General features: G+C 39.5%; 63 protein-coding genes and 1 other RNA gene (1 of these 64 cut by a window edge). 48 read left to right on the forward strand and 16 right to left on the reverse strand.

All coding sequences use genetic code 11. The annotated features are described in order from the left end of the window. The 5 genes in view from PQ456_RS07685 to PQ456_RS07705 are tightly spaced (at most 46 nt apart) and all read left to right on the forward strand, a layout consistent with a single transcriptional unit that may run on beyond the window. Positions 1-210 carry the 3' end of a CapA family protein gene (locus PQ456_RS07685; protein WP_273615591.1) on the forward strand. It extends 1,299 nt beyond the left edge of the window, so the window shows 210 of its 1,509 coding nt (coding positions 1,300-1,509); its start codon lies off the left edge, out of view; its stop codon occupies positions 208-210. A gap of 46 nt (positions 211-256) precedes the next feature. Then, positions 257-880 (forward strand): fumarylacetoacetate hydrolase family protein, encoded by a 624-nt coding sequence (locus PQ456_RS07690; protein ID WP_273615592.1) that lies wholly within the window; start codon positions 257-259, stop codon positions 878-880. Continuing rightward, a complete protein-coding gene (locus PQ456_RS07695; protein WP_273615593.1) occupies positions 880-1,716 on the forward strand; it encodes a DUF92 domain-containing protein in 837 nt (278 codons plus the stop codon). Before PQ456_RS07690 ends, PQ456_RS07695 begins: the two co-directional genes overlap by 1 nt. A 12-nt stretch (positions 1,717-1,728) precedes the next feature. Next, positions 1,729-2,352, forward strand: a complete 624-nt coding sequence (locus PQ456_RS07700) for a TetR/AcrR family transcriptional regulator (protein ID WP_273615594.1) — start codon at positions 1,729-1,731, stop codon at positions 2,350-2,352. Further along, entirely contained in the window at positions 2,349-4,289 is a 1,941-nt protein-coding gene (locus PQ456_RS07705) for an ABC-F family ATP-binding cassette domain-containing protein (protein ID WP_273615595.1), read from the forward strand. Before PQ456_RS07700 ends, PQ456_RS07705 begins: the two co-directional genes overlap by 4 nt. Before the next feature lie 140 nt (positions 4,290-4,429). Here the strand turns inward: PQ456_RS07705 and PQ456_RS07710 are convergent, their stop codons facing one another. From PQ456_RS07710 to PQ456_RS07730, 5 genes are all read right to left on the reverse strand, one after another. Next, complete coding sequence (locus PQ456_RS07710; RefSeq protein WP_273615596.1) at positions 4,430-5,470, reverse strand: M42 family metallopeptidase; 1,041 nt, start codon at positions 5,468-5,470, stop codon at positions 4,430-4,432. 237 nt (positions 5,471-5,707) lie between these two features. Further along, the gene (locus PQ456_RS07715; protein ID WP_273615597.1) at positions 5,708-6,058 is read right to left on the reverse strand and encodes a LapA family protein; all 351 of its coding nucleotides are present in this window, start codon (positions 6,056-6,058) and stop codon (positions 5,708-5,710) included. Between the two features lie 153 nt (positions 6,059-6,211). Then, entirely contained in the window at positions 6,212-8,002 is a 1,791-nt protein-coding gene (gene pepF / locus PQ456_RS07720) for an oligoendopeptidase F (protein WP_273615598.1), read from the reverse strand. A 111-nt stretch (positions 8,003-8,113) separates the two neighbouring features. Beyond that, positions 8,114-8,302, reverse strand: a complete 189-nt coding sequence (locus PQ456_RS07725; RefSeq protein WP_273615599.1) for a hypothetical protein — start codon at positions 8,300-8,302, stop codon at positions 8,114-8,116. Positions 8,303-8,311: 9 nt separating this feature from the next. Next, a complete protein-coding gene (locus tag PQ456_RS07730) occupies positions 8,312-8,542 on the reverse strand; it encodes a hypothetical protein (protein WP_204824752.1) in 231 nt (76 codons plus the stop codon). A 153-nt stretch (positions 8,543-8,695) separates the two neighbouring features. On the opposite strand from PQ456_RS07730, the gene PQ456_RS07735 reads away from it, so the two are divergent. Then, positions 8,696-8,893 (forward strand): cold shock domain-containing protein, encoded by a 198-nt coding sequence (locus PQ456_RS07735; RefSeq protein ID WP_069327064.1) that lies wholly within the window; start codon positions 8,696-8,698, stop codon positions 8,891-8,893. A gap of 311 nt (positions 8,894-9,204) precedes the next feature. Here PQ456_RS07735 and PQ456_RS07740 read toward each other — a convergent pair whose 3' ends face one another. Beyond that, on the reverse strand, positions 9,205-10,518 hold the full coding sequence (locus PQ456_RS07740) for a multi antimicrobial extrusion protein MatE (RefSeq protein WP_273615600.1): 1,314 nt from the start codon (positions 10,516-10,518) through the stop codon (positions 9,205-9,207). A gap of 396 nt (positions 10,519-10,914) precedes the next feature. Between PQ456_RS07740 and PQ456_RS07745 the strand changes: the two genes are divergently transcribed. The 4 genes from PQ456_RS07745 (at position 10,915) to PQ456_RS07760 (ending at position 14,779) form a co-directional block, all read left to right on the forward strand. Further along, a complete protein-coding gene (locus PQ456_RS07745; RefSeq protein ID WP_273615601.1) occupies positions 10,915-11,994 on the forward strand; it encodes a tetraprenyl-beta-curcumene synthase family protein in 1,080 nt (359 codons plus the stop codon). A 26-nt stretch (positions 11,995-12,020) separates the two neighbouring features. After that, positions 12,021-12,992, forward strand: coding sequence for a 6-phosphofructokinase (gene pfkA, locus PQ456_RS07750; protein WP_069327067.1), 972 nt, complete (start codon positions 12,021-12,023; stop codon positions 12,990-12,992). Positions 12,993-13,272: 280 nt separating this feature from the next. Then, the gene (locus PQ456_RS07755) at positions 13,273-13,869 is read left to right on the forward strand and encodes a TetR/AcrR family transcriptional regulator (protein WP_273615602.1); all 597 of its coding nucleotides are present in this window, start codon (positions 13,273-13,275) and stop codon (positions 13,867-13,869) included. Positions 13,870-13,897: 28 nt separating this feature from the next. After that, on the forward strand, positions 13,898-14,779 hold the full coding sequence (locus PQ456_RS07760) for a DUF72 domain-containing protein (protein ID WP_273615603.1): 882 nt from the start codon (positions 13,898-13,900) through the stop codon (positions 14,777-14,779). A 90-nt stretch (positions 14,780-14,869) separates the two neighbouring features. Here the strand turns inward: PQ456_RS07760 and PQ456_RS07765 are convergent, their stop codons facing one another. The 4 genes from PQ456_RS07765 to PQ456_RS07780 form a co-directional block, all read right to left on the reverse strand. Then, the gene (locus PQ456_RS07765; RefSeq protein ID WP_273615604.1) at positions 14,870-16,237 is read right to left on the reverse strand and encodes an MATE family efflux transporter; all 1,368 of its coding nucleotides are present in this window, start codon (positions 16,235-16,237) and stop codon (positions 14,870-14,872) included. Between the two features lie 182 nt (positions 16,238-16,419). Continuing rightward, on the reverse strand, positions 16,420-17,592 hold the full coding sequence (locus tag PQ456_RS07770) for a putative glycoside hydrolase (protein WP_273615605.1): 1,173 nt from the start codon (positions 17,590-17,592) through the stop codon (positions 16,420-16,422). Positions 17,593-17,848: 256 nt separating this feature from the next. Continuing rightward, positions 17,849-18,043 carry a hypothetical protein gene (locus PQ456_RS07775; RefSeq protein WP_204824744.1) on the reverse strand — a complete coding sequence of 65 codons (195 nt, stop codon included), beginning with the start codon at positions 18,041-18,043 and terminating at the stop codon, positions 17,849-17,851. A gap of 251 nt (positions 18,044-18,294) precedes the next feature. Beyond that, positions 18,295-19,116 (reverse strand): YitT family protein, encoded by an 822-nt coding sequence (locus tag PQ456_RS07780; protein WP_373461949.1) that lies wholly within the window; start codon positions 19,114-19,116, stop codon positions 18,295-18,297. A gap of 393 nt (positions 19,117-19,509) precedes the next feature. Here PQ456_RS07780 and cshA point away from each other — a divergent pair, with 393 nt between their 5' ends. From cshA to PQ456_RS07800, 4 genes are all read left to right on the forward strand, one after another. Continuing rightward, entirely contained in the window at positions 19,510-21,093 is a 1,584-nt protein-coding gene (gene cshA / locus PQ456_RS07785) for a degradosome RNA helicase CshA (protein ID WP_273615606.1), read from the forward strand. A gap of 208 nt (positions 21,094-21,301) precedes the next feature. Continuing rightward, positions 21,302-22,168, forward strand: a complete 867-nt coding sequence (locus tag PQ456_RS07790) for a YesL family protein (RefSeq protein WP_273615607.1) — start codon at positions 21,302-21,304, stop codon at positions 22,166-22,168. A 122-nt stretch (positions 22,169-22,290) separates the two neighbouring features. Beyond that, positions 22,291-22,480: non-coding RNA, 6S RNA (gene ssrS, locus PQ456_RS07795), on the forward strand. Between the two features lie 204 nt (positions 22,481-22,684). Next, complete coding sequence (locus PQ456_RS07800) at positions 22,685-23,080, forward strand: DUF1499 domain-containing protein (RefSeq protein WP_069327075.1); 396 nt, start codon at positions 22,685-22,687, stop codon at positions 23,078-23,080. A gap of 163 nt (positions 23,081-23,243) precedes the next feature. On the opposite strand, the gene tpx is transcribed toward PQ456_RS07800, so the two are convergent. Continuing rightward, positions 23,244-23,762, reverse strand: a complete 519-nt coding sequence (tpx, locus tag PQ456_RS07805) for a thiol peroxidase (protein ID WP_273615608.1) — start codon at positions 23,760-23,762, stop codon at positions 23,244-23,246. A gap of 121 nt (positions 23,763-23,883) precedes the next feature. On the opposite strand from tpx, the gene PQ456_RS07810 reads away from it, so the two are divergent. Next, on the forward strand, positions 23,884-24,567 hold the full coding sequence (locus PQ456_RS07810) for a rhomboid family intramembrane serine protease (protein WP_273615609.1): 684 nt from the start codon (positions 23,884-23,886) through the stop codon (positions 24,565-24,567). A 254-nt stretch (positions 24,568-24,821) separates the two neighbouring features. On the opposite strand, the gene PQ456_RS07815 is transcribed toward PQ456_RS07810, so the two are convergent. After that, entirely contained in the window at positions 24,822-25,505 is a 684-nt protein-coding gene (locus PQ456_RS07815) for a zinc metallopeptidase (RefSeq protein WP_273615610.1), read from the reverse strand. A 27-nt stretch (positions 25,506-25,532) separates the two neighbouring features. After that, a complete protein-coding gene (locus PQ456_RS07820; RefSeq protein WP_204825033.1) occupies positions 25,533-25,967 on the reverse strand; it encodes a MerR family transcriptional regulator in 435 nt (144 codons plus the stop codon). A 478-nt stretch (positions 25,968-26,445) separates the two neighbouring features. Between PQ456_RS07820 and PQ456_RS07825 the strand changes: the two genes are divergently transcribed. Genes PQ456_RS07825 through PQ456_RS07835 form a run of 3 tightly spaced genes read left to right on the forward strand, consistent with a single transcriptional unit; the run spans position 26,446 to position 29,685 of the window. Further along, positions 26,446-27,828: an ammonium transporter gene (locus PQ456_RS07825; protein ID WP_273615611.1), complete on the forward strand. Its 1,383-nt coding sequence runs from the start codon at positions 26,446-26,448 to the stop codon at positions 27,826-27,828. 40 nt (positions 27,829-27,868) lie between these two features. Further along, complete coding sequence (locus tag PQ456_RS07830; RefSeq protein WP_420540647.1) at positions 27,869-28,951, forward strand: DUF294 nucleotidyltransferase-like domain-containing protein; 1,083 nt, start codon at positions 27,869-27,871, stop codon at positions 28,949-28,951. Then, entirely contained in the window at positions 28,948-29,685 is a 738-nt protein-coding gene (locus PQ456_RS07835) for an exonuclease domain-containing protein (RefSeq protein ID WP_273615613.1), read from the forward strand. The genes PQ456_RS07830 and PQ456_RS07835 overlap by 4 nt, the downstream gene beginning before the upstream one ends. Positions 29,686-29,712: 27 nt before the next feature. Here PQ456_RS07835 and PQ456_RS07840 read toward each other — a convergent pair whose 3' ends face one another. Both PQ456_RS07840 and cimA read right to left on the reverse strand, forming a co-directional pair. Next, entirely contained in the window at positions 29,713-30,285 is a 573-nt protein-coding gene (locus PQ456_RS07840) for a M67 family metallopeptidase (RefSeq protein WP_273615614.1), read from the reverse strand. A 239-nt stretch (positions 30,286-30,524) separates the two neighbouring features. Then, on the reverse strand, positions 30,525-32,144 hold the full coding sequence (cimA, locus tag PQ456_RS07845; RefSeq protein ID WP_273615615.1) for a citramalate synthase: 1,620 nt from the start codon (positions 32,142-32,144) through the stop codon (positions 30,525-30,527). Between the two features lie 186 nt (positions 32,145-32,330). Between cimA and PQ456_RS07850 the strand changes: the two genes are divergently transcribed. The 25 genes from PQ456_RS07850 (at position 32,331) to PQ456_RS07970 (ending at position 52,223) form a co-directional block, all read left to right on the forward strand. Then, positions 32,331-32,891: an Imm50 family immunity protein gene (locus tag PQ456_RS07850; RefSeq protein WP_273615616.1), complete on the forward strand. Its 561-nt coding sequence runs from the start codon at positions 32,331-32,333 to the stop codon at positions 32,889-32,891. Between the two features lie 81 nt (positions 32,892-32,972). Then, positions 32,973-33,428, forward strand: a complete 456-nt coding sequence (locus PQ456_RS07855) for a hypothetical protein (protein WP_273615617.1) — start codon at positions 32,973-32,975, stop codon at positions 33,426-33,428. After that, positions 33,425-33,967, forward strand: a complete 543-nt coding sequence (locus PQ456_RS07860; RefSeq protein ID WP_273615618.1) for a hypothetical protein — start codon at positions 33,425-33,427, stop codon at positions 33,965-33,967. Before PQ456_RS07855 ends, PQ456_RS07860 begins: the two co-directional genes overlap by 4 nt. Before the next feature lie 13 nt (positions 33,968-33,980). Further along, positions 33,981-34,457, forward strand: a complete 477-nt coding sequence (locus tag PQ456_RS07865) for a hypothetical protein (RefSeq protein WP_273615619.1) — start codon at positions 33,981-33,983, stop codon at positions 34,455-34,457. Positions 34,458-34,491: 34 nt separating this feature from the next. Then, positions 34,492-35,205, forward strand: coding sequence for a metallophosphoesterase family protein (locus tag PQ456_RS07870; RefSeq protein ID WP_273615620.1), 714 nt, complete (start codon positions 34,492-34,494; stop codon positions 35,203-35,205). Between the two features lie 27 nt (positions 35,206-35,232). Further along, a complete protein-coding gene (locus PQ456_RS07875; protein ID WP_273615621.1) occupies positions 35,233-36,879 on the forward strand; it encodes a HEAT repeat domain-containing protein in 1,647 nt (548 codons plus the stop codon). Between the two features lie 37 nt (positions 36,880-36,916). Further along, positions 36,917-37,294 (forward strand): hypothetical protein, encoded by a 378-nt coding sequence (locus PQ456_RS07880; RefSeq protein ID WP_273615622.1) that lies wholly within the window; start codon positions 36,917-36,919, stop codon positions 37,292-37,294. 42 nt (positions 37,295-37,336) lie between these two features. Further along, a complete protein-coding gene (locus PQ456_RS07885; protein ID WP_273615623.1) occupies positions 37,337-37,714 on the forward strand; it encodes a hypothetical protein in 378 nt (125 codons plus the stop codon). A gap of 11 nt (positions 37,715-37,725) precedes the next feature. Then, on the forward strand, positions 37,726-38,073 hold the full coding sequence (locus tag PQ456_RS07890; protein WP_273615624.1) for a hypothetical protein: 348 nt from the start codon (positions 37,726-37,728) through the stop codon (positions 38,071-38,073). A 90-nt stretch (positions 38,074-38,163) separates the two neighbouring features. Beyond that, the gene (locus PQ456_RS07895; RefSeq protein WP_273615625.1) at positions 38,164-38,610 is read left to right on the forward strand and encodes a DUF6386 family protein; all 447 of its coding nucleotides are present in this window, start codon (positions 38,164-38,166) and stop codon (positions 38,608-38,610) included. Positions 38,611-38,624: 14 nt separating this feature from the next. Further along, positions 38,625-39,131, forward strand: a complete 507-nt coding sequence (locus tag PQ456_RS07900; protein WP_273615626.1) for a DUF6756 family protein — start codon at positions 38,625-38,627, stop codon at positions 39,129-39,131. Then, positions 39,124-39,333: an Imm26 family immunity protein gene (locus PQ456_RS07905; protein WP_273615627.1), complete on the forward strand. Its 210-nt coding sequence runs from the start codon at positions 39,124-39,126 to the stop codon at positions 39,331-39,333. The genes PQ456_RS07900 and PQ456_RS07905 overlap by 8 nt, the downstream gene beginning before the upstream one ends. 438 nt (positions 39,334-39,771) lie before the next feature. Continuing rightward, positions 39,772-41,061, forward strand: a complete 1,290-nt coding sequence (locus PQ456_RS07910; RefSeq protein ID WP_273615628.1) for a DNA polymerase IV — start codon at positions 39,772-39,774, stop codon at positions 41,059-41,061. Between the two features lie 214 nt (positions 41,062-41,275). After that, the gene (locus PQ456_RS07915) at positions 41,276-41,518 is read left to right on the forward strand and encodes a ferredoxin (RefSeq protein ID WP_273615629.1); all 243 of its coding nucleotides are present in this window, start codon (positions 41,276-41,278) and stop codon (positions 41,516-41,518) included. A 237-nt stretch (positions 41,519-41,755) separates the two neighbouring features. Beyond that, positions 41,756-43,177, forward strand: a complete 1,422-nt coding sequence (locus tag PQ456_RS07920; RefSeq protein WP_273615630.1) for a L,D-transpeptidase — start codon at positions 41,756-41,758, stop codon at positions 43,175-43,177. A 214-nt stretch (positions 43,178-43,391) separates the two neighbouring features. Continuing rightward, on the forward strand, positions 43,392-44,486 hold the full coding sequence (locus PQ456_RS07925) for a quinone-dependent dihydroorotate dehydrogenase (protein ID WP_273615631.1): 1,095 nt from the start codon (positions 43,392-43,394) through the stop codon (positions 44,484-44,486). Between the two features lie 52 nt (positions 44,487-44,538). After that, positions 44,539-45,363 carry a GTP diphosphokinase gene (gene yjbM / locus PQ456_RS07930; protein ID WP_273615632.1) on the forward strand — a complete coding sequence of 275 codons (825 nt, stop codon included), beginning with the start codon at positions 44,539-44,541 and terminating at the stop codon, positions 45,361-45,363. Beyond that, positions 45,347-45,826: a DUF309 domain-containing protein gene (locus PQ456_RS07935; protein ID WP_273615633.1), complete on the forward strand. Its 480-nt coding sequence runs from the start codon at positions 45,347-45,349 to the stop codon at positions 45,824-45,826. The genes yjbM and PQ456_RS07935 overlap by 17 nt, the downstream gene beginning before the upstream one ends. A 179-nt stretch (positions 45,827-46,005) precedes the next feature. Continuing rightward, entirely contained in the window at positions 46,006-47,661 is a 1,656-nt protein-coding gene (locus tag PQ456_RS07940; protein WP_273615634.1) for an RsmF rRNA methyltransferase first C-terminal domain-containing protein, read from the forward strand. After that, entirely contained in the window at positions 47,652-48,419 is a 768-nt protein-coding gene (locus PQ456_RS07945; RefSeq protein WP_420540648.1) for a pseudouridine synthase, read from the forward strand. Before PQ456_RS07940 ends, PQ456_RS07945 begins: the two co-directional genes overlap by 10 nt. 22 nt (positions 48,420-48,441) lie before the next feature. Continuing rightward, a complete protein-coding gene (locus tag PQ456_RS07950; protein ID WP_273615635.1) occupies positions 48,442-49,254 on the forward strand; it encodes a Cof-type HAD-IIB family hydrolase in 813 nt (270 codons plus the stop codon). A gap of 102 nt (positions 49,255-49,356) precedes the next feature. Next, complete coding sequence (locus PQ456_RS07955) at positions 49,357-50,535, forward strand: glycosyltransferase family 4 protein (protein ID WP_273615636.1); 1,179 nt, start codon at positions 49,357-49,359, stop codon at positions 50,533-50,535. Positions 50,536-50,615: 80 nt separating this feature from the next. After that, on the forward strand, positions 50,616-51,185 hold the full coding sequence (locus PQ456_RS07960; RefSeq protein ID WP_273615637.1) for a xanthine phosphoribosyltransferase: 570 nt from the start codon (positions 50,616-50,618) through the stop codon (positions 51,183-51,185). Positions 51,186-51,506: 321 nt separating this feature from the next. Beyond that, positions 51,507-51,836, forward strand: a complete 330-nt coding sequence (locus tag PQ456_RS07965) for a hypothetical protein (protein ID WP_069327821.1) — start codon at positions 51,507-51,509, stop codon at positions 51,834-51,836. A 135-nt stretch (positions 51,837-51,971) separates the two neighbouring features. Further along, the gene (locus PQ456_RS07970) at positions 51,972-52,223 is read left to right on the forward strand and encodes a hypothetical protein (protein WP_273615638.1); all 252 of its coding nucleotides are present in this window, start codon (positions 51,972-51,974) and stop codon (positions 52,221-52,223) included. Between the two features lie 359 nt (positions 52,224-52,582). On the opposite strand, the gene PQ456_RS07975 is transcribed toward PQ456_RS07970, so the two are convergent. After that, on the reverse strand, positions 52,583-53,080 hold the full coding sequence (locus tag PQ456_RS07975) for a YhjD family protein (protein ID WP_273615639.1): 498 nt from the start codon (positions 53,078-53,080) through the stop codon (positions 52,583-52,585). Between the two features lie 390 nt (positions 53,081-53,470). Here PQ456_RS07975 and PQ456_RS07980 point away from each other — a divergent pair, with 390 nt between their 5' ends. From PQ456_RS07980 to PQ456_RS08000, 5 genes are all read left to right on the forward strand, one after another. Beyond that, complete coding sequence (locus PQ456_RS07980; RefSeq protein WP_273615640.1) at positions 53,471-54,589, forward strand: glycerol dehydrogenase; 1,119 nt, start codon at positions 53,471-53,473, stop codon at positions 54,587-54,589. A gap of 291 nt (positions 54,590-54,880) precedes the next feature. Then, positions 54,881-56,083 carry an MFS transporter gene (locus tag PQ456_RS07985; protein ID WP_273615641.1) on the forward strand — a complete coding sequence of 401 codons (1,203 nt, stop codon included), beginning with the start codon at positions 54,881-54,883 and terminating at the stop codon, positions 56,081-56,083. 49 nt (positions 56,084-56,132) lie between these two features. Next, positions 56,133-56,453, forward strand: coding sequence for a cupin domain-containing protein (locus PQ456_RS07990; RefSeq protein ID WP_273615642.1), 321 nt, complete (start codon positions 56,133-56,135; stop codon positions 56,451-56,453). A 371-nt stretch (positions 56,454-56,824) separates the two neighbouring features. Continuing rightward, complete coding sequence (locus PQ456_RS07995) at positions 56,825-57,265, forward strand: ribonuclease (RefSeq protein ID WP_204824707.1); 441 nt, start codon at positions 56,825-56,827, stop codon at positions 57,263-57,265. Positions 57,266-57,361: 96 nt separating this feature from the next. After that, positions 57,362-57,649, forward strand: a complete 288-nt coding sequence (locus PQ456_RS08000; protein ID WP_273615643.1) for a barstar family protein — start codon at positions 57,362-57,364, stop codon at positions 57,647-57,649. Positions 57,650-57,671: the final 22 nt, after the last annotated feature.

Below are 57,671 nucleotides of genomic sequence, written 5' to 3' on the forward strand. Positions count from 1 at the left end.
TCATTGGTGGAGAAGACATGGGATACCGGTGTATTTCAAGCCAAATGTACAGTAAACGGTGATTGCAGTATGCAGGTGATTCCATATACCGCAGAGTTAGGTCAACCTGTACCTATGACATCAGACAAAGCACAAGCATTACTCAAACGATTACAAACACTATCCAGTAGTATTGCATTTGATACCAAAGGAAATGCTATCGCTAGTTAATCTCATGTATTCATCATATATTATTGATCACAGAGGAGAATGTACAATGACTGCTATTCAAAACGTATATTGTGTAGGTCGTAATTATCGTCTTCATGCTGAAGAATTAGGGAATGAAGTACCGACTGAACCGATGATTTTTATGAAACCTTCTCATGCAGCTGTACCTCTAGAACAGGCTGAATTGGTATTACCCAAAGACAAAGGTGAAATTCATTATGAAGCCGAGTTAGTAATTCGAATTGGATGCAATTATGAACCTGGTCTTTCAGTAGAACAAATGGTAGATGGATTAGCACTTGGAATCGATTTTACATTGCGTGATGTACAAAGTGTACTCAAGAAAAAAGGACATCCATGGACAGCAGCGAAAGGATTCAAAAACTCTGCACCATTGACTGCTTTTGTTCCTTTCCCGGATGCCGCTACATGGGCTGAACAACCTTTTGCTTTGCTCAAAAACGATCAACAAGTTCAGCTAGGATACACACGCAATATGATCTTTTCCCTTGAAACGATTATTGCTCATATCGGAGACAATTATGGACTTGCAGCCGGCGATATTATTTTTACAGGTACGCCTGAAGGTGTAGGCCCTGTAGCAACTGGCGATACATTTGAATTAATCTATGCAGGCGCTTCTGTAGGTAAGTGCCGGATCGCTGAATAATGTTAGATTGGTTGATTGGTGCAGTATGCGCCGGATTAATCGCTGCACTTGCGTATAAAAAGCAGTGGTTATCCGGTTCGGGTGCCTATGCGGCAGCTATTATGGGTACCATTTATTATGGAGCAGGGAATCTATTATGGTTTGGCTTGCTTATTTTATTTTTTATCAGTGGTAGTCTGCTGTCCAAAATGAAAGGCGAACGCAAACGTAAATTAGAACAAGATTATGCCAAAACGTCACGTCGTGATGCAGGGCAAGTATTTGCTAACGGTGGATTGGGTATGATTCTGTGCCTGGGTCATGCTGTGATACCTCATCCAGCATGGATATATGCTTTTGTAGGCGTGATGGCGACTGTTACAGCAGATACATGGGCGACTGAATGGGGAAGCCTTAGTCGCAAGCCTCCGCGCTCTGTATTGAATGGTCGTGTATTAGAACCAGGAGCTTCAGGCGGGGTATCGGTTCGTGGTACAGTCGCAGCCGCAATAGGGGCATTGATGATCGGTCTAGCGGCATGGGCATTTTCGTTATGGTCAGGTGCATCTATAGAATCAAGCAGTGTTGGAGCTAAAGATGGTATACTTACTATTGGTCTATTGCCACTTGTTGGATTGATTGGCGGATTAGCTGGTTGTTTTGCCGATTCATTTTTAGGAGCAACCGTACAAGTCATGTATCAATGCGAGGTCTGCGGCAAAGTCGTAGAAACCAAAGTACACTGTAATCGTCCAACATCCTACTTACGTGGCTGGTCATGGATGACTAATGATATTGTGAATGGGCTTAGCTCTATTATCGGTGGAGTGGTAGCATTGATATTTTTATGGGTATAGGAGAGTGGGCTAATGAGCAGCACCACAGGTGAAAAGTTAGAATTGATTTTGGATGCTGCTTACGATCTTTTTGGTTCCAATGGATTTTATGAGACCAAAATTTCAGATATCGCACACCAGGCGGGAATAGCGAAAGGCACTGTATATTTATATTTTAAAAGCAAAGAAGAACTATTTATGGCAGTTACTCGTCGAGATTGCGAACATTTTCTCGGCGGTTTAGATACTAATTTGCAAAATTGTAGTACGATGGCAGAACGCTTACTGGTCATTGCTAAGCATCATTCGATGTATTATTTTGAACGCAAACATCGTACCAAGTTATTTTTCCGTACGCCCAACAATGATCCTGAACTTATGGATTATATGAAGCAGTTTATGTTGCGTTATATGCAAGCTGTAGAGAAAGTACTCACAGAAGGTGGCGTATCTCAGCCTGTATGGTGTGCAGAATCCTATATTGGAATGCTGGATCGCATACGTATGGATATTTTATTCAACCCTGAATTTCCGATAGAACAACTTCATGAACGGACAGATTTTGTAGCACGTTTGTTTTTAGAAGGATGTAATCATTCGGGAGATCATCAGGATCAAATAGACCGGGACAATTCCCAAGAAGGTGAGTCACAATGAATATTATGACAGTGGAGTCAATCTCCAAAAGTTACGGCGAAAAAGTATTGTTTGAAAATGCTTCATTTGGGATGGAAGATCAAGATAAAATCGGAATCGTCGGAGTCAATGGAACAGGGAAATCGACTTTTCTTAAAGTGATTGCAGGCATGGAAAGTACAGAAAGTGGACGTGTGACATTAAATAATGGATTGCGTATTCGTTATCTAGCACAGAATCCACCTTATGATCCAGAAGCAACCGTGTTACGTCAGGTATTTGATGGTGGCGGAGAAGAACTTCAAATTGTCGGTGCATACATGAATGTACTGGAACAATTAGAGACTCATCCCGAAGACGAAGCTGTATTAGAGCAATTGATTCATTTGAATCAAGAATTGGAACGTCTGGATGCATGGTCACTTGAAAGTGAAGCCAAAAATATTTTGTCCAAATTAGGCATTCATCATTATGATGCTCTAATGGGTACACTATCCGGTGGTCAACGTAAACGGGTAGCGCTAGCGTCTGCACTTATTCAACCCTCTGATCTATTAATTTTAGATGAGCCTACCAACCATATTGATCATGATTCGATTACATGGTTAGAACAATTTTTGCAAAAGCGTCGTGGCGCTTTACTAATGATCACCCATGATCGCTACTTCCTAGATCGTGTTGCAAATGTCATGATCGAACTGGATCATGGTAGTCTGTATCGTTATGAAGCCAACTATTCACGTTTTCTTGAACTCAAAGCAGAGCGTGAAGAACGAGAAGCAGCATCAGAAGACAAACGTCAAAATCTATTACGTCGTGAATTAGCATGGATCAGACGTGGAGCCAAAGCACGTACAACCAAACAACAAGCACGTATTAACCGTTTTGAACAATTGAAAAATGATGGACCTGGTCGTCGTGATGAAGCGATGGATATGTCAGCCATTTCATCTCGTCTTGGTAAGCAAATTGTAGAGTTGGATCATGTTTCTTTAACACTTGGTGGCAAAGAACTCATTCACGATCTGACGTATCATGCAGTTCCAGGAGATCGTATCGGAATTGTAGGACCTAATGGACGTGGTAAATCGACATTACTCAATCTGGTATCCGGTCGTCTGGTTGCTAGTGAAGGTAATGTGGTTACAGGTCAGACTGTTAAATTTGGCTATTTCACGCAGGAACATCAAGAAATGGATGAATCGATGCGTGTGATCGAATATATCAAAGATGTAGCAGAAGTAGTCGAAACCGCAGATGGTAGCAAAATTTCTGCTTCACAAATGCTAGAGCGCTTTTTATTTACACCAGCAGCACAATGGACACCGATCTCCAAATTATCGGGTGGCGAAAAGCGTAGACTGTATTTGCTACGTGTATTGATGGGTGCACCTAACGTATTGTTACTGGATGAGCCTACCAATGATCTGGATATCACTACATTAACCGTTCTGGAACAGTATCTTGATGAGTTCCCTGGCGTTGTGTTCTCGGTCTCACATGATCGCTACTTCCTAGATCGTACGTGTGATCGCATCTTTGCTTTTGAAGGTGAAGGTCAAGTTAGTATTCATGCAGGGAATTACAGTGATTATGAAGAGCGAATCGCTGATCTTGCCAAAAGTGCTAAAGCAGCTAGTACACCAGTCGTAGCACCCAAAGCAGTAGAACCTGTAAAAGAAAAAGCACCTGCGCCAGACAAAAACGCTTGGCGGAATAAATTAAAATTCTCATACAAAGAGCAATTAGAATATGAAAAAATTGATGATGATATTGCAGCAACAGAGCAGAAGCTAGTCGATCTTACAAATGATATGGAGAAAGCGTTCAGTGACTCTGTAAGACTGCAAGAGCTGATGGCTGAGCAGACAGCAACTGAGAAGCATCTAGAGCATCTTATGGAACGCTGGACGTATCTAACCGAACTGGCTGAAAAGATAGCACAAAGTCAGAACTAAATTAGATTCGATTTGCAACGACTGTTATTGTACAAGCATCTTAGTAGGATATCAGCAGTATATATCAAAAAACCTTCTTTCTCGTCAGAAATGATAAGAAAGAAGGTTTTTTGTTAATTCACAAGGGATGCACCCTATGTTTATTTAGCAGTAATATAAGCACCTAGCAACTTGGCTGTATTGATAACAGCATCGGTATGAGTACGTTCCATAGAGTGGGAAGCATGTACACCAGGCCCGATTAAGGCTGCACGAATATTATTACCAGCACGTAGAGCAGCAGAAGCATCTGAACCATAGTGAGGATATACATCGATCGCATAAGCAATATTTCCTGCTTGAGCCAATTCAATTAATTTGCCTGTCATTTCATAATCATAAGGACCGGAAGAATCTTTTGCACAGATAGATACATCTGTTTCTTTACAACTGAGATCATCACCAATACAACCCATATCTACAGCGATCATTTCATGAATTCCTTCAGGAATATAAGCTGTACCATGTCCTACTTCTTCATAATTGGAAATAAGAAATTGAGTGCGATACTGTGGTTTCCATTTCTGGGTGTATTGTGATTCTAAAAGTGCAAACAATGCAGCAACACTTGCTTTATCATCCAAATGACGGGACTTGATATAACCGCTTGATGTGACGACAGGACGTGCATCAAATGAAATATAATCTCCAACTTCTATACCAAGCTGTTGGACATCTTCTTTGGAATCTACCAATTCATCAATTCGAACTTCCATATTTTCTTCTTCACGTTTGAGTCCGCGAGCTTCATCATATACGTGAACAGAAGGTTGAATAGACAAAATAGTCCCTGTATACGTTTTGCCACTACGTGTATGAATCGTGCAGTATTCATTTTCAATACTGTTCATACTGAATCCACCTAGAATTGTAAATCGGATCGTTCCTTGTGGCTTAATGGCACGTACCATCGCACCTAGTGTATCAACATGTGCGCTTAAAGCAATCGTTTTGGAATCATCCTGACCGTCTAATGTCAAAATCAGACCGCCTTTTTGATTGTATTCTGTAGTTACACCAAATTTGCCTGCTTCTTCTGCAATCCGCTTGATAATATCGTGAGTGAATCCTGTAGGACTAGCAGTAGATAATAATTCTGTAAGCAAAGAGATCGTATAATCTTGATTGATCGTTATCGTCATAATAAAAGGTCTCCTTTATAATAAATCCAATTTTAACAATATCCAGTGACTACAATAACATGCTACTGATGAACGGAGATAGATTCATATTCTGTTTTGACAAATAGGATATCCATCATGGATTCAAAAAATAACCAACAAAAAAACCACTTATCTGTTGACTGAAATCAGACAACAAAAGATAAGTGGTTTTTCATCTTGATCAGCAAGTAATTACATGTAGCTTTTCAGCATGAATTACTTACGGTTAGAAAAAGAAGTTGCAGTCGTATCATTATCAGTATACATCGGTTTAAGCGGATCATTGTCTACAGATGATGTAGTCAAAGGAGTCGTAGCAGCTGGAACCTGAGCTAACTCTGCTTTCAGTTGTTTGATCTCACGCTGTAAACGGTACTGACGATAGATACCATAAAATCCTACAATTAGACCACCTAACAAAGCGCATCCAATAATCAAAAGAATTAAAGGTACTTGTACTACATTGAAATAAAGATTGACCTGTACTGGATTCACGTTAATTACGGCAAACACCGCGGTAATCAGTGCAAATATCAAACCTAAAATAAGCATCCATTGCATTTTCAAAATAAATAACCCCCTCAAATTAGCATAAGGTCAAATCTTTCCTTATCTAATCTATAAAACGCAAACAGTCCTATTGTAAACATGTCTTTACAAGTATTGGGCGAATATTGGAGGAAATGCAAGGTCTGGGTGTGATTCACCGATGTTCAATACTTACTTTGCTAACTGTTCCATTTCAGTAATTAGAGCTTCGAATACACTCATAGCTTCACGAATAGGAGCTGGAGTAGACATATCAACACCTGCTTTGGCAAGAATATTGATAGAATAATCGCTACCGCCGCTTTTCAGGAAACCAGTATAACGATCTACCGCAGATTGTCCTTCTTCCAAAATTTGTTTGGAGAAGCTAGTTGCAGCAGAGAAGCCTGTCGCATATTTATATACATAGAAGCTATTATAGAAATGCGGAATACGTGCCCATTCCATTTCGATATCTTGATCTACATGCATACCTTCACCATGATATTTCACATTCAGGTCATAGTAGATTTTGGATAGTTCTTGTGGAGTTAGGGACTCGCCAGCTTCTGCACGAGCATGTGTAATCATTTCAAATTCTGCAAACATCGTCTGACGGAAAACTGTCGTACGGAATTGATCTGCATAATAAGTTAACAAGTACATTTTTTCTTTTGGATCAGTCGATTTTTTCAAAAGATAATCCATTAATAATGCTTCATTCGTGGTCGAAGCCACTTCTGCAAGGAAAATAGTGTATTGTGCATCACGATAAGGAAGAGCATTGTCTGAATAATAACTATGCAGTGCATGACCCATTTCGTGAGCAAGTGTAAACATACTATTTAGATTGTCTTTGTGATTCAGTAGAACGTAAGGATGGACACCATAAGCACCCCAGCTATAAGCACCTGTACGTTTTCCTTCATTTTCATACACATCGATCCAGCCTTCGTTGTAACCGGCTTGAAGCGCTTGTTGATAATCTTCACCGAGTGGTTTGAGGCCTTCTGCTACTGTTGCTTTTGCTTCTTCATAAGTGATATCCATTTTGAATTCATCTACAAGTGGAGCAAATAGATCATACATATGCAGTTCATCTACACCAAGTAATTTTTTGCGTAACGCAATATAGCGATGCAGTAGAGGAAGACCTTCATGAATCGTCTCAATCAGATTCGTATACACTTCTTTAGGAATATTATCTCCATAAAGTGCTTTTTCCAAAACAGATGGATATTTACGTACATTTGCATAGAACATATTTTTGTTGATATTGGCAGTTAATGTAGCACCAATCGTATTTTTTTGACGAGCATATGCACTGTAAATCGCTTTGAATGCACGTTCACGTAATTCACGATTCGGATTTTCCAAAAATTGAATATAACGACCATGAGTAAGTTCTACTTCATTACCATTTTCATCAATAATGTTAGGGAATTTCATATCTGCATTATTCAACATCCCAAAAATCGTCTGTGGTGCTTGAGACAGGTTACCTACTTGTGCTAACAAAGCTTCTTCCGCTTGTGATAACACATGTGCTTTTTCCCGTTTCATTTCTTGTAGCGTAAAGCGGTAAGGAGCGAGAAGAGAAGACTCTAGCAATTCATCTAACTTCTCATCAGACAGACCTAGAATTTCAGGTGTGATAAAAGAAAGAGCTTGTCCCAATTCTACGCCTAATTTTTTAACTTTTTGCGATAATGCCTGATATGTAGGATTCGTTGTATCTTCATCCTGATGCATATGAGCATACGCATATAATTGTTCTACCTGTAGACCGATACGATCTTCTAGCTCAAATGCCGACTTAACTGCTTCAGCAGTATGAAGTTTACCTTGTAATTGAGCCGCTTCAGGCAATTCTTGTTTTACTTTGTCATACGCTTGATCCCAAGCTTGTTGATCTGCGAACAGATCGGATAAATTCCAGCAATTTTCCTGTGACACTTCAGACCGTTTAAGTATTTGCTGCATAAATAAATCCTCCTCTTGAGCAATAATTATGAATAGATATTTGAAATGAATAGCACTGATTTGGGTATAATCCATTCAGCGTCAGAGTACATTGATCTACATCAAGCTATATTATGTGTTAGGGTTAACGGCAACCAAAAATCCGTAGATCATTAAGAAGAACGCAATCAATAACATGACAATAGCAAAAATAGCAAGCCAGCGCTTTAAAGGCGCTGGAATGGTTTCCTTATAAGCAATCAGTACAAACCCTTGCAAAAAAGCAAGAATAATAAATATGACAATCGCTGTATAATTCATTGGAAAAGGTTATACCTCCCGGAAAGCATTCATAATTTCTTCCCATTCGGCTTCTGTCTCAAAGCGTTCTTTAGGAAAACGATCACTTGCCCATTGCATCAAAGCTGGACGACTCAAGAAATCATGTGTTTCTTCGCCCCATTCGTCAGAGATTTCTCTCAGTACGATTTTGCGTCCTTGAACTTCAACAGTCATCATATTCCAATTGTCTTTTTTATAAATCTGGTGTTTTTTTATCATTATAGTATTCTACTCCCTGTTCGTTTGCTAAAATCATACCCTTTGCCTTCATTAATTGCAAATCATAACAGCTGTTTTATTTGCTATTTCAGAACATGTACGTTATACTAGGTTCATGCGTCATATATGGCGATATTCTAGGAGGTTTTTTGAATGAAAGGTACAGTTAAATGGTTTAATGCAGAAAAAGGTTTCGGATTTATTGAAGTTGAAGGTGGAGAAGACGTATTCGTACATTTCTCAGCTATTCAAAGCGATGGTTTTAAATCGTTAGATGAAGGTCAAGCGGTAGAATTCGACATCACTGAAGGTAACCGTGGTCCTCAAGCAGCTAACGTAATTAAATTATAAGACCGATATCCGGTAACGGATCACTTATATATTGAGCATTCATTGAATGTTCATCCATATGTTAGTAAAAGCGCAAGTTTCCTTGATTCATTTCAAGGGACTTGCGCTTTTTCATGTTTATAAACAAATCCTCGATACAAACAAATAGGTCTTTTTTAAAGTAGATCAAGTTCTCTTCTAAAACAGATCATTTCAAATGATGTATCAAAACGGACAAAAAATACCCTTTATTTGCTCCACCATAATCTAGAACAAACAAAAGGTATTTGAATTAATCTTATTTTCTCATCTATAACATGCTACACATATGATCAGTTGTTTACTTGAAGTCCGGAACGTCTGCCCGTCCGTCGGATGACCAGCGTAATAATAGCCAATTCAGCAGCAAGCCCTAATGACTGTGCCAAAGCTCCGATAACACCATTCCATGCTGGAAATATGAACAATAATATAATCAGAACAATAAAAGTACATATAGCATTCGCCATCTGAGAGCGGAACATTGCTTTGGTCTGTCCACGTAAAAGAATAAGTCCATTAGAATAATCCAACCAGGGCATAACCAGTGCATATAATACAAAAGCTCGCAGTGTATATAGACTTTGAGTTAATAATTCTCCATTTACATTCATAATATGTCCGAGCACCCAATAACTCATAGGTGTATAAGCAATCAGAGCTAATAACGTCACAGGGATAAATCCAGTCACTAATCCAAATCGACGTACTTTTTTGGGATCGATATGATAGAAATTTAATACAATCTGATGAATATAAGTAAAAAAGCTAAGCATTAACTGCAATAGACTGCTTGCTATTGCAAACGAAGAAATAGCGAGAGCAATCCCTTCTGTTTTACCTAGCACTACATTGATAGCAGGGCCGATTAACATGGCAACAAAAGATGAGAAAAGAAGCGGTTTATAAAATTTAAACACATCTGCTCGTGTTTCTACAGGATGTTCAGGACGCTTTTCAGGCATTTTTTTGGCGATATTCCGTCCTTCACTATAACTAACAATCGCTTCGATAATCATACCAGTCAAAAATAAAATAGCACCGACAGTTCCACTTGTAATGTGATGATAATAAATAAAATAAAGCGATAAGGAGTACATTCCTGCCAAACGGAATACCATGCCAATCGTTAACCATTTGGTACGATTGTTGGTAATAATAATACCTTGATAAATATTGCGAATAACTGAAAAGATGCTCACAAACATCAAAATAGCATACACATCAATCACCAGAGGAACCATAGAATCTTTGATGCCAAACAATGTACTGAATATCCATTTTCCTATAGGCGTGTACACAATCAGTATTCCAATCGCTAAAACAAAAGCTAGAAAAATCCAAGTCACTTTAAGCAAAGCTTTAAATGAAAGTCGGTCTCGAACCAGAGCAGAACAAGTCTGGCGTAATAAAGTAGACGGTCGTTCTGTAATCGTCACCAGACTCATTGCCAATGCATAGCTAGCAATCACCACTTCAGCATCCACAGCAAAAGCAAGTGTACGATTAATAATGACATGTGAAATAGTGACCAGTGAAGCTGAAATTCCAAGTGGTACAAAAAATGAAAACAACCGCCTCCATGAGAGCGGTTCTTGTGTGGACATATGTAATCTTCTCCCTTTGGTCTATAAAAATTATGGTTAGTATATCATAACCGTTTTGAAGAGAGTATGATTTATACAACAAAAAGTTACATTTATTTAAAATTCTATCTGTTTTTATGTATATTTGGCGAGGAGAAACGATCATAAGCGTCTATGTGGAAAGTCAAAACAAAAAGTAGTGTTTTTGATCCGATTTCCAACATTGAATATCCTTTTTGTATTCTATTCAAAGACCATAGTGAAAATAAGAAATATATGTCCTTAAAATGAAGAAGAAAATGAGCAAAACCCATATAGGGCGCGGTGTGATAAATTCAATTGTACGTTGTGAGCACTCTGAATATAATGTATGATAATACTGATAGGTTCAACAGACAACTATGTGGAGGAAGCCCATTGAATGATATGATGAAAGTCCGTTATCCGTTTCCGCGTAATGCTGTTTCTTTGATGAGACGCGTATACAAACACGGAATACCGGAAGTCCGTAAAGAGTTTGCTCGCTGGCGCGAACAGGCAAACTTGATACCTGATGCAGAATTGCGATATCAAGCGCTTGATAGTCTAAGCAATAAGCAATTCCACTGTGATGGTGGGTCAGTATATGCCGTAGCGAATATGGCTCAATTTCATAATTTGCTACCTTTGATTGTAGCATTCCAGACGATTTGCGATTATGCCGATAACTTATCGGATCGTCCTCAATGTACAAATGTTGAAGATTTTCGTCTATTGCACCAGGCTTTGCTTGATGCGATTGTTCCAGGCGTAGAACCAAGAGACTATTATGTATTTAATAGCGAAAGTGAAGTTGGTTATATGTCTACACTGGTAAAAGCTTGCCAGGGATATATTAGTGAACTTCCAGATTACGATATTGTATATCCTTATTTGCGTGATCTGGTTGAATTATATTGCGGTTTACAAACATACAAACATATCGCTCCTGAATTACGTCAAGCGACATTGATGGAGTGGTGGTCTGAGCATAAGCATCGTACACCTCATTTATACTGGCACGAGTTTGCTGCTGCAACAGGTTCAACGTTAGGTATATTTATGATGTTTTTAGCAGCAAGTGGTCTTCCAGGCATGAATGATGCGGCTGCCAAGCAAGCACATGCTGCTTATTTTCCAAATGTATGTTGCCTTCATATTATGCTGGATTATGTTATTGATCAGGAAGAAGATCAGCATTCTGGCGATCTTAATTTTTGCGATTATTATGACCCATCGATTAAAGTCATTGATCGAATTGAGAAGATCGTTGATTGGGCGCGTGCAGATGTACATCAACTGCCGGGTGCTTCATTCCATCTTATGATTGTTGAAGGTTTAGTCGCACTATACTTAACAGACCCCAAGGTCAAAACACAACAAGAAGTGCGTGCTATCTCTAAACGGCTATTGCGAAAAGGTCCTCCTATGCGTGCCTTTTTTATCTTGAATAGCCAGGTGATCCGCAAGTATTTGTAAACATATTAACAAGGGGGCAATTTGAAATGTCAGCAGTCAAAAAAATTGCAGTACTAACAAGTGGAGGAGACTCCCAAGGAATGAATGCTGCGGTTCGTGCAGTTGTACGTAGCGCACTTTATTTCGGTCTTGAAGTATGCGGGGTTCAACGTGGATATCAGGGGTTACTAAATGAAGATATTTTCCCTATGGATCTACGTAGTGTAGGTGATATTATCCAACGCGGGGGAACAGTACTTCAGTCTGCACGTTGTAAAGAATTCATGACACTTGAAGGTCAACAAAAAGGCGCTGATATTCTGCGCAAACACGGTATCGACGGATTGGTTGTTATCGGCGGAGACGGATCTTATCAAGGTGCGAACAAATTGAGTAAATTAGGTATCAAAACAATGGCATTGCCAGGAACAATCGATAACGATATTTCGTATACAGATACAACGATTGGTTTTGATACAGCAGTAGGCATTGTAGTAGATGCAGTAAACAAATTACGTGATACGATGTCTTCTCATGAACGTGTCTCTATCGTAGAAGTGATGGGTCGTCATTGTGGCGATATCGCTCTTCATTCTGGTCTAGCTTCTGGTGCAGAAACTATTCTTGTACCTGAAGTATCATATGATCTAAAAGAAGTAGCAGATCGTATGCATCACAACTTTGCTTGTGGTAAACGTCATAGTATCGTGATCGTAGCTGAAGGCGCAGGTCGTGGAGAAGATATCGCAGAACAATTGCATATCCATTATCCTAACTTGGAGCCTCGTGTAACGGTTCTTGGACATATTCAACGGGGTGGAACACCAACTCCTCGTGACCGTAATTTAGCAAGTCGTCTAGGAGACTTTGCAGTGCGTAAATTAATCGAAGGTGAATCCGATAAAGCTTGCGGTGTAATCAAAGGCGAAATCGTATTGACAGATATCGATAAAGTAGTAAATAGCAAAAAAGAGTTCGATCATGAAACTTATGAGCTGGCACTTCGTTTATCTCAATAATCAGTGCTATGTTTAGAAAAAAGTAAATGTTTCAATCATTAACTTTAAAAAGCGTGCTAAATCTTACGTAATCTTCGGATTGCTAATATTTGCGCGCTTTTTATTTTGTTAAAAATTGTTTTTAGATATCACTTTTGTAAAAAATATGATAAGAAATGGTAAAAATTTTGAATTAAAGATTAGAAGTAACGGTTAAATTATTGTACTATAAGGGAGTAAGTCATTTATATCCTCACTCCGTAGGAACTGGAGAGACCAACTAGAAGGGGGCTACCATACATTGGCGAGAGAAAAAGGAGCAAAAGGAAGGGAGAGCCGTTTACGTTTGCTACACGCTGCTGCTAAACAATTTGCTATTCATGGTTTTCACGAAACGAAAGTGAGTTCTATTGTTGCAGAAGCCAAGCTTTCACAACCCGCATTTTATTTGTATTTTGAAAGTAAAGATGCTGTTTTTGAGGAGTTAGTGAAGCTTTTCCATGTTCGCTTGACGACAGTTATTAATGAAAGTCGTCTTCCTGAAATCAATTCAACCGATGGGGTATTGAACCAATTATGTCATACGTTGACATTAATGTTTGATTATTTTTATGCTAACCCTTATTTAACTCGGATAGGATTTCATTTGGCACCACAATCGCAAAATATGAAACAAGAACTGGTTCAATGGGTTGAGCAGATGTTATCGGGTGAACAACGTTCTGGACAATTCAAATCTGATTTTCGGATGAATATGGTTGCAGAATGTTTGGTAGGCACGATCGAACGTATTGTATTTACACAGCTTCTTCCTGGCAAAGTTGCACCAGAACAATTAGCATTAGATATTGTTAACTTATATGTATCAGGTATTGGAATGAAACAAAGCAAAGTGTAATCGATAGAGCTAGGAGGTTCATTTTCATATGATTACTGTCGGTTTAACCGGATGGGGAGATCATGATTCTCTTTATCTAACCAAAGAAGCAAATAAGAACAAATTACCCACTTATAGCTCACTATTCCGCACCGTAGAGGTAGATAGTTCATTTTATGCGATCCAGTCCCGGCGGAATATGGAAAAATGGACCGAGGAAACACCTGGTTCTTTTCGTTTTCTTGTAAAAGCTTTTCAGGGTATGACCGGGCATTCGCGTGGTAAGATTCCTTTTGATAGTGAAGCCGAAATGTTTGAAGCATTTCGCTTATCGATTAGCACGATGGAGCAAGCGGGTAAATTGATGGCTGCACTATTTCAATTTCCACCCTGGTTCGATTGTAATCGAGAAAATGTCAAAACACTTCGACATATTCGTGAACTGATGGGAGATTACCCATGTGCACTCGAATTTCGTCATCAAAGTTGGTACACGTCTGAAATGCGAGACAAAACGATCCAATTTATGCGCAAAGAAAACTGGATTCATAGTATCTGTGATGAACCACAAGCAGGAATTGGTTCTGTACCGATTGTAGAAGAAGTCACAGATCGTCAATTAACAGTCGTGCGTATGCATGGCCGTAATGAATCAGGCTGGAATTCATCGGGTCAACCGAATTGGCGGGAAGTCCGTTATCTGTATCGCTATAATGAGACAGAGTTACAAGAATGGGCAGAACGCTTACAGCGATTAGAACAACAATCGGATGAAGTGTGTGTGATTTTCAATAATAATTCTGGTGGAGATGCAGCAGATAACGCCAGACAATTGATGGGCATGTTAGGACAAGAGATACCTGCTATTCCAGAAGAAAAGAAAGTAGAAATGGAACAGATTGATCTTTTCGACTGGAGTGGACAAGAATAGAAAAGCGACATTTTCCCGATTGAGGAGAATGTCGCTTTTGTTTTTTGTGATCAATGATGATTTGATATAGAGATCAACAATGACGTAATACTATTTAGATTCAGAAGGTACAAAATGTATAGCTTGTCGTTGTACCCATAGTAAACGAGACAGCAATGTGATCGCGCCTACTGCAAGTCCTGTACTGAGACCAATCCAATATCCAAAAGCAGCATAATCGGTATAATTAGCAATTAGGTAACCGACAGGTAATCCTATAATCCAGTATGAGATAAAGGTTAAAACGAAAGCAGGATTCACATCTTTGTATCCTCGGAGTGCTCCCTGTACAGGTGTAGCAATAGCATCTGATATTTGATAAAAAGCAGCATAAATCATAAAATGAGCTATCAGATCAATCAATACAGGATCAGAAGAGTAAAGCGCTGATACCGATTGACGAAATGCAAGTAGAATTACAGCGGTGCATAATGACAAAGCAAGCGCTAAGCCAAGACCAAGCTTTGTATATTGCCTCGCATCTTTCAGACGCTTAGCACCGACCTCGTAACCGACTAAAATCGTTAACGCTGTACAAATACTTAACGGTATCATATAAAGGGTTGCAGCAAAGTTCTGAGCCGCCTGATGAGCTGCAATCGTCATCGTATCGTAGTTGCTCATAAATAAAGTAACTCCAGCGAAAATAGCCACTTCAAAAAAGATGGCAAAGCCCATCGGAATACCTAATTTTAAAATTTCGCCCCATTTTTGCAAAGAAGGGGAGTGCCACCTACTAAACAACTGATCTTGGCGAAAAGGTTTTGCGATACGTATAACGAGTACGGCGATCAAAAATACACACCAGTAAGTGATCGCAGATGCTACACCAGCTCCGATTCCGCCTAATTTAGGGAATCCAAATTTACCGAAAATCAATAAATAATTAATCGCGACATTGATCGGTAACGCACATAATGTAATCATCATTGAAAATCGTGTTTGACCTAGAGCATCGATATAACTTCGCAGCACAGTGTAAGCAAATAAAGGAATAATCCCTGTGGATAAACATACGATAAAACCATGAGCCACTTCACGTACATAAGGTTCTAGACTCATCAGATCCAGAATTGGATTTAATAACAATCCACCGATAATTAGAATGACAATGGATACAACAACTGATAATAATAAAGCTTGGACTACATTAAAGCTGATTTTGGATCGTTGATTCGAACCGATCAATTGTGACACAATCGGCGTCACTGCTACTAGAATACCACTAAGCCCCGCTTGAATCGGAACCCACAGACTCGATCCTATCGCGACACCAGCCAAATCTTCTGCACTGGCATGACCGGACATATTCGTATCGAAAAAAGTCATTAAAGATAAAGCAATCTGGGTAATCAGAATAGGAAATAATATTTTCAAAAACTCACTGAACTTCTGCAAAAGTGTAACAGTAGGGATCATAGACTAACCTCATTTACGATAATCAATTATGTGTATTTGAACGAACTTCTAGATAAGTCCATTAAAAAATGATTGTACAGGATATCATTTCTTTTGAATAGACAAAAAAAGAACCCGGACAATGATCCGGGTTCTTACTGATCCATAACGTATGCTCTAGTATATAAAGCACAGATTAAAGATTAATAATTAGCATTAGCGGTATAACGGTTACCGGCATTCCATAATAGATACTCGTCGATTCCTTTTTCATGCATTGCACGAATCTGGTCATTGACTTCTTTTGCACCGTATTGTGTATAATGACCGCTACCTAACCAGCTTGCTGTAAAGTCTTGAATCCATGGACGGATAATAGGCGTCTGATCACCAAGTGGTTTCAGCTTTTTCAATGTATCTTCCATAGAACCTTTAATCGTTGCATATGGGTTTTTGTCAGGATCTTTTACACCGAACCAACCTGTAGAATAGTGACTTGGATAGACCATTGGACTAATAACATCTACATTTTCTGAAATTTTGGCAAAATCTTGTCCGATACCTTCAGCAGCAGGTACAGAAGCCGCATAACCGAAAATATCTACAGATACACGTACACCCAAAGGAGCAAGCTCTTTACGAGCATATTGTACAAATTCAGCAATCACATCTACACGCGATTGTTTGGTTTTGGTAAATTTCAACTCGGATTCATGATTTTCGAATCCTTCTGGGAAACGAACATAATCAAATTGGATTTCTTTGAAGCCCATTGCTGCTGCTTCTTTAGCTAATTCAATATTGTAATCCCATACATCTTTGTTATATGGATTTACGAAGTTGTCACCTTTACCATTACTCCATACTTGTCCATTGCTTTTAACAAAAGAAAGTTCAGGATGTTTTTTGGCAAGGATAGAGTCTTTGAATACTACGATACGAGCAATAGGATAAACATCATGTTTTTTCAAGCGTTTCATCATAGCGTCTGGATCAGCGATAAATTTTTGCGGACTGCCCATTTCTTTTAACTTGGCATTTTTGGTTTGATACGTTATGTATCCAGCGTCATCTTTTAGATCAATAACCATAGCATTTAGCTCTGTTTTATCCAAAAGATCAAGCAGGGTAGTCATACGCGAACCACCAGCACTATAAGCAGTAACATAGACACCTTTTACTTTAGGCGCATCTACTTGCGGATCAATTTTGGCAGGAGGATTATCTGCATCTACCTCTGTGTTACTTAATTGACTGTGAATCGCCGCCTGGTTCAAAGCGGATTTAAGCGTAGTGGACTTAGCTGTAGCTTGTCCATCTTGTCCACCACTAAGCGTTGTCGATGCGAGCAGCATAATTGCCCATAAAATTTCCATGTGTTAGCTCCTTCTCTGTATGTATAATCATGACGTCAGAATGGATTTACTTTTTAAGTATAACGGATGTCCATCAACTGTAAAGCAACATAATTGTTACCGTTAGTGCCTAAAAATACCCATCTTCACTATTTAAACATGTAAAACCATAGCGAAACAATTGAATGACCAATAAAAGTATACAACATAAAAATGCCACTGTAATCATCTATAAAAGATGTAACAGTGACATTTTTAATATCGTTATCAATTAATCTTATTGCATGAATTGCTGGCTTTGATTTTCGCAAATACTGTGGTGGATAATTTCCATAGCATCCTCTGGTTCCAAAATACGCAACCCATCACGTAAAACGATAACAGCGTTCAATTCTTGCTGTTTTAGGGAAGGCATCATATCAGGAAACCATTTCATGACGATTTGTGACAATTTGACCGTTTCCATTTCCACAATAATCACCCTTTCCTATTCTGGAATCATTACGCTTAATGAACGAAATCATTCTGATGAGAACTTTAGGAAAAGCATGGCTGTGTAACAAATGTTAGGGACTGAACACAAACTGCAAATAATAAAAAGTAGAGGTGGCGTGTTTTTAGTCTACTATATATTACGACAAAAAGCGACTTTCAGTGTATAGCAAAACCAAAATAGTTTACATTTTTCGAATAAAACTTTTATACAGATCTAATCAATCCCAATTAGCCTTTGCGGAAAGATCCCATAACCCCAACGGTTTCGACCATATTAACAAAAGCAGCAGGATCGGTTTCTTTAATAATTCTGCGCAATTCAGCTAATTCATAACGTGTTGTTACTGTCATCAGCATATCTTTAGGCGTATGAGAAAATGCACCTTCTGCTTTGATCATAGTTACACCGCGTTGAAGAGGCATTAATTTTTCAAGTAACAAATCAGTATGGTTCGAAACGATAAATAGCGTTACTTTGACATGACTGACATGAATAAGATCAAGCACTTTACCAGCAATGTAGATCGATACCATCGAAGCAAGAGCGATATTCCAGTCATTAGACCAGTAACCCATTGCAAGTACAACGAGACCATTTAATCCAACAATAACATTACCAACGGGGAAATCACGATAACGAGTAATAATAGAACCCAGAATATCGAATCCACCGGAAGAACCGCCTACCCGGAATGAAATACCAACTCCTATTCCGATCAATACACCACCAAATACAGCAGATAATAATAAATCGGGTGCTGCGGCTTCAACAGGAATAATAGTCATCATCCATGTGGTAGCTGCAACAGAAACGATACTAAGTAAAATATAGCGTTTGCCTAGCAAAAACCAACCCGCGATCAAAAGAGGTATATTGTATACAAAGTAAAGCAGACTAATATTAAGCGGTGTAAAATAACCGGTTAACATAGCAAGTCCTGATACACCACCACTTAATAATTGATGGGGAATCAGGAACAGGTTAAACGCAGCAGCTGTGAATAGGGAGCCCAGAAAAACAACAAATAGGGCACCGATTTTTTTTGACACAAAAATCACCTCGGGTTGTAAGTTAGTAAGTTATGGAAAGTATACCTGTTAATTTATAAGAAGTATCTTTCACAAAAGTAATTATATTATGATTCAGCTAGTAATCATTGTGTATTTTGTGATATAATGATTTAGATATTCTTGAGTAGGGATGTTTTGCTGAATTATGTTGACTATTCTATAAACGCAAGACTGATTTATTTCATCATAGAAACTATTGAACAAAGGTATAGTTTATACTAACTACTGAATTATTCAATAGTTCATAACAAAAAAAAGAATAAGTGGCGGTCCACAAGGCCTCCTGCGATGCAGGTATATACTACTCATTTGCTACTTAAGAATACAAACAAGTTGGTGGATTGTCCACAATATAGAAGGAGCACGAATATTTTGACTAAATTTGCAGATTTCGGGTTAGATGAAAAAGTACTACAAGCGGTAATGGAGCTAGGTTTTGAAGAATCAACACCTATCCAAGCACAAGCTATTCCAATTGCTATGAGCGGCAGTGACATGATCGGACAAGCTCAAACAGGTACAGGTAAAACAGCAGCATTCGGCATACCCCTTATTAACAAGATCGAACGTTCGGAAGATAAAATTGTAGCATTGATTATGGCACCAACTCGTGAGTTGGCGATCCAAGTAGCAGAAGAAATCGAGAAATTATCCCGCTTTAAAGGTATCCGTTCATTGCCAATCTACGGTGGACAAGATATCGTTCGTCAGATCCGCGCTTTGAAAAAGAAACCTCAAATTATTATCGGTACACCTGGTCGCTTGCTTGACCATATAAACCGTAAAACAATCAAACTAGATGATGTACAAACTGTAGTATTGGATGAAGCAGATGAAATGCTTGATATGGGTTTCATGGAAGATATCCAATCTATTTTGAAACAAGTTCCAGAAGAGCGTCAAACAATGTTGTTCTCAGCAACTATGCCTGCTAACATCAAGCGTTTAGCGCAACAATTCTTGAAAAACCCTCAACATGTTTCTGTAATTCCAAAACACGTTAGCGCACCTTTGATTGATCAATCTTATATCGAAGTGAATGAGCGTCAAAAATTTGATGCATTGTCTCGCTTGTTAGATATGGAATCTCCAGAGCTAGCAATCGTTTTCGGACGTACAAAACGTCGTGTTGATGAGTTAGCAGAAGCTTTGCAAAAACGTGGCTATACAGCAGACGGTTTGCATGGTGACTTGTCTCAGAACCAACGTGATAGCGTTATGCGTAAATTCCGTGATGGTAGTATTGATGTTCTAGTTGCTACAGACGTAGCAGCACGTGGACTTGATGTATCTGGCGTAACTCATGTTGTTAACTTTGACTTGCCACAAGATCCAGAAAGTTATGTTCACCGTATCGGTCGTACAGGACGTGCTGGTAAAGAAGGCGCAGCTTACTCTTTCGTAACACCACGCGAATTAGATCATTTGCACTTTATCGAGCGTGTAACGAACCAAAAAATCGCGCGTAAACCTCTACCATCTTTGGCAGAAGCGATTGAAGGTAAACAACGTATTACAGCTGAGCGCTTGCTTGAGCTAGTACAAGACGATACAACTCCTTTGAACGAATACAAAGGTATTGCTATCCAATTGTTAGAACAATATGATTCTGTGAACTTGCTTTCAGCAGCAATCAAATTGTTAACTGGTGAGAAAAAAGACGCACAGGTTGACTTGACTCCTGAAGATCCAATTCGTGCAAAACGTCGTAAACCTGATGTTCGCTCTGGTGGACGTAAACCAGGCGGTAGCTATAACCGTGGTGGAAGTAGCACAGGCGGATACAAAGGCAACAGCAGCAGTGGCGGACGCGGTGGATACAGCAGCGGCGGAAGTTCTAGCGGTGGCGGATACAAAGGTAACAAAGATGCTGGACGTGATCGTAACAAACCACGTACAACTAGCAGCGAAAACCGTCGTCCAGCTCCAAAACGTGACGATTCTTTCAACGCATAATTAAAATAAATATAATATAGATAAGAGAGTCAGGTCTAATCGCCTGACTTTCTTTTTTTGTTTTACAAGAAGGAGAAACCTTCAATTCTCGTACATACTTAATAGGCACTGGTATTATAATGAAGAGTTAGGTATATTTAATATATGTAGGTTCAGAGAAAATAGGCATAGAACCAAATGCTGATGCAGACGTGAGGGGGAAATTGATTTGGAATTTAGAGGGGTAATGGGTGGAATATACAGGCTATCCGAGTGGATTATGCGCTTGGCAGGTAGCAACCTATTATGGGTAATTTGTTCTTCACCATTTTTGTTTTTTCTAGTCATGCGATTTATTTTCGGGCAACCAGGGTTTACGGCTAATGATATTCTGCAAGCCAATTGGGGAATGGGCATTATGGCACCGTTCACTTTATTTCCAGCTACAGCGGCTCTGTTTACCGTTGTTCGTAAATGGGTGATGGGTGAAGGGGATGTATCTGTTTTTAAAACGTACTTTAGAGGATATAAAGAAAATTATAAACAAAGTATGCTAGGCGGATTCTTCTATACTTTATTGTTTATTATTATGTATGTCGATTATACCGTCTATATGAACCAATTCCCGAATCTTCAACTGCTTGGAATTGTGATGTTAATCTTCTTATTAGTATTATTTGTATCATTATTTAATTTCTTTGCGATGATTGCTCATTATCATATGAAATTAAAAGATATTATCAAAAATGCAATTTTATTATCTATCGTTAGACCATTTCGCTTATTCTCTACATTACTAGGGACAGTAGCGTTGTTGTTTATTGGTACAAAGTATCCGGTATTGTTTGTATTCTTTTTAGCTTCAGGTATCGCCTGGTTCGCTTTCTTTAACTTCTATGGCATGTTCCTCAAAATGCAAGAACAGTCTGAGAAGCAAGCACTAGCAGATGAAGAAAAAGAATTAAAAGCAGACGAACAATTAGCGATTGGAGATCAGTCTCCTGTCGAACAAGCGCAACAGATTAATGTTGAAAAACAACCTACTTCAATGAACGAGAACGTCAAAAAAAGTTTGACCAAAAATAAAGAACGTTAACATAGCGAAAACAATACACGGATTATCTATCGATTTCCCTCTGTATTATGGTATAAAAATAGGTATCAGGAAAAAATTGGTGTAAAGGTTTACATTTCTCGCTACCAGGTTTATAATGAATTTACATCCTGCAATGTACGTTTTGATTATCTGTTGTTTTGAACCAATAACAATGTCTTGGGAGATTCAAATTGAACTGTAGCTGACCAGCCCTATCCATTGGATGCGGGGACTTCAAAAACAGTTTTGCGATCACCCACCTGCTACGCAGGTTCGAAGACAATGTAATCAGACGGCATATGCGGGACTTTTTAGTAGATTCATCAGTAAGCAAGAAGTTGGTGTAGTGTGAATGATCGAAACATTGAATACGAGAGCGCTCTAGCTACAGTTCTGGATCAGAATTGATAGAATAGGGCGTTTTTCGTGTGCGCTTACATAATATTAGTTTTATTATTCATATACTAATGATACACTTAGAATAAGGTAGGCTTTACATGTAAAGGAGGAAAAATCTTGTCGTTAAAAAGAACATTAGTGGGGATTATACGTAGCCAAGAAGGAACTGGCGATCGTGCCAAAGATCCTCAAATGAAAACAAGATATTACAATCTATCCCGCGAAAGAGCATGGGAAGAGGTTTCTTCAACACTCAAAAAAATTCCGGGTTATAAAGTATTACATGAGGTTCCAAGTGTAGGCGAAATTATACTGGAGAAAAAAACAGGTTTTGGACGCACAATGGATATTACGGTATCGATTGTATCGGTAAGCCCTGTGCGTAGTGCGATCGATATTTATTCAGCTTCTCGTGGATCATTAGGTGATCTGGGAGCGAATTATCGCAACATCCTGAATCTTTTTGGTTCTTTGGATAAAAAACTAGCACAATACAAAACAACCAGTACTTAATGAAGCCAGATGCTTCATACATACGTATTTGGTATACTATTTAGAAAGAAGCTTCCTACTCACATCATATGTGAAAAGGAAGCTTCTTTTTTTGGAACGTTACCGAGATTGTATCGTAATACTAAGAATGAGCACTTTTAGCGTACAACCTATCATAATGATACTATAGTAGATTTTTTACAGCTTCAACAGCTTGATCATAGTCTGGATGTTCTGCCATTTCTGGTAAATATTCAACGTATTGAATAACATCATTTTGATCAATCACAAAAATAGAACGCATATCGATCACAAATTCTTTAATTAATACACCATAGGCTTTACCAAATGAATTATCTCGATAATCGGATAATGTGATCACTCGATCTACTCCAGCGGCACCGCACCAGCGTGCTTGAGCAAATGGAAGATCAGCACTGATGGTCAGCACAATTACATCGTCACCAAGTTCAGAAGCGGCTTCATTAAAACGACGTGTCTGTGCATCACATACACCTGTATCCAAAGAAGGAACAACACTGATTAGTTTTACTTTACCTGCATAATCGCTAAGTGTGGATTGTTCAAGTAGATTTTTACTAAGATTGAAGTCAGGCGCTTGATCGCCTACTTTAAGTTCAGGCCCAATAAGTGTAATAGGATTTCCTTTGAAAGTAGCTACACCTGTACGTTCTTGTACCATATCATATTGCCTCCTTATTCATTGCTATCATTTCGCAATCGTAACCAGAATTCATTATAATAGAGTAAGGGTAATAAATCAAAAATGCGATTCACTACTATATTCAGTAAAGGAAGATCTTATGTTATTTGTCCGTTATGAGAATTGGAAAAGTTTTTTACGGTATTATCCAGTCACTTCGTTGATTTTATTGATTAATCTGGCAGTGTTTATCTTTTTGAGCTTTAACGGTGGTTCTACGAATCCACAGACGCTAGCCGATTATGGTGCTGTCACAAATGTACCTATGTATGATCAATGGTGGAGAGTCATTACAGCTATATTTTTGCATAATGGATTCAGTCATTTGTTATCGAATAGCTTTGGACTGATTGTATTTGCGCCTCCATTAGAACGTTTAATTGGAAGCTGGCGTTATGTGGTTCTGTATATGGCGAGTGGTATTATCGGAAATGTAATCAGTTTGGAATTATATCAACAATCCGGTAATAGTGTGGTAGCTGTTGGTGCTTCAGGAGCAATCTATGGCATCTATGGAGCATTTTTGTATATAGCGTTGTTCCAGCGTCAGATTATGGATGAGGCTTCTCGTAAGACGATGTACACGATTTTGGTACTGGGGCTTATTTTCACCTTTGTTGTTCCTGGTATCGGCATCTGGGCGCATGTAGGTGGGTTAATAGCAGGATTCTTTATTTACGGATTGATGTTGAGATTAACTGGCTTGCGAGGAAGATGGAGACGTCTAGCAGAAGCGTATGCCAAAGCACTGTCTGAACAAGAAAATCAGAACAAGATTGAATAATGTTTAATAGTATCTGCACAATGGATGGATGTAACATTCGCTAAGGTGTAGATAGAGGCGTAAGAAATGTGAAAATCAATAAAGTGTACTGTTGTTTGTAATAAGGTTGAATAACATATACAATTTATACAGATATAATTAACCAGCAATGTTAAAAAATAAAATAAGAAAAACCACTTTTGTTTAAACAAAAGTGGTTTTTTTTGAATCGATTTGCGATTTTGTATGATTCGTATGATCACGCTATTGTTATATTAGTCGCGGTTACCAGCGAACATAAATACAAGACGTAACAATTCAAGTACAGATAGCAATGCAGTAGCTACGTACGTAAGAGCAGCAGCATTCAATACTTTACCAACACTACGTTCTTCTTCGTTAGTCACATAACCTTCAGCAACCATAATATCTCTTGCACGATTACTAGCGTTAAACTCAACAGGCAAAGTGACCAATTGGAATACAACAGCAGCCGAGAAGAAGATAATACCAAGTCCCAAAAGACTAAATGAACTGAAAATAGCACCTGCAATAATTAAGAATGGTGCGATACCGGATGTGAAATTAACAACCGGGAAGATACGGTGACGAAGTGCAAGCATCGGATAATGCGTTTTGTGTTGAATCGCATGACCAATCTCGTGACAAGCTACAGATACAGCCGAAATACTGTTTTGGTAATATACATCTTCTGAAAGACGTACCACCCGATGAATAGGATCATAATGGTCGCTTAGCGAGCCACGTACAACTTCGATACGAACATCTTGTAGACCGTTACTATCTAACATATGACGAGCTGCTTCATAACCGGTAAGACCGCGTGCATTGGGTACTTGAGAATATTTCTTAAATGTACCTTTAACTCTAAATTGTGCCCATATGGTTAATCCAAATGCAAGAATAATTAAGATCCAAAAGAAAGCATTAATACTCATTTCTCATTCCTCCATAGTATAGACAAATTACATCATGCCTGAACTTTGACCTAGCAGGAATTTTAACGCCTCGATACAGGCGGCACTTTGAGGAATCAGATTAACAAATGCACGTTTGGCTTGATTAGGCTTCATTTGCGAAAGTAAAGGTTCGAGTTCACGTACTTCACGTTGTAATTGAAGCATGTGTTGTTCCAACTCGGTAAGTCGCTGCGTAACCTGTTCTTCGTCTGAAACCCGATCCCAGGCGTGCAATTTATCTCTAATTTCATCAAGAGTGTATTTATCCTGCTTTAACTTTGTTATACGTTCCAAGCGTGTTAAGGTTTCAAAACTATAGAGCCTATAGTTTTTTAAGGAACGACTTTCTGGTTGTATTAATCCGAGCTTTGTATAGTAATCTACTGTTCGCTCACTAATACCGGCAGTCTTGGCTAATTCGCCAATCCGGTAAAGCTTCATATCCCCAAGGTATCCACCCCCATTTATAGTCATGATCAAAACAGGATCCCTTGAGTTTGCATCCTGTTTGTTTATATTACAGGAATACAAACGTTACAGTCAAACCATACAGTTTCACGTTATGCTTACTTTTACATATTCTGTAATTATTGATTAGGTACCTTATCAATGAGTATAACCATTGTCCCTTAAATTTAGATGAAAATGATCTGAATACTATATAAGTACTATAAATAAAGGCATTGAAAATAAATATTAAAAAGATCATCACAACTAGCATCTAAACAGCTCAAAAGCTTGATGAATATAGACTTTGACGATGTTAAACGGTGAAGAATTAAAGAATCTATAGATGTAACAAAAAAAGTATTTTCAAAAATTGAAAATTAACTCTTGTCATTCTTTCATTATTCTGATTATAATGACATTAAGGATTTCACGACATGTGAAGTAATATTACATAAGGAGAGTGGGTTATATGAGAAAAAAATGGGCCGTTATGGGGTTAGCGGCATCAACCCTTCTTGCTTTTCCATTAAGTGCTTTTGCAGCAGCTGAGGTAACAACAGCTGAAGTATCCACAGGGTTAAACACATTCTTCGTGTTCCTTGCGTTCGCACTGGTGTTGTTCATGCAAGCTGGTTTTGCACTGTTAGAAGCAGGTTCAGTCCGTATGAAAAATGCTGGACACGTTGCAGGTAAAACAATTCTAACACTGGGTATTGCACTCATTGCTTTCTGGGCTTTTGGATTTGGTCTTGGATTTGGTAATGGTAATGGATTTTTCGGTTATGAAGGATTTTTCTTAAGTGGTGAAGGAATGATGGGGTCCTTTGATGCACTATCTGGACTCGGTATTCCGATCTCGATGATGTTCCTTTTCCATCTTGCCTTTGCAGCAGTATCTTTGTCAATTGCTTTTGGCGGATTTGCTGAACGTGCGAAGTTGAGTGTGTATATTATCTTCGGTATTTTATTTACAGTTATTATTTATCCGATCATTGCTCACTGGGTATGGGGCGGCGGATGGTTAGGCGCTATGCAAATGCAGGATTATGCAGGTTCTACCGTTGTCCATTTGACAGGTGCAACAGCAGGTCTAGCTGCTACATTAATGCTTAAACCACGTCTTGGTAAATACAATAAAGATGGTAAACCTAACATCATTCCAGGTCATAACCAAATTTATTCTGTAGTCGGCGTATTTATTCTCTGGTTCGGATGGATGGGCTTTAACCCAGGTAGTGCGTTATCTACATTAAATGATGGATTCTTCACTTATGTTGCGCTAACGACTAACCTTGCAGCAGCAGCAGGTGGTGTAGCCGCTCTATTGATCTCATGGGTTGTTTTTGGTAAAGCAGATATTCCAAGTATGTTAAATGGTGTACTGGCTGCTCTAGTAGCAATCACAGGCTCTTGTGCTTTTGTAGATGTATGGGCAGCGATCGTTATTGGTCTGGTAGCTGGTATTGTTACCTTCTTTACATCACAATGGTTTGAAAAAGCAGGAATCGATGATCCAATCTACGCATTCTCTGTACATGGTATTGCAGGGATGTGGGGAGCTATATCTACTGGATTCTTCGCTACACCAGAATTAGTAGAAAAAACAGGCGTAGGTTCGCCAGGATTGTTCTACGGTGGTGGATTCCATCAATTGGGTGTTCAGTTGTTAGGTATGATCGGTACATTTATCTTTGTTCTAGTGATCTCTCTTCTTATCTTATGGGTGATGAAGTCGATCAACGGTATCCGTGTTACTGAAGAAGAAGAAATGATGGGCTTGGATATTAGTGAGCATGGTTCTTATGGTTATCCTGAGCAAATGAGAGCATTAGGCGAAGACGCGCGCAAATAACGCTCTTTTCTCCAACATCATGAAGAAAGAGCAGTAGGGGATGAAGCTGATGAATGAACATTCTTTTGATCTTCCCTTGCGCGATCTTGCCGATGCTGATACTCCGCAATTATTGAAAGAAAAGCGCATATCGATGCAGACCGAATTGTATCAAGCTTTGCCTGATAGCGATACACGCCAATGGGTGAAGCAGGTCAATGAGATGCACGATCATGTGATGCAACAGGCAGTTATCATTTGTGAAAAACAATTGAGTGAGGCGGGCTACGGTCCGCCTCCTGTTGCATATTCTTTTATTGTTTTCGGTAGCGCAGGGAGATTAGAATCCACATTGTGGAGTGATCAAGATAACGGATTGATCATAAGTGATGAACCTCATGAGGGCAAAGAGACTTATTTTAAGCAATTCGGAATTGTACTTGCCGATATATTAGAAGCTATAGGGTATGAGAAATGTCAGGGTAAAGTCATGTGCTCTGAACCGATGTGGCGCAAAACACTAACCGATTGGCGTACGCAATTGAATAGTTGGCGTAATGATCTGAGCTGGGAACCTGTTCGCAATTGGATTATCGCTTCAGATATGCGTCATATGGCAGGCGATGCAGAACTTTCAGCGGCATGGTTAGATACATTATATAGCGGTGTGAAAGAAACACCACAGTTGCCTGCGGCGGTACTTCGTAATACGGTTCGTCACAAAGCTACACTTAATGTATTAGGTCAGGTGGTCGCAGAACGATTTGGAGAACATGCAGGTGATTTTGATGTGAAATATGGTATTTATATTCCACTGGTGAATGCATCACGTTATCTGGCGTTACAGCATGGTATCTATGAATCGTCTACATTGAAGCGATTAGAGCGATTAATTCAATTAGAAGCGGCTACGTTATCATTGCTTGAAATGATGCAAGAAGCTTTCTTGACAGCACTTCGTATGCGTAATTCAACGCCTGTACAAATAGTCGATGGATTGTATATCAGTACTGGATTTATGCCCCAAAAAGATTGGAAACAACGACCGTTTTTTCATGAGCTTCGAGATAGTCTGGGAACGGTTAAAAAAGCACATCGTGTGCTTCAACGGCAATTACGCTTTTTAGAAAGGAGACGCTTATGAAAGAGACAGTGAAAACAGCGAACAATGGTTTTTGGAGAAGTCTGCGTAGTGGTGGGGTTCCATCTGCTATTGCTTCCGTATTCGGTGCACCTTCTGCACAGCAAATGGCATTTATAAGATCTCTTTCTCGTGAACAGCGTCGCCCTGAAGTATTGTATATGCCACTGAACAAGCTAGAAACCGTCGTTTTCGATTTGGAGACGACGGGATTTCATGCGCAACATGGAGATGAAATATTGTCTTTCGGAGCGGTCAAAATGATCGGTGACCAAGTGACAGACGAACACTTTTATACTTTGGTCAATGCCAAAACAAATGTACCTGAGAATATTACAGAACTTACCGGTATTACCCAGGAAATGATTGAAGGAGCACCATCGTTGATAGATGGTTTGCATGATTTTATGGCTTTTGTCGGGAGATCGGTATTGATCGCTCATGGTACAGGTCATGATAAAGCATTTCTGAATGCAGCATTGTGGAAAACATCCAAAATTCAATTAACACATCGGATACTGGATACCATGATGATTGGTAAATGGCTTAAACCTTCACTTGGTAGTTACGGATTAGATGAATTATTGGAAGAAGCACGGATTCCAATTACCCTTCGCCATCATGCACTAGAAGATGCCAAAATGACGGCATCATTGTGGGGAGAGTATCTTCGTCTAATGCGTCACAAACAGGTGGATACACTTGAAGATTTGTATGCTTATTTGAGTAATTTTTAAGATTGATTTCAAAAAAGTTGGTATGATCTAAACCAATTTTAAAATGGAAGATTGTAATGTATACAAAGGTGCATCTAATGTAGTTCCATCTGCTAGATTATTCGTGATTACTTGATAACCTGCTACAGCAAAAGATTGCGTATCGTAGGTATGTTGATAATCTTGGTGTACATGATCTTGATCTGAGATTGCAAGCCATGTATTATCCAGCCATTGTGGTTGATCTGATAAATTAGTAGATGATCCAATTAGATAAATAGGGGTTAAAGCACCAAATTGCTGTAATTGTATAAGATCAGTTGAAGAAGGTGTAGGAGCAGACGATGGATGGGAATGAAAAATGCCGATCATGTTAGTCTCTTGATAACAACATTGAACCCATTCAATAGGGTCAAAAAGGAAGTGGTGCAGCGGGTTAGGTGCAACGTTGCGTAGCTTCCGATAGGATTCGATGCGCATACCTCCCGCTGCTTTTCTACCGAGCAATACCCCGCAGACTTCTGAAGATAGGGAACTGCTCATATGGTCGGTCAGTAGCTTTAGGGCTGTTGGACGAATGAAGATGTTAGTGTCCCTATCTGTGCACAGTAGGTCTGCCATTGTATTTACCCCTCTCTTTATTAGACTCTCCATGCAATCAGGAGAGTCACTTTTTTTATTATGATAGATATTGTAATTATCTGTGGAATGATTCATAAAATAAGGTTCTAGAAGCATACCTTCAAAAGGTATACGATCCAGAACCTTATTTTTGCTATACACTATACCCATCTCAGATACAGAGTAACGCTATGAAGCATTACAGTGCAAAGTTATCTTGAAGATACGTATATTCATCATTAATGATTAACGATCCCATGAACAGAAGGGCCATTCGAGACATTCTGATCCGGTAAAGCTTGACCAATCAATGCATAACGAATACTGTCTACCAATGCTTCCCAACTGGCTTCGATAACGTTAGCAGATACGCCGACCGTACTCCATGTGTTGCTCAAATTCTGCGACTCGATCAATACACGAACTTTAGAAGCGGTTGCGTCTGCTTCATCCAATACACGAACTTTATAATCGGATAGATGCATTTCACGCAAATTCGGATAATGTTCAACCAAAGCTTTACGAAGTGCATTATCCAGTGCATTCACAGGTCCATTACCTTCTGCGGCTGTATAGATACTTTCTCCGCCGATTCTGAGTTTGACAAAAGCTTCAGACACAACAGCAGACCCCGCATTTTTTTCAACTAACATTTTGAAAGATTCAAAAACAAATAACTCTTTGATCTCACCATTAGCTTCACGCAACAGCAATTCAAGAGAAGCATCTGCACCTTCAAATTGATATCCTTGATGTTCCAGATCTTTGATTTTACCGATGATTTGTTTGGTATTTTCATTTTCAGGATCAAGGATTAGATCCATTTCTTTTGCTTTGGAAAGGATATTGCTTTGTCCTGCTAATTCAGAGACGAGAATACGTTGTTTGTTACCGATTTTCTCAGGTTCGATATGCTCATACGTTCTAGAATCACGCAAAATAGCGGAAACATGAATGCCACCTTTGTGAGCAAATGCAGCATTACCTACATAAGGCTGATTCACAGGCATATGCACATTCGCAATTTCACTGACATATCGTGCGGTGTTGGTAAGTTGAGACAATTGATCATTGCTGATGCAGGTGTAATCCATTTTCAACTGTAATGTTGGTAAGATCGAACACAGATTAGCATTACCACAACGCTCACCATATCCATTCATCGTACCCTGAATTTGTCTTGCTCCGGCTTGAACAGCGCTTAATGTATTAGCTACAGCTAGTTCGCAATCGTTATGTGTATGAATTCCTAGAGGAGCGCCGCCTAGTTCAAGATTTAATCTGGATACGATTTCATAAATTTCATGAGGAAGTGTACCACCATTGGTATCGCACATAGTCAACCAATCAGCACCAGCTTCACGCGCGGTGCGCAATACGGATACAGCATATTCAGGATTGTTTTTGTATCCATCAAAAAAATGCTCGGCATCAAAAATCAGTTCCATGCCTTGTTGCTTCATGTAGGAGATCGAGTCTGCAATCATCGCTAGATTCTCTTCGAGTGTCGTCTGAAGTGCAGTATGCACATGGAAATCCCATGATTTGCCGACCAATGTAGCCGCTTGTGCACCTGATTCGATCATCCGTTTGAGATTATCGTCCTGATGGGCAATACTCCCCTTGCGACGTGTACTACCAAATGCTGTGATTTTGGCGTTCAGTCCAAGTGTTTGTACTCGTTTGAAAAACTCGATGTCTTTACCATTACTGCCTGGAATACCGCCTTCAATATAATGAACACCAAGCTCATCAAGTTTTTTGGCAATTTTGAGTTTGTCATCTGCAGACAAGCTGATCCCTTCACCTTGAGTACCATCACGAAGCGTAGTGTCGAAAATCGATATGGACTTTGACATAATGGGGAGTCCTCCTTCATTTGTGCAAAAAAATGAATACTTGTTTTTTAGTGTTTCGTTAATCATTTGTGAAGTGGGGTGTCAATAAAGCATTGTTTTTTAGTATAATTTATTATTATATCACCTGACTCATGTAAGGGATACGATAATTTTGATTTTATTTAGTTTACTAGGAGGCATTACAACATGCAATTACATATTCAAAAAGTTGAACAAAATAACAAGGTATTCACACTTTATTATACGTCTGAACAACCACTACCTTTTGATCCACACGATGTAGTGATGGTATCTGCGGGTGATTATGTTGTGGCAAGTGTACGTGAATTAACAGCAGATCATATTCAATTATACATTTCAACAGATGAGCCGCTAGAATGGGGCGACCAAATTGTGATTCAATTGGCATTTTCTCCAACGGTATCGATTGTAGGTAGCAAAGATATTATTGCAACATTGGGTCATTTCCCTGATTTTGAACATGGAATCATTACCGATCATCATATTGGCAAAGATCAGGTAGAGTTAGATGTTCAATTGGCAGAACCTTTTGCAGATCATACAATCAAGCTTACGTTTTTAGAAGCGACAGAGATTGAATTTTCTGCACCGGATGTAGAAAAAAATGAAATCGCTGAAATGGATTTTCGTTATGATGAGACATTAATGGTGGTTGATATTGAAGCTGCACAAGGGATGTCAGGAAGTTTCTTCTGTGGAGGAATCAAAGCCGAATTCAAATCATAAGTTGAGTTGAAAGTGACAGCAGATTTAAGATGAAGAACTTCAAATGAATATTGATAGGTAAGGTATAAAGGAGGCTGAAATGTGCCTAATTTAGAAGATTATAATCAACCGCTATCTGATCAAATTGTGTTTATTGTAGAACAAGGAAATCGGTTGCATCAAGATCACAAATGGGAGCAAGCGTTAGACAAATATACAGAGGCTTGGGAGTTGCTTCCAGAGCCTATAGCGCATTGGGATCTTACTGAATGGATTGCTTCTTGTAAAATGAGCATCTATATGGATCGCCAAGATTATCAAAAGGCTCACCAATGGGCGCTGATTGCTGTAGAAGCGGTAAAAGATAATCCCAGACATACTTCAGCCAAAATTAATGTCGGTATAACCTGTTATGAAACAGGTGCTACGTCTGACGCATATACATGGTTTGAACAAGCGCATCAATTCGGGGGAGCACGTGCTTTTCAAGGATTTGATCACAAATATCTACAATTCTATACACAGATGAAGCAAATGGAGAAAGGAGAGGTCAAATGACAGTTTCTTTGGATCAATTAACGATTCAAGACATTCCATGGAATCGGATCACTACGCCTTATGGGAGAGCTACAGAAGTCCCTCAAATGATCACTAAAAGAAATTATAGTGGTCTGTCCAATATCGTAGAACATCAATTGACATTATGGCAGGTCACCCCATGGATACTATTCTTTTTACTAAAAGAATTATCTCTTCAATCGCCAGATGAAGTCAGTGTAGTAGAGATCGATTTGTATGCAGGAGTGATAGAAGCTCTTTCTGAACATGAACAGTTGGAAGATACGGAGCAGACATTGGAGCCGATGCCTCTTTTATTAGAAGAAGTGTATCTTTGGGATCAAGATGATCAAGACGATGAATTAGAGTGGGAAAATGAAGAACCACGTGGATATGATTCAGAAGTCTTTTTCAATTATTATGTCTACAGTTATCTCCTTCTAAAGCAAGCTCTACCTGTATTTGAAAATATCTCACGTCACACGACTGATCCAGATATGCAAAATACGTTACAGGACTGCATGGAGTACTTGGAATAAGGAGGATAGATTTGTGGAGTATATCAAATCATTTTTTGAAGACGAAATATATTATTTTGAAGTGGATGATCAACAGATTGCTTATCGCCAAATTGTAGTGACAGACACAGATTCCAAAGTGTCTATTGCTCCTGATTTTATGCTCGCTGAAACAGAAGTTGAATACGAATCTGATGAAAAGATCGGTGTGGTTGAATTTGAAATTGCCTGGGAATCAGCGATCTCCAAATATCGCAAACAGTGGGATTATTACAAACAACGGTATCTACCCGGTGATTCAGTAACAGGAGTATTACGCATGTTCTATCCGCAAGGATGTATTATTCAGTTAGATGAGCATACGTATGCTATTGCAGATCGAGCGATGTTACCTGAACAGATTGATGGACTTCCGCTTGGAATAGGGATTGTAATAGCAGGTAAAGTGAGCGGGTACGATGAACAGAACTTATGGGTACAATTGGATCAGTGTACTGTTGACCATATATAAGCTGATAATCATGTAATGAAAGGAGCTTGCTACGATGATCTATATCACTGGTGATATTCATGGTACTCATAGTGTGAATACACGTTTTAATACTCGGAATTTCCCAGAGCAAAAACATTTAAGTAAACAAGATATTGTGATCGTAGCAGGTGACTTTGGATTGATATGGAACGGAGACAAAGAAGATCAATACTGGTTGAAATGGTTAGATCAGAAAAAACCGTTTACAACAGTATTTATTGATGGAAATCACGAAAATTTCGATCTGTTAGAACAATATCCTACTGAATTATGGCAAGGCGGATTAGTGCATCGAATCAATGACAGTGTATTACACCTCATGCGCGGACAAGTCTATGAGATAGAAGGATTAACTTTTTTTACGTTTGGAGGAGCCGCTTCACATGATAAAGCATTTCGACGCGAAGGAAAGTCATGGTGGGCTCGTGAAATGCCGGATGATGAAGAATACCAGTTAGGGCTATCCAATCTGGAAAAACATCACTGGAAAGTGGATATTGTGATCACTCATACCTGTACCGCTCAAAGTCTAGCATGGATACAACAAAAGTATTCAACAGAAGTGGTTGCTGATGAGATGCATAAATATTTTCAATTGATCCAGAATCGACTAGATTATGATCAATGGTACTTTGGTCATTTTCATCAAGATGTACAATTACCGGATCGTCAGAGATTGTTGTATCACGATCTTTTTATAATTTCTGAACATCAGACTCAAACATAGAACGCAGAAAAATAGGAAGGTGAATGTATGAGTGGCATCAAAAAGAGTAGGCGTATGTCTATTCATGTAGAGTATTTATTAGATCAATTGTATGAGCAAGAATCGGTCGACCTCCTTGTACAAATTAAAGAAAGTGGACAGTTAGCTGCTATTCCGTATCTCAAATCTTTTTTATTTTCAGAACGAGCTGACATCGTGATGGCTGCTGAAAATGCAATTAGTGATTTGTTACTAAAATGCCCTGTGAGTGAATTGATCTGGTTAAGTGAACGCTGTCGCGAAATACTACCTTTTCATTATCAACAACGTGGCAAAGCATGGATTGAGCTTCGACCAGAGACAGTATTGCATTGGTCTAACGATATTCATCCTATTCAGATCATTATGGCTAGCTTTCATTGGGATGGATATGTGCGTGAAGTGGCAGTACAACGATTAAGCCAATTTCAAAATGGATCAGAAATTCCATGGTTGCTGATTCGATTAAATGATTGGGTATCTCCTATTCGATTCAAAGCTTATCGTGCATTGAAACAAAAAATACATATCCGCAATACCGAATACTTTATTCAGTCGATCTGGTTAGTACAGCGATTAGTAGGGCGTGGCAAAGAGCATCATGAATTGTTGAATACACAGATTCAACAGCTTATTGCGCAACCTGAAGCTCGGCCTGCTTTGGAACATTATATGCATTCGACAGATGTCTATATTCGTCAATTTTGCTACAACATGATGTTGAAAACAGAAGCGGCAGATCGATATGCTTTATTCACTTCTGCTTTACAAGATCACGCTTTAGTCATTCGTCTATGGGCTGCTCGTCAAATTGATCAAGCGATCGAAGTCGATAAAGATTCGTCTGAGAAGATATCGAATCAATGGCTAGATATCGTGTATATGATGTTAGCCGATCATTTCCCGGCTTTGCGTCGTCTGGCACTGGATATACTAAGTTATCATTTTCCAATGCAAGCCGAGACTGCGTTAATTGATGGTCTGATGAGTCATAATCTGACGATTCGCGAGACAGCACGTCGTCATTTGCCCAAAATCAACCCAATACCCTATGTCGAATATTATTTGGATCAGATATGGAATGGAAATGAGTCGTCTCTAGCTGTCGCAATCGCTGGATTAGGAGAGACGGGGACAGCAGAAGATGCTGAAGTTATAGCTGAATACAAAGATCATACACAGATTAAAGTACGTAAAGCTGTGTTGACAGCTTTGGGTAAATTAAAGCCTACCGCTTATATGGATGTTTTCTCTCAAGCTTTAGTAGATTCGCAACCTGGCATATCCAAAATAGCGAAACAGACGCTTATCCAATACACGTATATGTTAGATCGAGAACGATTGATCCAACTGGTGCTAAATTGTCCATTGTCCCATATTTCGCGCAATGCTCTTCGTATTCTGTTTGCTTTTGACTCTTGGCAAAGTCTAGATAGTTTATTGCGGATATTAGTCCAAACCGAGCATAGAATAGTAGAGCATACAGTGAATCATCTACTAGACGGTTGGATCACCAAAGCAAATTCTCAATTTCGAGCAGAACTTTCTATTGAAATGAAAAAACAGATTTTATGCTATTTAGAGCAAAGTAAGAGTGTATTGGATCAAGGTAAGCATCGGACACTGGAATGGATTATTCAACTGGATAGCAAGTAATTGATGGTAAAAGGCAACAAGAGTGGAGGATTACAAAATGAATGAATTTCTTAGAGAACAAAATGATCATCGGGATGGACGCTTACGAGCGATAGAAGTGAATCAAGCCGAGATTATTGCTTTTCAAAAAGCGATGTTGTACTTGAAATTTTCTTGTGAGGAAACAGATTCATTATTGTATGCTGGTAGCGATTCGCTCAATAGTCTACTTTATAAAATGATGAAAGTAAGCGATATGGCTGAGATTGAAGCTTCTTTTTACAATAAAACGTCACTGGTGAACGAAGCATTTGTTCAACAAAAAGTAAAACGGTTGGAACAAGAACAACCTTATGTACAGCCACCGTCTCAAGAACAAGCCAACGAAATCATGAAGTCGTATATGTATCCATTTCTATCTTCGAATCAAACTTAAATTGTGAACAGATGTCATTCAATAAGAAATGAGGATGAACAAATGAGAACGATTACGTATAAGCATAGTAAAACTGATGGACTACTAGGATATGAATTATTGCCTGCACGTTATGGTGAGAAGTGGGATCAGATTCAAGCCGATTCTGTGTTTATTTATGCCGGTGATTTTGATTATTTGATTCCTTATTTGAAAAAGCATTATCCTATTGTTGATCCAGTGACTAATGATCGGTATGGTTACTTTGATACCTCTGGTTTTAATCCGATAGCCAAAGCACTCTGGACCAATATATTAGCAGAAATGAAAGCTTATCAGACCAAAGATCGTGAGCTCAAAGCATTTATCCGCTCGCTGGTTACCTGGTTAGAGATTCAATTAGAATGGGCAGATGAGATTATTATTTTCGGGAATTTATGAGGTGAGTCATCGTGGGTTGGGAATACGGTATTCAATGTATAGAAGAAGATGGCATAAGTAAAGAACAGCAAGCCAGGCAGTTAATCGAGCAGTTGAGCCAAGCTTTGGTTACGTTAGATCTGGGTGATATGGTGATTGAGCAGGTAGACGATGGATTGGTTATCACAGATCCTTCTTATACAGATTGGCCACATGTAGCACAGATTCAAGTGGAGCAGGCTGATCTAGCAATCGAATCTATAGCTGAAGGCGAAGTGTATATTTATTGTTTATTTCATCGCCATGATGCACCTGTACGGCGAATGATTGATACCATCCAAACAATTATTTCTACAGAAGATCAGTGGATTGAATTGTAAATGATCATAAGAGTACTGGAAGAGATGAGATTGTAATCAGGATCAGATGTGTACATGATGAAATGAGTATAATTAAGGAGGAACGATCCAATGCCTAACCAAATTAAAGTGATGACAGATACAGCAACACTTTGTATTTATGATCTGCAGGCACTCAAGCATCGATTGGAAGACACATCAGATTGGTGGTCTATTCCTGAAGATGAATTGTTAGAAGTGAATCTAGGGAATATTGCTTTTCTTAATGTAGGCGCAGATGGATTGTATACTATGCAACAGGTAGAAGAGATCGAACAACCCGTAGTTCAATTATGGATCAATGTTCCTTCGGGTCAATTATATGCAGGAGCAGCAGAAAATGTGACAGGGGGCGAGCTAGAACCAGAAGATGGGGACAGTGGACAATATATAACGGTTGAACCAGGCATATATCATTTGAAAATAGGACGAACACAGCAAAATATTGAATTTGCTGTGTTACGAACTGAACAGGCAATCGCTAACAATCAGTTTGAAGATTTGATTCGTATTGGATAAGGAGGTCAGTATATATGTCTGGTCAACATTATGCTAGTACAAGGGATGAAATAGAACGCCTCGTACAACACTATCGTATTCCAGCCCCTCGCTTTCACGAAGTAGGTAAAATGCAGTGGTCATCTATACTTTCAACAATCACACAAACGTTTATCACGTCTTCACATGCAGGAAGCGAATCTGCATTAATGCGAGGATACAATCATTTGCAAGAACCGCATGTAAGTTATCAGGTAGGAACAGAAGGGTACCGAGAGATTGCTAAACTGATTGATCGCACCGAACAAGTCTGGTTTCTCGCTCCTGAACGCTTTTATAGTGGTAAACAATATTGGGTGTATGAAGCTTATGTAGATGCGATTCAATGGATAATTGAACAAACAGGAACGACTGAATATTATATCGTCTCCAAAAAGCTACAATGGTTATTATGTGAGACTCATCATGAAGTCATCATCGGCACAGGTGAACCAATAAGTGGACGTATTCAGAAGCGCAAAAAGGAGCTAGACGATGTTTGAAAAAGCAAAATATAAAGCAGGCGATATTTTGGTCATTCCAATGAAAGACAATCGCTTGGGGATTTGTCAGGTTATTAGTGCTCTGTATGACCGATTTAAAAAGGTATTTTCATTTGGTGTACTCTGTATCCGAGAGGATCAAGTCTATCGCAGTGAGCAACATAACGACAGGTCGTCTGATGATTCCAGTGATCTGTATTAACAGTATAGATCGGGTATTCTTCTGCACAATCTGACAGACGTGTATCTCAGAATAGTAAGTCCTTTTCCCGACTTATCGCAAAAGAAGATGCATATTCAAATAACGATTTTGATCCGTCAGACGCCATTGCGACTTCTTGTAATACAACTTCAGCATCTAATATCTCATCGAACCAATTCCGCCAATTGTAATATTGCGTTAACCACGAATTAGCATGATCTCCAAGTAGAATAAAGATTTGAAATGATCCACATAACTCTCCATATCCCAATGTCTATTTCAATAAATCCGAACATTTGTACTTATTTTTGCGTCATATCATAGGCTAAATGAAACAGATACGATATAATAGAATCATACGATATCTATTGTAGGCGATTCGGCTGATAGAGCATAATCCATAGGGTAAAGACTGCACAGGCAAGGAGGATGATCAGCTTGAGGCACCATGCCAATTACTACCCTGCCAAAGGAAGAGTCATTTTGCATGTAGATATGAATGCTTTTTATTGTTCTGTTCATACAGCAGAAGAACCGGAAAAATATCAAGGCAAGCCCACAGCTGTCGCAGGTAGTGTTGAACTGCGCAAAGGAATTGTGGTTACTTCTTCTTACGAAGCGAGAAAGCGTGGCGTGAAAACAGGCATGTTGGTTAGAGAAGCATTGCAGAAATGTCCGAATCTGATCTTAATTTCGCCTGACTTTTATTTATACAAACAATACTCAATGGCATTCATGAATATTGCGTATAGTTACACACCGATGTTGCAAGCAACGTCAATTGATGAATGCTACTTGGATATCACAGGTTCAAGTCAATTTGGCACACCACCTCAGATTGCGGAACAGTTGCAACAACGGATCTGGGAAGAGTTACATTTACCTTGTTCGATAGGAATTGCGCCTAATAAATTACTAGCAAAAATGGCTTCAGATATGAAAAAACCTAAAGGTATTTCGATATTGCGTATACGAGATATGCCCAAGTTATTATGGGATAAGCCATGCGGACAATTGTTTGGAATCGGCGGGAAAACATCTGCCAAATTAGTAGATATGGGCATTCGCACGATAGGGCAACTTGCAGCAGCAGATGAAGCTAGATTAACAGCTAGATTTGGTGTAATGGGAAGCTGGCTCAAGCAAGCGGCAAATGGTATAGATCATTCGCCTGTAGAGATTGATCGGGAAGTCAGTAAGTCGATAGGGCATACTACAACATTGCCTGCTGATATTCAAGATCGTGACGATATTAGAAGAGTGATGCTTAATCTAAGCGATCAAGTATGTCGCCGATTGCGTCGTCAGAAATTAATCGCTCAGACGATTCAGATTACGATTCGCACACCTGATATGAAAACAATCACTCGCTCCAAGTCACTAGCTGTTCCTACAGAAACGGCGGATGAAGTGTATCGTGAAGCTTGTGCACTATATGATCGTCATTGGGAAGATCGTGCGCCTGTTCGATTATTAGGAGTGGCTCTTCAGAATTTGCAGCCCAAAGAAGAAGCTGCTTTGCAAATGGACTTGTTTGATTATAATCGTCAGCCAGTCAAAGAGCAGTTAAATGAAGTAATGGATAAGTTACGCGATAAATTTGGTGAAAGTGCGATACTAACAGCAGGTATGTTAGGCAATGATCCTTCAGTCCTGATTCGTAATCACAAAATTAGAGGTACTTCATTGCAAAAAGATGGTATGATTTTGCCGGGCATGGAAGAATAATCAGTAACTAATGATTCAATATTGATCTATATTGTTTAAATTTTAATCAATAATTGGATTCGTAGTACAGGTGTGTTACAATTTGTGTACTGGTAATTGTTGGTTATTCATTTGAAATAATATATCTTTTATATTATATTGTGAGTATATGTACACTGGTGTCAGTTCTTAAAAAAAGACAACTGGTAAGTAACGATAGGAGGCATATATAAAGATGGGGAAATATAGTTGGGTTGACAAAGATACATGTATCGCTTGTGGTGCTTGTGGAGCAACAGCTCCAGACATTTATGATTATGATGATGAAGGTTTGGCTGAAGTGATTTATGAAGGTGACGCTAACCGCGGTATTATGGCAATTCCAGACGATATGTTTGATGATTTGCAAGATGCTTGTGACGGTTGCCCTACAGATTCAATTAAAATTGCTGATGAGCCTTTCGCTCAAGCTGAATAAGTTTTACTAGTGTACTGAATAGAAGTACATGGTCCGATAAAAGGCGTTGCAGAGACGAAATGTGTCTCTCAACGCCTTTTATAATCTCATTTTGAAGTAACTTGAAGAAATACACAGATTAGCCGATATACATAGTATTGCATTATATTTTAAATATAAAATAGCTATCCCTAAACTGTACATACTATAGAGACAATATAGACTATTGGAGCGTAGTGTCCATGCTGGAGGTAATAAATGAAAAATCTACTCTATCTAAAGCGTTATGTGAAAATGCACCCCAACAACAGAATGGGCTGGTACTTGCTTGGCAAAGAATATGAATCCGATGGACAAATGGGTAAAGCTAATTACTGTTACAACAAAGCTGGAGATGTATATGAAGCTTTTGAACATAGTAAAGTGCCTGCGGATATTTTGAAAGATTACGAAGCCAAGCTTATGGAAATGGCTGAAAAAAGAGATCGCAAAATTCGTCGTTGGCGATACAGTGTGTTTGCTATATTATTACTGTTTTTAATCACGTTGCGTTCTGTAGAAGCTCCTCATGCTACAGATCAGACGCTTGCAGATCGTTCTTCTCAACATATCACCAAGCCACCGACCAAAGTAGCATCAGCTACTTCAAAAAAGAAACCAGCAGATACGTTCAAAGGATACTCGGCTCCACTTAGCTTTACAGCAGAAGCTTCGCTAAACAATACCAATGCTTCATTGTCTGCCGTTTCTAAATATATGCGACAACAAATGTTAAAAACAGCCCCACAAGTTGCAGCAGTATTAGGTATGGAAAAGCAAGACGATTGGCTATTATGGACACCGAATATGCCTGTCTTGTATACGATGGCAGCCACCGATCAGCCCGGACAGATCGATCTTCAATCGTATGATCCCAAAGCATGTCAGTGTAAACCCGGAGAGTTGGATCATTATCCAAATGAATCGGCGGCTTGGGTACAGCAACAAGAGCAGTTGGTTGTAATGAGAACAGCGATGATCAATTATATAACTGCCAAAGGAAATCTTCCAGAGCAAATGAATCAGTTGGAAGCGCCTTTTCCAGGCAATTGGTTAGCAGGTAATTCGGATACGATGAACCAGACGTTTACCGCTTTAAAGAAGCTACAGAGCAGTGGCAGTCAAAGTACTGACGATAGCGGCAATACAATCGGAGACGAAGCATTCTCATCTACACTCGGGAATCATCCTTATTTTACAAAACCACTTGAAGTGATTGTCGATAAACAAAAGCATCGTTTAGCTATAGTTAGTGGATCGATTATTTTACGTAACTATGAAGTAGGGCTTGGTGGAAGTAAAACGCCCGAGGGTACTTTCCAAGTATCAATTAAAGTGATGAATCCAAATGGCAAAGCTGATGGAGAATTTGGCAGTCGGGGTATGCAGTTATCGGATACGAATTATGCTATTCATGGTACCAATGATCCTGATAGTGTAGGTCAAGATGAATCATTAGGATGCGTGCGGATGGATCAAGCCGATGTGGAGGAATTATTTGATATGATTCCGTTAGGAACAAAAGTAACCATTGCCAGTAATGTATTGCCAGGAGACACTTCTGTTCCCTCTGTGCGATTCCAGACAAAACGTACACAAGATCAGACAGATCCTTCACGTCATTATCACTGGTTAAATTAGGATCGTTCCTTGTAGCGACTGGATTGATTCATTATATACCGTTTGAGTTTATGTACACAGTGGACGCTCTTTTCAAATGAGAAGAGCGCTTTTCTTTTGTCCCCGAAAAGGATAAACTGGTATAGAGAATGATTTTACAGGTTAATAGATAATAATTCCTGCAAAATCATGCATAAAGGCTTTTTGCAAATGCCAGGAACGGAGTGAATGTAACTTGCTTTACCGCAATGTTTTCAAACCTATGTTATTTCGGATGGATCCGGAAAAAGCACATCACATGGTTATTGGAGGTCTGGGCGCGGGGGTGCGTATACCAGGCACATTAGCTGCGATGAAGTCGATGTATGGAGTGAAAAGTACACCCGATATGACGACTGAATTGTTTGGACTTTCATTTCCGAGTCCTGTTGGTCTTGCAGCAGGACTCGACAAAAATGCTCAGGCAGTTCCAGGATTGTCTGCGTCAGGCTTTGGATTTATGGAAGTCGGAACAGTAACGCCCAAAGCACAATCCGGTAATGAATTGCCACGTTTGTTTCGTTTGCCTTCAGATGGAGCGCTTGTGAATCGAATGGGCTTCAATAATGAAGGGGCAGCTGCTATGGCGGGAAGATTACGTTCGTTATCTTCTAGACCTATTCCTATAGCAGTCAATATCGGTAAAAATAAAGTCACTGCAAATGCGGATGCAGCTAGCGATTATGAGACTTGTATTCGCACATTGTATCGATACGCTGATTTTTTTGTAGTGAATATCAGTTCACCTAACACACCTGATCTGCGTAACTTGCAACATGGTGATGAATTGAAAGATTTGCTTAGACTGGTAATGGGTGAAATGAAGCGCCAGGCGAAGCAAAATGGCATTTCCAAATCTGTACTGGTCAAAATTGCACCGGATGTCAATGATAATGAACTTGAACATATGGTCGATACGATCGCTGCAAGTGGAGTAGCGGGACTGATTGCTACCAATACCACATTATCCCGCGATGGATTAACTCATCAGCATGCAAGTGAAGCTGGTGGATTAAGTGGTAGACCACTCACCAAGAGATCGACAGAGATTATTTCTCAAGTCTATCGTCAAACAGAAGGTAAACTGCCTATTATCGGTTGTGGAGGAATTTTTTCGGGACAGGATGCTTATGAGAAAATTAGAGCAGGTTCAAGTCTGGTCGAAATCTATACTTCATTTATCTATGAAGGACCGGAAGTGACCCGGAAGATACATATGGATATCCGGGAGCGTATGCTGCGTGACGGATTCACACACATTTCCCAGGCAGTGGGAGCAGATCATCATTAATCCAATATACCCTCGACTCAAGGAAGAGGTCATAGACTGAGGAGGCATGAAGATGGACGGAAGAGACTGGGGATTATTCTTGCTTCCCTATGAGCAAGCGGTTGAAGAATTAAAGGTCAAGTTCAAAACAATGCGTGCAGAACTGAAAAAACGTCAGGAGTATGCACCGATTGAATTTGTAACCGGTCGTGTCAAAAAGATATCGAGTATTCTGGATAAAGCCAAACGTCTAGACGTACCGATGGATCAGCTTGAAACTGGAATCGAGGATATCGCTGGCATCCGTATCATGTGCCAATTTGTAGAAGATATTCGTTGGGTTGCCCAGTATGTACGTTCTCGCAAAGATTTAACAGTGTTATACGAGAAAGATTATATTACTAATTTCAAAGATAGCGGATACCGTAGCTTCCATATGATTGCTGAATATCCGGTACAGACCGCTTTTGGACAAAAAATGGTGCTTGCTGAAATTCAGATTCGTACACTGGCTATGAATTTCTGGGCAACGATTGAACACTCTTTAAATTATAAATACCACAATAGTCTACCTGATGATATTCGGAGCCGACTCAAAACGGCTGCGGAAGCAGCGATGGTGCTTGATAATGAAATGTCCAGTATTCGTGAAGACATTTTATCAGCACAGAAGAGCTTCGAAGACGATTCCAGTATCGTCCATCGGATTCTGACCGATATCCATAAGCTATATTTTTTCCATCTGATTGTAGAAGCGATCGACTTCCGCAGGCGATTTGATGAATTATGGCAAGAACATGACTTTGAAGGGCTCAAAGAATTATCCAGCGATATCAAAGCCATGCTTCGAGCAGAGTCTGTCAAAGTAAGTGGAGAAGAAGATGAAAGCCAATTTTGAGCCACTGTATGTAGCGTATCTGGTCTACTTTAATCGGGATCGTGATTACTTTGAATGTCATGAAGTGCTGGAAGAGTTGTGGCTGGAAAAAGAGCGAGAACCGGTATATCAAGGATTGCTACAAATTGCAGTAGCCCTATTTCACTTCCGTAATGGAACAGTGAATCATACGTATAACAAAATCGCTGGTGCGATCAAGATGATGAAAAGCAGTTATCGTAAGTTACTGCCTTATCAACATCATGCACTAGGGATAAATATGGAAAAGCTAATGGCAGATGTGAGATTGTATATCGAGCGACTAGAACATTATCAAGAACGACCTTTTGATTTCTATGACCTTAATATCGAGATCACTGATCCGTTATTACAAAAAGAAGTAGCTCAAGCGTATCAGACTATTCAACCGAATCTACCGATGCGCATGGGCTACGAACGAGGTCCCAAATCAAAAGAACTCTAGCGCTTGGCAAAATAAGCGCTTGGCAAAATAATCACATTAAATACACATCAAGCTTGCCGTAATGGCAAGCTTTTTGCTATGAGTAGCTTTAAACTATGGTAAAATAAAATGACGTTTGTCTGGATCGATTCAGACAAGTGTATCTATTAACCACCCCAATTAAAGGAGAACGACCAATTATGGCTTTGCAACTCCCGCCGCTATTTGTGCAGCGGATGCAAGATTTGCTCGGTGATGAATTCCAGTCTTTTATAGACAGCTATCAAGAATCTCCCCATGCAGGTATACGCATCAATACACTCAAAATCACCGATCAGGATTTTCAACATATAACGCCATTTGCGTTGCGTTCGATCCCATGGTGTCCTACCGGATATTATGTAGAAGAAGGCACACGCCCGGGCAAACATCCTTATTACCATGCAGGACTTTATTATATTCAAGAACCTAGTGCGATGGCTCCTGTAGAAGCGTTAGACGTACAACCTGGTGATCGGGTACTTGATCTATGTGCGGCGCCTGGAGGCAAGTCTACACAGATTGCAGCGGCTCTACGTGGTCAAGGAATATTGGTCACCAATGATATCAGCGCAGATCGTACCAAAGCACTTGCTAAAAATATGGAATTATACGGTGTACGTAACGCAGTCGTATTGAATGAAACGCCAGAGCATATCGCAGAGCAGTTTGCAGGATTTTTTAATAAAATATTAGTCGATGCTCCTTGTTCAGGTGAAGGTATGTTCCGCAAAGATGAAGATATGGCACGCCAATGGGCGAATCATTCAGTCGAACGCTGTGCGATTATGCAACAAGATATTCTGAATATTGTCGCCAAAATGCTAGCCCCGGGCGGACGCATCGTATACTCTACCTGTACATTTGCTCCAGAAGAAAATGAGCGCAGTATCGCTGTATTTCTAGATCAGCATGCTGACTTTCAAGTGACTACACCGCGACAAGCAGAACATTTTGCAACCGGTCATAGCGATTGGGCACATCAAGTAGAACAGGAATTACAAGTAGGAACCTCAGTATTGAGCGGAACAGCTTTAGATGTTGATAGCGATACTCCGTATCAATCGGTCTCAACAGCTTCACTAGAACAGACTGCCAAAAGCGCTAGACTATGGCCTCACCGTATTGAAGGAGAAGGTCATTATATCTGTGTACTGGATCATCAGGGAGTAACGGAAGAGTTGGAAGAGAATCATTTGATACAAGTAACACAATCATCTACATTTTCCAAAGCGTACACTGACAAACCCAAACGTGCAGATAAACGCCAATCTGCTAAAGATCAACAAGATTGGAAAAGCGACCGCCGTTCAGGTAAAAAAGGCAAAGAACGTCGTTTGGATAGCAAAGCTTCATCTGCCGATCAGCATGAATCTTTATCTATGATTGAAGTGATCGAAGAATTTACTGCACGTGAACTACAATTGGAATGGTCGCAAAACTGGATTCATTTCGGTGGACGTATCTATCAATCGCCGATTACAGAAGAGCAACTCAAAGGTCTTAAAGTAGTACGCCCGGGTTGGTTTGTAGGTACGATAAAGAATGGACGTTTCACCCCATCGCATGCGCTTGCTACCGCATTGCAACCTGTAGAAGCGAAGCGCTGTATTCAACTGCAATCTCATTCAGCCGAAGCGATTTCTTATTTAAAAGGGGAAACGTTAACGATAGATGCCGAGCGAGTAGAACGGAATGCAGATACTTTGCCCAAAGGATACGTACTGGTATGTATAGACGGTTATTCCGTCGGATGGGGCAAATGGCTAGATGGTATGCTTAAAAATGAATACCCAGCAGGATGGAGATGGACATAAAGGTTATGAAGAAAACAGTCAAAAAACAACGTGTCGATAAAATATTAGGAAATCTAGGTTACGGTACACGAAGCGAACTCAAACGTGCAGCCAAGCAAGGACGAATCAAAGTCAATGATGAAGTTATCAAAGACAGCGGACTACAGATCGACCCTTATCAAGAAAAGCTAGAATTTGACGGAGAACAGGTGAATTACCGGGAATATATTTATTTGCTGATGAACAAACCGCAAGGGGTAATCTCAGCTACTGAAGATCGTCATGACTCTACGGTGGTGGATTTATTGGATATCGAATATCAGGTATTTGAACCGTTCCCTGTAGGTCGGTTGGATAAAGACACCGAAGGATTGCTACTCATCACCAACGATGGTCGATTAGCACATGAACTGTTATCACCACGCAAACATGTACCCAAAACATACGAAGCCGATGTACTCGGAGAAGTGACTGAAGAGGATATCGTTCAATTTAGTAAAGGCGTTACGCTAGAAGACGGATATGTAACATTACCGGCTGAATTACAAATTCTTAATCATACACCAAGTCCAGAAGGAACCATGTCCCAGATTCGTCTCACCATATCGGAAGGCAAATTCCATCAAGTAAAACGAATGTTTGAATCTGTGGGCAAAAAAGTAACCTTCCTCAAGCGTGTCTCTATGGGTGCTTTGCAACTAGATCCAACTTTGCCAACTGGAGAATACCGCGAATTGACTGCTGAAGAACTGGTTCAGATTGGGCGAGGAACTGAATAATAAATGTAAGGACAGGTGAACAATGACATACCGTTTAATTGCACTCGATATGGATGGAACTCTTTTAAATGATCAGCATGAGATTTCGCCACAGACCGCAGCATCGATCAAGCAAGTCGCCGCGCAAGGGGTAGAGATCGTATTTTGCACAGGTCGAACACCAATTAACTCGATTCCGTACATGGAACAGTTAGGATTACACGAGGATGGTTATGTGATTGTCCACAATGGGGCAGCAACTGTCCATGCAGGTACGCGAGAGATTGTGCATCAATTTCCGTTAGCTGCGCAAGGGCTTGATCCATATATCCAGTACTGTCAGCAACATCATATCCATTTTGATATCAATACTGCGTTTGGCTTATACGTGGATTCTATAGATCAATTACAAGCAGATGCTGGCAAAATGTATGATAACTTTCTGATGACACCTCAAGTGTTGCCACCATGGAGCGAATTTACAGAACCTGTGCTCAAGCTAAGTGCTTTTGCTTCGATTGAGCAGTTAGATCAAGCGTATGCAGAATGGAGTACGTGGAATCCAGAGTTCAATATGCTACGCAGTGGAGAGTTTTTTGTTGATCTGATGCATCCTCAATCTTCTAAAGGTGCTTCACTGCAAGCACTGGCTGAAAGTAAAGGGATTGCTCCTTCCGAAGTGATAGCTATTGGTAACTATTTCAATGATCTATCAATGATTACGTATGCTGGACTCGGAGTCGCTATGGACAATTCTCCAATGGAAGTCAAAGCGGCGGCAGATGAGGTCACGTTATCTAACAACGAAGATGGGATTCATCACGTTCTAGTCAAGCATGGACTGATATCTGCTTAAATTTACCAAACCGCTCGATATTTTGAGCGGTTTTATTGTGTTGGTTGACTTCAATACATGGTACAATCAATAATTATCAGCATACAGGAAGGAGGAACAATTTTGAGATTGTTGCAAGCTTTGTTTTTTCCTCCTGAACAGCCAGGGGGCGTATCGTCCATGATCCCTTATTTGCAGGAACGGTTCAGTTCTGCACGCTGGGAGATGGAATTATTTTCTTTGCCCAAACGGATTCGTAATAAAGGAAAAGAAGACGTGGTTTTTGAAACGTTTGACTGGACGATCTATAGTGCAAGCCCTATCGTACAAAAGTATATTCAGACGTATAAAGATTATCGCTGGTGGGCGAAAATGCGATTGAATAAACCGTACGATCTGATTCACTCTCATCATCCACTGGTCGGTATGGTGATGAAAGAAGTATTCCCGGATACACCACTGGTACAGACGATTCACTCCAGTTATGAACGTGAGCTGATTTTGAATGGTAAAATCGAACGTGGTGGATTGGAAGATCAATTTTTGACATCGTTGTACCGTGAACTAGAACATAAAGCAGATATTTTGATGACGGTGTCTCATTCGTTCCGTCAATACTTAGCACCTTTTTTAGATCGTCCTGAACAAGTTAGAGTATTACCGAATGGATTTGATGAGAAACGTTTCAAGCCAATCGCTCATGAAAATGAAGTGGCTCAGCTGATCACCGTATGTCGACTTGTGCCTGCTAAAGGGCTAGATACCTTACTAGAAGCTTGCGCGCTTCTCAAACAGCGTGGACAAGCGTATGTACTGCATATCATCGGAGATGGCCCGAGTCGTACCGATCTTGAAGACCTGGCGAAAAAGTTAGGCATTTATGAAGAAACGATTTTTTACGGATATACATTACATCCAGAAGAGTTTATGCCTTTCTTTGATATCTTTGTTCTGCCTTCGCGCGCAGAAGCATTCGGTTCTGTGTTTGCAGAAGCCGCATTGTGCTGGTTAGCACTGGTAGGGACAGATATTGGCGGAATTGCCGAGCAGATTGAAGATGGTGTCAATGGATTATTAGTTCCACCTGAAAATGAAGTGTTACTTGCTGATGCGCTAGAGAAAGTGATCAATGATCCTTCGTATCGGTATGAATTGGCGCGTACAGGCTGGGAAAAAGCCAAAACACAATATTCATTAAGCCATATTGTAAATGAACTCAAAAAGCTATACCTTGAATTTCAACCTGAAAATTCAGTAGAGTCGGTATCGAACGTATCTATATTACCGAATGAACCAGAATAGAAAAGCCAATCTTAGCACACAATAAATGATATGATTACAGTAAGGCAACACAAGAATACCGGTGATGGGGGTCGGAGAAAATGGAAGAATTAAAAGAACGTATTTTGGCAGAAGGATCGGTTATGTCTAACGATGTGCTGAAATTAGATGCATTATTGAATCATCAAGTCGATCCACAACTGATTATGCGTATGGGTAAAGAATTTGCAGATTTATATCGTACAGAAGGTGTGACCAAAGTAGTCACTGTTGAGTCCTCAGGGATTCCAGTCGCTTTTACAACGGCTTTTGAATTAGGGGTACCACTTGTTTTTGCACGCCGTAAAAAGACTTTGCTTGCTGATCCTGATTCGTTGATCGAGCGAGTGCCTTCCTTTACCAAAGGGATAGTGACCGATATTATGTTATCTCGTCAATTCGTTACCGAGAATGATCGCATTTTATTTATTGATGATATTATCGCTAATGGAGATGCGGCGCGTGGAATGATTCGAATTATTGAACGTTCCGGTGCAACATTGGTAGGAGTAGGGATTGTGATCGAGAAATGTTTCCAAAGTGGAGCACAAGCGATTCGTGATCAGAATATTCGTCTGGATTCACTGGTCAAAATTACTTCACTTCAAGATGGACAAATTACATTCGGGTGATCCAAAGTGGTATAATAGACGTAGTTATGATGTAGATAGACAATTTCACCAATTAGTTTCTAGTTGAATAAAATTTGTTGCAACAAAGTCTTATATTCGGTAAAGAAGATTCCGATATGTTACAATATAACCCATATTCTTGTTTGGTTGTATAGACGCAACTCATAGTAATCAACAGATGATTATGAAGTGAACGATCGACACATCTGTCACTACATTTACAAATATCTTTAACCTTTTGTTGAAAATATGAGCAATCTCTTTCCAAATGGGGTATATTTGTCTTATAATAAAGATATGTTATCGAGGGGAGGCAGACCAATGGGGAAAGAACCGATTACTGAAGAGTTCTTCATCAAAAAACTAGCCGATGCAAAAATTCACTTCGAGCGTGCTTTAGATTGTAAGCACACTGAATTTGATGACCTGTATCCCTATATGATTGAACATCCTCAGTTCTTTTGGTATAAACGCTATGTTGCCTGGTCAGAACTATTGACCATTGTAGGATTGTGTAAAGACCTGGATTTTGCTTGGGAGCAAGAATTTTCAGCTCATCAAGTAGAATATGTAGAACAACGTGTGATGTCAGCTAAAGTGCTTGATTTCTGGTTCGAGAAAAATGATACCAAAGAACCTGCACAGCGTTAATCCGCTTTAGGAAAATCCTTTGTCGTTACAGTCAACTAGAATCTACAGACATTTCAACAAATTATCAGACCTAAATGGGATTTCATTTAGGTCTTTTTTTGTACACATAAATACAATAGAAAAGAGGGTGACATAATGATTACAGATGATGAATTAGATGCATATCGGGTATCCGGTGAGAAAGTCCGTGTCGTTCGTGATGATATTCGAGAAAATGATATTCGGGGTATTGTAGTAGCGTGGGATGATGAACAGGTATTGATTCGTCGCCCAAATCGTAATGTAGTTAAATTAAGCCGTAGCTATATCTACCAACCTTCCAAAGAAGAGCGTCGAAGTCCTTTAGATGAAATGGAAGATACAGTACATCCAGCATCTGAGGAATAAGGCTTTATACTTGTAAATACTATATAGCATGTATGTGAGACTAAATAGTACGTAAACGATATCATGATTAGGATCTATCTATAACCCAAATGATCCTAATTAAAATAAGAACTTGAGAAATTGATCTAAAGTTATACAGAGAGTGATCCAAAGTTCTATACAGAAGTAATACACAATTGCACAAAAAAAAGCATCTATCGATCGTCTGAACAGCAGACAGATCATAGATGCTTTTATTATATAAAAGCCATTCAAGGAGTTGAATGAAAATATAGTATAGCGAAATGTGTGGTTTCACTAACAATGATTAGGATTGAATCTAGGTCATATCTATCTGTTAACCCCTAGAACAACTGTAATTAACCAAGAGTACCTGTACGATAAGGACGATAACCAGAGTAACGAGAAGGTTCGCGTAACTTGGTATTGTTAGACACGGTTGCAGGATGTGGAGAACCTTGATCTTCATAAGACGAAGGTGTATGAACAGCCGGAACAGGAGACAATCCCAGATAAGCACGCATCCGTTCGTTCGCTTCTTGATGAAACTCGGTGATGCCTAATTGAAAAGTACCATGATGACCACTGCAAAGAATCTGAGCTTCAATATGAGTAGCCGATTGATCAATCTCGTACAATCGCAAATTATGGCTACGTAGATCACGACGAACTTCTGACAACAATAGATTAGTGCGGTCCATACCGCTACGAATCACTTCCATATATAATCCAGCCGACGGTAGTTGATTGCTTTCCTCTAACGACTTAGCATCACGATCAAATTTCTTTTGAATATAAACAAGCAACAGATAGCTTTTTACCAGAGAGCGTTCTTCTTCGGATAAAAATACAGCCATTCATATCACCACCTAGTATAAGAACTTATGTTCTTATTATATGGTATAACTTGTAAAGATGCAATACTTTGTTCGTAAAAAAGGCGAACAAAATAAAATATGATTCGCTGTTAGCAGAATTATAGATAATTTGATTACACCTTATTAATATCATAATCAATTAATAATTTAATCTATGAAAACGAAAAAGCTAACCTGCTTAGTGTTCATAAAGGTCAGTTTTGGTGAAATTATAAGAAGAGACTATTGATCCGCATTGCCGTTTCCTAATCAATACTGTAATGAATAAATAGGATTTGCAATACAAAAGGAAGTACACACATCAGGTACATAGCGGAGTAATAGGATCGATTCGACCAAATATGGATATATTGGAAGGGGAAGATCTTCATGACAGAACGCATATTTATCAGCCCGGGAAAATACGTACAGGGTAGAGATGTTACTGATAAAGCAGGAGAATATGTAAAAGGAATTAGCGATGGCAAAGCATTGGTAATCGCCGATGATATTGTCTGGGATATTGCAGGTAACCGGGTATTAGAAAGCTTGGACAAAGCGGGTGTACAGTACACCAAAGCCGTATTTAATGGTGAAGCTTCAACCAATGAGATTAATCGCCTAGCTGGACTCGGTAAAGAAGGTCAAGCCACTATCGTTGTGGGTGTAGGTGGCGGTAAAACGTTAGATACAGCCAAAGCGGTTAGCGATCAGTTAGGTGGATATAGTGTGATTATCCCAACAACTGCTTCTACAGATGCGCCAACCAGTGCACTTTCTGTTATCTACTCAGATGAAGGTGTATTTGAAAGTTATAAATTTTACAATAAAAATCCTGACTTGATTCTTGTCGATACCAAAACGATTGCAGGGGCACCGCCACGCTTCCTATCTTCAGGTATAGCAGATGCTCTGGCAACATGGGTAGAAGCAAGAGCGGTTATCGAAGCGCGTGCAACAACAATGGCAGGTGGTCTAACAACGATTGCGGCTGAAGCGATTGCCCGTAAATGTGAAGAAGTATTGTTCGACTATGGTGTACTTGCTTATGAATCGGTTAAACGCAAAGTGGTTACACCTGCGCTTGAATCAGTTGTAGAAGCGAATACACTACTAAGTGGACTAGGATTCGAAAGTGGTGGTCTAGCCGCGGCACATGCGATCCATAACGGATTCACTGTATTAGATGGAGAGATTCATCATATGACACATGGTGAAAAAGTCGCTTTCGGTACATTGTCGCAACTGGCACTTGAAAAACGTTCTATTGAAGAAATCGAGCGTTATATTGCTTTCTATATCAGCTTGGAATTACCTGTTACATTAGAAGATCTACATTTACAAGATGCAACAGATGAAGATCTTTATCGTGTAGCAGAAGCAGCTACCAAAGCAGATGAGACTGCTCATAATCTTCCGTTCCCTGTGACCGCCGATGATGTCAAAGATGCTATTATCGCAGCCGATCAATACTCTAAAGCATACAAAGCTAAATTGAAAAATCAATAAAACCGTATCGGAATATATGACACTTTTAGTGATGCGTACTATAGTATTTTTGTAATGATTTACTGTAGTAACGGTATAATATAGAAGTGAGTGTATAATCATACGATTTTTTATACGAAGAACAAAAGCCTACTTTTACCATTTATTTGGTGAAAGTAGGCTTTTTTGCTTTCATTATTCGACATTTTCTGATAGGGTAGGAAAGATAGGATATAAGAATGTAGAGATCAACAAGTATTTTTTTATCCAGTAAATAAAGATGGTTGCGTAAGTGCAAGGAAGGTTGGGAATATGAGAAAGTTTGCGTTTGCTTCATATCTAATGTATTTTCTAGCAGGATTAGTCGTCACTACGATTGGAGCGATTATGCCGCAGTTACTCGGGCATTACAATCTAAGTTATACTGAAGGTGGAACACTGGTATTTATCGGTTCAATCGGATTCCTAATCGGAGTTCCATTGTCTGCTTATATGATGCACCGATTTGGTGAAAAGGTCACACTGGCAATTTCTGCCCTTGTTATCGCTGTAACGCAGGGGATGATGCTAACATTACCGCAGTATTCGTGGATTACAGTCTTGAACTTTTTTAACAGTCTAAGTGTATCTGCGATTGAAGTTGTAGTCGCGGCGTTAGTTATGGAGCGATTTGTAAGTCGTAGAGCGGTAACGATGAGTTATTTGGAAGTGTCTTTCGGTCTGGGAGCGTTAGGGATGCCTGTTTTTGCAAGCGGTTTTATTGCACTCGGGCACTGGCAATGGGTATTTGCAGTAACAGGATTGATCTCACTTGTGATGGGGATTGTATGGATGCGGATTCAATATTCTGGTGAAGAAGAGTCTTCAGCTCATCAAGCTATCGATGCGGTAGAAGTTGCACCTTCGGCTACTGTAACAGGCAGACATAAAATAGTATTATTAAGCATATTTTTGCTGATGATTTTTGTATATTGTGGAATTGAAGGCAGTCTCAATAATTTCTTATCATCTATCTTTATTACGTATTTCGGCAGTTCGGAATATTATGCTTCGATCAGTATTGGTGCATTCTGGGGAGCGATGGTCGTTGGACGACTTGCAACCGGTTGGATTATCCGTCGTGTGAATTACAGTCGTTTTCTATTGATTAGTATGTCGCTTAGTCTATTGGTTCTGCTAGCATTTCTAGTATTCCGTCAAGAATGGGCTGGATATCTGTTAGTACCATTGTTAGGATTTACGATGTCAGGTGTCTATTCGATCACAATGGTCTATGCCAATCATACACTACCCGGTATGGCACGTACGGTTACCAGTCTGATTACAGGATTTGCAGGCTTCGGTAATGCAGTATTCCCTGTATTGATCGGCTATACGATGGATCGTGCACCGATTCAAGTGTCTTTGATGTTGATCGCCAGTTATGCGGTAGCCTTTTTAATTCTGTTATTGATCATTATGGGCAATTATCGCAAATGGAAACGTACAGATGCACACGAAGCAGTAAAGGCATGATGATAATAGAATGTATACTGCTTAATCGTCAAAAGGAGGCAGAATCGATATGAGTAATCTAGGTTTATGGGAAGATGCAGAACCTGGGGTAAAACGCTGTATTTTGAATGCCAATGCAGGCTTAATGATGATGGAAGTTCACTTTGCCAAAGGAGCAGAAGGATACCAGCATCACCATCCTCATCAGCAGATGAGTTATTGTCTACGGGGTTCATTTACATTCACGATCGATAATCAGCAGACAACACTTACTCAAGGGCAGTCTATCAATATTCCGCCTCATGCCAGTCATGGAGTTGTAGCACTGGAAGAAGATTCTGCTCTGCTAGATGTATTTACTCCGATTCGCGAAGATTTGTTAAAATTGTAAACACAGATCAAGCTATCTCTTTACATAAAGTGAAGAGGTAGCTATTTTTATATCCATACCCATATAGAAGGCATACCTAGAACTAATTAGAGAATCTCAGATTTCTATGGATTAATATGGTAAAATTAAAAAGAGTGTGTATATGGATAAGAATGATATGTATATAACTAATAGATAGTACATAATGTGTGCTTTTTACTCTCATTTTACGTTATATTTAGAAATATTTACAAATAAAGCGATTAAATTTAAAATTTTAAACAAACTTGTGTGATATAAATGGTAAAGAGAATGCTTGTTACCTATAATGTGCATAGGACGTTATAAGTTAACAACGTTCATCCAATACAAGCTACATAGGAGGCTGGAAAATGAAAAGATTTTTGTCCACAGCACTACTTGCATTGATGTTAACGGTTGTCTTCTTTACCGGTTCACAAGTAACACCTGTTGCACAGCCAGAAAAAGCTTCAGCAGCGACTTGTACGATTATCAACACATTTACAGGTGTATCGAATTACATCAAAGCGAACAAAACATTGCCTTGTAACTTTATTACGAAATCTCAAGCATCAGCACTTGGATGGGTGTCTTCGAAAGGAAACCTGGCAGATGTAGCTCCGGGTAAAAGTATCGGTGGAGATGTATTCAGCAACCGCGAAGGATTACTTCCAACAGCAAGTGGACGCACATGGCGTGAGGCAGATATTAACTACACTTCCGGCTTCCGCAACTCCGATCGTATCTTGTACTCTAACGACGGTCTAGTGTACAAAACAACAGATCACTATGCTTCATTTACCAAAATGTAGAACATAAACGTTGTTCATACGCGTATGCCAGAGCAGATGATTGCTTCTGGCATATCGCTATGAATAGCACTTTAAGATGTAAAGGATGAGATAACAATGAAAATGGTAACGATCAATGGCGAGGACTTTCATACGATCACCGAATTACACGAGACTTTACAACAGAAGCTAGAATTGCCTGAATTTTATGGAAAAAATCTAGATGCACTATGGGATTGCTTAACAGGCATGATCGAATTGCCATTACAGATGGAATGGTTGAATTATGATGTAAGCCGTCAACGTCTAGGTGATAAAGCCGATCAGGTGCTGAGTGTATTGGAAGAAGCTCAAGCGGAAGGTAATGGCTTTCGGATATGGGTAAGGGATGAAGTGGAAGATTGAATATAGAAGATTAAGATAGGCA

Source organism: Paenibacillus kyungheensis (assembly GCF_028606985.1).
Classification (GTDB): Bacteria; Bacillota; Bacilli; order Paenibacillales; family Paenibacillaceae; genus Saccharibacillus; species Saccharibacillus kyungheensis.

Coding starts and splice junctions, on each gene's coding strand:
- PQ456_RS07690 (WP_273615592.1), top strand. CDS start 257: ATGACTGCTATTCAAAACGTATATTGTGTAGGTCGTAATTATCGTCTT.
- PQ456_RS07765 (WP_273615604.1), bottom strand. CDS start 16,237: ATGATCCCTACTGTTACACTTTTGCAGAAGTTCAGTGAGTTTTTGAAA.
- PQ456_RS07915 (WP_273615629.1), top strand. CDS start 41,276: ATGGGGAAATATAGTTGGGTTGACAAAGATACATGTATCGCTTGTGGT.
- PQ456_RS07945 (WP_420540648.1), top strand. CDS start 47,652: ATGGACATAAAGGTTATGAAGAAAACAGTCAAAAAACAACGTGTCGAT.
- PQ456_RS07870 (WP_273615620.1), top strand. CDS start 34,492: ATGATCTATATCACTGGTGATATTCATGGTACTCATAGTGTGAATACA.
- PQ456_RS07885 (WP_273615623.1), top strand. CDS start 37,337: ATGAGAACGATTACGTATAAGCATAGTAAAACTGATGGACTACTAGGA.
- PQ456_RS07705 (WP_273615595.1), top strand. CDS start 2,349: ATGAATATTATGACAGTGGAGTCAATCTCCAAAAGTTACGGCGAAAAA.
- PQ456_RS07695 (WP_273615593.1), top strand. CDS start 880: ATGTTAGATTGGTTGATTGGTGCAGTATGCGCCGGATTAATCGCTGCA.
- PQ456_RS07995 (WP_204824707.1), top strand. CDS start 56,825: ATGAAAAGATTTTTGTCCACAGCACTACTTGCATTGATGTTAACGGTT.
- PQ456_RS07710 (WP_273615596.1), bottom strand. CDS start 5,470: ATGACGATAACGATCAATCAAGATTATACGATCTCTTTGCTTACAGAA.
- PQ456_RS07770 (WP_273615605.1), bottom strand. CDS start 17,592: ATGGAAATTTTATGGGCAATTATGCTGCTCGCATCGACAACGCTTAGT.
- PQ456_RS07815 (WP_273615610.1), bottom strand. CDS start 25,505: ATGAGTATTAATGCTTTCTTTTGGATCTTAATTATTCTTGCATTTGGA.
- PQ456_RS07965 (WP_069327821.1), top strand. CDS start 51,507: ATGGGGAAAGAACCGATTACTGAAGAGTTCTTCATCAAAAAACTAGCC.
- cimA (WP_273615615.1), bottom strand. CDS start 32,144: ATGTCAAAGTCCATATCGATTTTCGACACTACGCTTCGTGATGGTACT.
- PQ456_RS07920 (WP_273615630.1), top strand. CDS start 41,756: ATGAAAAATCTACTCTATCTAAAGCGTTATGTGAAAATGCACCCCAAC.
- PQ456_RS07935 (WP_273615633.1), top strand. CDS start 45,347: ATGAAAGCCAATTTTGAGCCACTGTATGTAGCGTATCTGGTCTACTTT.
- PQ456_RS07975 (WP_273615639.1), bottom strand. CDS start 53,080: ATGGCTGTATTTTTATCCGAAGAAGAACGCTCTCTGGTAAAAAGCTAT.
- PQ456_RS07740 (WP_273615600.1), bottom strand. CDS start 10,518: ATGTCCACACAAGAACCGCTCTCATGGAGGCGGTTGTTTTCATTTTTT.
- PQ456_RS07905 (WP_273615627.1), top strand. CDS start 39,124: ATGTTTGAAAAAGCAAAATATAAAGCAGGCGATATTTTGGTCATTCCA.
- PQ456_RS07850 (WP_273615616.1), top strand. CDS start 32,331: ATGCAATTACATATTCAAAAAGTTGAACAAAATAACAAGGTATTCACA.
- PQ456_RS07860 (WP_273615618.1), top strand. CDS start 33,425: ATGACAGTTTCTTTGGATCAATTAACGATTCAAGACATTCCATGGAAT.
- PQ456_RS07735 (WP_069327064.1), top strand. CDS start 8,696: ATGAAAGGTACAGTTAAATGGTTTAATGCAGAAAAAGGTTTCGGATTT.
- PQ456_RS07825 (WP_273615611.1), top strand. CDS start 26,446: ATGAGAAAAAAATGGGCCGTTATGGGGTTAGCGGCATCAACCCTTCTT.
- yjbM (WP_273615632.1), top strand. CDS start 44,539: ATGGACGGAAGAGACTGGGGATTATTCTTGCTTCCCTATGAGCAAGCG.
- PQ456_RS07990 (WP_273615642.1), top strand. CDS start 56,133: ATGAGTAATCTAGGTTTATGGGAAGATGCAGAACCTGGGGTAAAACGC.
- PQ456_RS07900 (WP_273615626.1), top strand. CDS start 38,625: ATGTCTGGTCAACATTATGCTAGTACAAGGGATGAAATAGAACGCCTC.
- PQ456_RS07700 (WP_273615594.1), top strand. CDS start 1,729: ATGAGCAGCACCACAGGTGAAAAGTTAGAATTGATTTTGGATGCTGCT.
- PQ456_RS07940 (WP_273615634.1), top strand. CDS start 46,006: ATGGCTTTGCAACTCCCGCCGCTATTTGTGCAGCGGATGCAAGATTTG.
- PQ456_RS07875 (WP_273615621.1), top strand. CDS start 35,233: ATGAGTGGCATCAAAAAGAGTAGGCGTATGTCTATTCATGTAGAGTAT.
- PQ456_RS07840 (WP_273615614.1), bottom strand. CDS start 30,285: ATGGCAGACCTACTGTGCACAGATAGGGACACTAACATCTTCATTCGT.
- PQ456_RS07985 (WP_273615641.1), top strand. CDS start 54,881: ATGAGAAAGTTTGCGTTTGCTTCATATCTAATGTATTTTCTAGCAGGA.
- PQ456_RS07960 (WP_273615637.1), top strand. CDS start 50,616: ATGGAAGAATTAAAAGAACGTATTTTGGCAGAAGGATCGGTTATGTCT.
- PQ456_RS07950 (WP_273615635.1), top strand. CDS start 48,442: ATGACATACCGTTTAATTGCACTCGATATGGATGGAACTCTTTTAAAT.
- PQ456_RS07980 (WP_273615640.1), top strand. CDS start 53,471: ATGACAGAACGCATATTTATCAGCCCGGGAAAATACGTACAGGGTAGA.
- PQ456_RS07725 (WP_273615599.1), bottom strand. CDS start 8,302: ATGAATTATACAGCGATTGTCATATTTATTATTCTTGCTTTTTTGCAA.
- PQ456_RS07970 (WP_273615638.1), top strand. CDS start 51,972: ATGATTACAGATGATGAATTAGATGCATATCGGGTATCCGGTGAGAAA.
- PQ456_RS08000 (WP_273615643.1), top strand. CDS start 57,362: ATGAAAATGGTAACGATCAATGGCGAGGACTTTCATACGATCACCGAA.
- PQ456_RS07760 (WP_273615603.1), top strand. CDS start 13,898: ATGATTACTGTCGGTTTAACCGGATGGGGAGATCATGATTCTCTTTAT.
- PQ456_RS07830 (WP_420540647.1), top strand. CDS start 27,869: ATGAAGCTGATGAATGAACATTCTTTTGATCTTCCCTTGCGCGATCTT.
- PQ456_RS07730 (WP_204824752.1), bottom strand. CDS start 8,542: ATGATAAAAAAACACCAGATTTATAAAAAAGACAATTGGAATATGATG.
- PQ456_RS07895 (WP_273615625.1), top strand. CDS start 38,164: ATGCCTAACCAAATTAAAGTGATGACAGATACAGCAACACTTTGTATT.
- PQ456_RS07820 (WP_204825033.1), bottom strand. CDS start 25,967: ATGAAGCTTTACCGGATTGGCGAATTAGCCAAGACTGCCGGTATTAGT.
- pepF (WP_273615598.1), bottom strand. CDS start 8,002: ATGCAGCAAATACTTAAACGGTCTGAAGTGTCACAGGAAAATTGCTGG.
- tpx (WP_273615608.1), bottom strand. CDS start 23,762: ATGGTACAAGAACGTACAGGTGTAGCTACTTTCAAAGGAAATCCTATT.
- PQ456_RS07810 (WP_273615609.1), top strand. CDS start 23,884: ATGTTATTTGTCCGTTATGAGAATTGGAAAAGTTTTTTACGGTATTAT.
- PQ456_RS07880 (WP_273615622.1), top strand. CDS start 36,917: ATGAATGAATTTCTTAGAGAACAAAATGATCATCGGGATGGACGCTTA.
- PQ456_RS07835 (WP_273615613.1), top strand. CDS start 28,948: ATGAAAGAGACAGTGAAAACAGCGAACAATGGTTTTTGGAGAAGTCTG.
- pfkA (WP_069327067.1), top strand. CDS start 12,021: ATGTCAGCAGTCAAAAAAATTGCAGTACTAACAAGTGGAGGAGACTCC.